Source organism: Oliverpabstia intestinalis, from assembly GCF_009696065.1.
Classification (GTDB): domain Bacteria; phylum Bacillota; class Clostridia; order Lachnospirales; family Lachnospiraceae; genus Oliverpabstia; species Oliverpabstia intestinalis.
Map to the genome: position 1 here is coordinate 1 of NZ_VUMS01000004.1, position 57,671 is coordinate 57,671.

The following is a 57,671-nucleotide window of genomic DNA, read 5'->3' on the forward strand; positions in this document are numbered from 1 at the left end:
TGTTATCTACAGCATTGCTGAAACGGCAAAAGCAAACGGGCTGAAGCCATTCGAATACTTTGAACATCTGTTACACGAGATACCGGAGCATATGGATGACCACAACCTTTCATTTTTAGATGATCTGTTGCCATGGTCACCAGCACTCCCGGAACGTATCCGAAAAAACAAGTAACATTTATCCGGGCTGCAAGAGCAGCCCGTTACATGTAAAGGTACACGCTATGGAGCGTTTACTGTGAGCAGTCTGGTGACAGTTCATGAAATCATTAACAAATTAATTTGATAAGTGCCCCAAGATATGCTGTTCTATATCATATCTTGGGGCACTACAAAAGATAAAAGCAAATCACCGTATAATTAATATAACTATTTAGAATCAGAACGAGTTGTCTCATTTTGCAAGGCAGTAGTACTACCTTCTGCTACTCCCTCAGTACTTTCAGGAATAAACAATATTTTGATAGTAGCAAACATAATACGTAGGTCTTCAAAAATACTAGGAGTTGCAATATAAGTAAGATCCATCTGCAATTTATCATATGGAGTGGTGTTATATTTTCCATAGACTTGTGCATATCCTGTTAATCCAGCTTTGGCCTGAAGACGCAAACGGAATTCCGGCATTTCTTTCTCATATTCAGCAGCAATTTGTGGTCTCTCTGGTCTTGGTCCAACAATGCTCATATCACCTTTTAGAATATTAATCAGTTGTGGGAGTTCATCGATTCGTACCTTTCGTATAAAGCGTCCAATCGATGTAATACGATCATCATTTTCACCCGTAGACAACCGGGCTACACCATCCTTTTCAGCATCTACACGCATAGATCGAAACTTCATCACTCCGAATTCTTTTGCATTTTTTGTTAATCGAGTTTGCTTATAAAAAACAGGGCCACCATCTGTCGCTTTAATTATAATAGCAACAATAATCATAATCGGTGAAAGAATGATCAGGGCAATTCCTGACGCTACAATATCAAACGCTCTCTTTATGAACAAATAAAATGGTGACGGATGGTAACGCTCCAAGCGAAGAATCGGAAGATGAAACATATGCATCTTTTTCGCTCCACTCATAATTACATCCCCAATTCGCGGAATAACATAGATAGAAATATCATGTTCGATACAATATTTCAAAATAATATTTCTATCATGACTATGAATACCACTCAAAAACACAGTTTCCACTTCATCTAAAACCGAAAGATTATTCAAACACTCATCAATAAACAGAGTTTTCTGAACAGAAAATTTTTTTTCAAACCCATATTCTTGAATCAGTTCTTCCATTCCTTCCCGCATATCATAAACAATCATTGTACTCATTGCAGGATAATGAGCAAAGTACCATTTATGCGCTGCATATGACCAAATAGCCGACATTAATATCTGTCCTACAAATGCTCCTAAAATAGGTAAGACGTTAGGAATATGTTTTGTAAGAAGCAACGTTATAACATACATTATAAAATCCGTTATGACCGCTGCAAGTGCCTGGCTATACACCATTTCAGAAATACGATTCATAGAGACTAAAAATCCCTCATATATTTTTCCAAATGTTATATATATCAGGCAAAACAAACCAATAATCACCCAGTTTCCCTTATTATAAAACGGTTCCGCAGTGCGGCCTGCATAATATGCCATCCAGCAAATTCCAAAGGGAATTGTTAAAAGAAGTGCATCTAATAATTTTACGATTTGCATACTCAAATCGTGTTTGAATCTTTTCATAAGTATACTCCTTTGCAAAAGTCGTTTTAAAATTCAACACATATTCTGTCTACTTCACCTAATAGTACACGTGTACTCATTGTTCGTCAATATATTTAGTGCATGTAGCTATTTGGAATTGCATAATTCAAAAGATTATGCGTCTATGCAGTTGCTTTTTTATCTTTTATAAATTTCCCATATATTCCGTCTAAAGTTTGCACCACAGTAACAACTATGGTGCATTTCTCGTTTACCATCTGTGTTCTTCACAGTTTTTTTATTAAAAATCAACCAGTTTCAACGTTTTTCTGAAGAATATTCATGTATCCGCCAAACGCAAACCAAAATACATACGTTTCCGGAGAATTAACATAAAATATTGATGAAATAAACATACTTATAAAAAAGCTTATGCATATAATAGTAAATAACATGCCACAAAGCAATGCATCTGTATCCGATATCATCTTATAATTTTTAAATGTAAAAGCAAGAGTATTAACAATAATACATGTCAATAAAACAATACCGATAATCCCCTGCCCAACCAGCACATCAATTATCATATTATGTAACGAACGAAATTTTTGCAAATCGTTATCTACAATATATGTTTCTGGTAATTCTTTTTCTGCATAGGGTTCCAGATTTGCCCATGAAACACCAATTATTGGACTTGTTTCCCATATTTCAACCCCACTTTTCCATATAGCAAATCTTCGATTACTTGGATCGCTCATTTCTCCTTTTCTTCCAACTTCCTCGTCCTCGTCTTCTTCCTCTAAATCTTCTCCCCGTTCTCCAAGACAATATTTTTCATAAACAAATTTTGTCTTGTTTCTTATCTCTCCAGATACATTTTGAACCGGAGAAACCAATGCTATAATTAATAATGCAGCTCCAACAGAAAAAGCATATCCACGTACTTTTCTCTTAAAACAATTTTTATATTTATAACTAGATGCAACCACTCCCCATATCACTATTGCCAGTACCAGCGAGTATATACCCGTTCTTGAATCTGACCAATATATATACAATGTCTGAAAAATCAATGACATCACATACCATTTTTTGTTTTTGACATTTTCACCCAATAAATACAGTGCAAAAACGATTGCCAAAACTGAAATTGCAGCACCATGATTAGGATCATCATAGATCCCCCATAATCTTCCCCAGTGGAAACCTAACATATGAATATCGCCGTATCCAAAAACTTTTCTATAAGAAAACCCTATGAAAAAGAGAATAAAATTAACAATATTTTGCATAGTTACAATTGCAATAAATACGTTTCCTATATATTTAACCTGTCTGCGAACATCCTCTCCATCAAACCACAAATATAACAGCCATATTTGCATACATAGCCAAATAAATCCTTTTAAATTTCCACTAATACCGTATTGATAATGTACTGCTGCTGAAACTGCAAAACTAATTGCAAATAAGGTTAATAGCAGAAAATTTTTGTCATAAATTAGTTTTTTCCATCTCCATAATTTAATACACCCTATATATGCAGACAACCCCAGTGTTATGCACAATGATATATTTACTATACATGTTCTATTAATAACTGCATTAAAAGAGAGTAACAAATGAACGATATACGCTATTCTGAACAGACACTCCGCATCTTGGATTTTTATACACTTTTTCTTTTCCATATTAATTTCTCAACTTTCCATTTGTTATTTCTTTTATTTTCCTAAATATCCTATATATTATCATAGGCTTGTTTCCAATTTTTATATACAATGTAAACGCCTTTTTAAATCCATCTCTTTCTATACACTTCATGAATCCTTTTTTCCAAGGATGTCTTTTATTCGGTCGGCATAATGCTGGATTACACTTCATAGCTTCATTAATATCTTCTTCATGATAACTAATTTTTTTCAGGGAATTTTCCCATAGTTCTTCCCCCTTTTTTGTATTTATAATCACCATAGAAGTTCCACTCGCATTCATGCTTTTAGAATCTATTTTTTCGATTCCCCAAAAATCCCCAATGGTTATATCAGATACTCTATCTCCAGTTGCATAAGGACACTGATTACACATCGGCATATGAGCAATCAAACTATTGTATGTACGTGAATAAGCATTTTCTCCAAGTCCTTCTTCTAAAACAACTCCATTTTCGAATTCTATATGATAACAGGACTTCATTATTCCTTCCTTTTTATATCGAAATTCAAATTTTCTTATTCCGGAATGATATTCCCTCTCCAAATATTCCACATATGATTGAAATACTATATTCGATGGCATACCATGACATATAATATCTATACAAAACAGTTTTTCGTAATCTCTTCTTAAAAACGACCTTAAACCTGCAACTTGACAGGGAGTTCCAGAAAAAAGTACTTTTCTCCCATTATTTAATTCTTTTTTTATCTCTGAGTATGTATTTTCAGTATTACTCCAAACATACTTGGATTTTCTCATTGCTTCCCTGTCATTTAGTGTTTCCGCCCTTTTTATCAGAACTTCTTTGCTGTTGATCTCTAGTACTGCGCCATACACAATTCCACCATCTTCAATAATTAAATCTGACAAAGCCGGAAACATTCCACCCGATGTACTGGATGCTATTTCTGCTTCTTTTGCATTCCAAGCCGCAAATACACTTTTTTTCTCTTTGTGTTTCAGCTTTTCCGTTTGATTCATCTGGCAGATTTGTTCACACATTTTACAATTTATACAATCATTCTTATTTATCTGTGGATATAAAAAGCCTTCAATTTTTACCATCCTTATACATTTTTTCGGACATATCTGTTCACATGCTCTACATCCACAGCACTCATTTTTATCATTACTATTTAAATACGTTCCCATTTTTACCTTTTTTTATAAGAAAGCGTATTACACTTCGCTTTCACTAACTGTATTCCTTTTGTTAACAACTCATATATTTGTTTATAGTTTAAAGCGATAATACCTACAGCACATATACTCGAAAACAATATCCAAAATTTCACTTCTAAAAGTTGTAAAATCGTTTGTATACAGAGCAGCATACTACAAAAAACGACTTTTTTTACTTTAATAGTGATTTCAACTATACTTTTGGTAGTTATAATTCTTGAAATCCACAATACAAAATAGCTAAAGCACGTTGTAAATGCCGCTCCCACAGCTCCCCATCTCGGAACGAACACCATATTTAATATAACATTAACTATTGCCGCTAATAAATTAGTCCAAAATGCCATCATAGTTTTCTTATTTGCAGTATATATCGTACCCAGAAATTGAGCAAACGTGAAAAACACCATTCCAAGAATTAATACGATCATACTCTTCCAAGCTTCATAATAATTTGCATTTGATAAAATTCTGATTTCAACCTTTGCAAATAACATTAGTAATGAGCAAATAGAAAAACTTAAAAATACTAAGTAATCAAAAATCGCACTATAAAACTGTCCCTTATCCTTCTTATCAAATTCCTCATTTGCTGATATTTGCCATGCTTGTATAAATATGCCTATAACAATATTAATAACGCTTGGAATTTTATGTGCTATAGAGTATATTCCATTTGAACTTTCTCCTACCATTGTTACCAACATTAAACGATCCGTGCTGCTTGATATCCACCAGCAAATTGTATTCGGAACTAACGGTATGCTGAACAATAACATCTGTTTAGCCGTATCAATATCTGGTTTTCTAAACTCCAGATATTTCCATAATTTTCCGACGCTCAAAGCAAACAAAACAGAAACTATATTTCCCCAAATATATCCCCACATGTATCCGGAAATACCCATTCTGAATTTTATCAGCAACAATAAGTTCAACAGAACAATGGCTAGCGTTTGGAGCATATTATCAATAGAAAACAATTTTACCTTGCCGATTGCACGCAGAAATTGAGATGTTACATTGCGCATCATACTTACAACACTATAAAGCAACATTAAATAGAATCCTTGATATTCCAGATGAAATATTTTTTTCCCTACACTTCCCAAAACAATTAAAACAGCACTTCCTATTAGGCTCACAAAAAAACCTATCGAAAAAACGCTTTTCTTATTGCAACTTTTATCCATTCCATAGCGGAAAACACTTTCCGATATGGTCAACGAAAATATAGGAATGAGCAGCATACTTCCTGTTTGCAAAATATCAACCACCCCATATTCACTGGGTGCCAACACCGCTGTATAAAACGGAACTAACAAAAACTGTAAAAATTTTGAACCTAGATTGCCCAATGCAAAAATCATAATATTAGAAACAAGTTTTTTCTCTCTTTGCATTTATGCTCTCTCCATTCCTAATGCATTTATAATATATTTTCTGGAACATTCTCGATTATCTTCTATTCTTTTCTCAACATTCTCGTAATCAATATGCTGTTTAATATCATACATCTCATCCTTCTTATATATTATTCGTTCACTAATACCTAACATTTCAAGCAGATCCACTACTCTTGTTCCTCTCTCCTGGAAAGGAATACTAAAAAACTGCTTATGAAAAATTATCGAAAACACAGTACCATGAAAAGAATTTGTAATCACATACTTAGCATGATATATATAATTTAAAAATTCAGATGGTCCTGCTGTATATTTTGATATTCCTCTCTTTCCAAAATAATTTTTTAAATCCAAGAAAACTATCTTTAAATTTTCTTGTTCTGCAATCGTCTTCGCTACCTCAATTAATTCTTGATTCTTTTCCAAAACATATACAAAAACATATTCTGATTTTATGGGATTCTCTTTTATAAATTTCATCCACTCTTTTTTTTCAAGTAACAAAGTAGGATCAATATTTATCTGAATATCTCCATTATATTTTCTTTTCAATGCTGCTTTTGCAGATTTTTCTCTTACTCCTACAAAACTCAGATTATTTATCCCATCTATAATCTTTTCCACTTCGCCGTCTTTAAGTTTATCTTTTCCTATACTGGCTGCATAAGAAAAATGAATTATCCCTGAATTAAACATTCCAAAATACACATTGTCAATTCCTTCCGTCAAATCTGGATTCCAAATCTGATCGCTTCCATAAACACAATGTGTATAATCTAATTCTGTATTCTGTAACTCCTCGTATGTTCCATATGACTTTTCTGATATTCTAAAATTCTCTTTCCAAAATGTTTTAAAATTGTATTCCCTTCTTGCAGCAAATGGCATTCTTAAAATTGTTTTAATCCAAAAAATTATTATTCCTTTTATAGAATTTCTGGATTTTTTATACAAACTCTTTATAAAAATCCCAAAGCTTTCCTCTATATACCACGGTCTATAATCTACAATTTCTACCATTTCTCCACATGTTTCCAGATACTTTTGTAATGCATAGGCCTGCAAAGATGTACCAATATTTCTTGCCCGGTGAAACGTAAATAATCCTACTTTTTTCATCTTTTCTCCATTACTCAAACAATTCTAGGTATGTTTTTTGTGCCTTTTCCAAATTATATTTATCAGCTATTTCATACAAATCTCCATTTGCGTTGTCTTTCGCCTTATGTTCCAAAATACATTTTACCCACACATCCACCCCATTATCAATGGCAAGGAATTCGCATCTTTCTGATATTTTCACTTCTCTAGTAATTTTATCGCTGAAAATCGCAAAGGTTCCTGATACCTGTGCTTCTATTCCAACAATAGGTAATCCCTCAAAAAATGAAGGTAGCAGGAAAAAATCCATAATCTGATAAAAATCAGATACATTTTTCTGAAAACCCGTTAAAATAACATCTTCATCCAACCGGTTATCTTTTATATACTGTTCTGCGTAACTTCTATCTGGACCATCTCCAACCAACAATAATTTTATATTCTCTTCTTCATCATGTATCTTCTTAAAAATTCTGAGTATAAAATCAATATTTTTGACAGGTTGAAAATTACTGATATGTCCCAATACAATACAATCATTCATGCCATATGCATTTCTTATTTCTTCCCTCTTACTCATATTTCTTCTGTATTTTGAAAATTCAATACTATTGGGAACAAGCTCATATTTCTTATTCAGAAAAATTTTTTTATCAAACATCCATTGTGCTGCACTGTCTGAACATGCATAAAATCTATTAGCTGTTCGAGCACATATTTTCTTGCCAAATTTATGTACTAATAGTTCAATTTGTTTTTTTGCTACATTCTTTGTATCAATTCCCGTAGAATGACTATGCAGAATTCTTATTCTTACGTTCATCTTTTTGGCTGCTACTAAAAACGGAAAAGCAATTGCTGTCGAACAGTTTAAGTATGCCACCTCATATATATTTTCTCTTAGAATATTACAAATTTCTTTATACTGCGATACTGGATGATTCAATCTTGAAACCTCACAAATTTTCACATTATAATCATCCAGTAGCTCTTTTAATTCTTTTGTTTTCTCATTCACCAATATGGTAATATCGAATTGATCATATACCATCTTGATTATGTTAAAAATATATTTATCTATTCCACCCGCATGTCCGTTAATCATGAACCCAATCAACACTTTTCTTTTCATTTTATCGAGCCTCTTTGAATTTTGCAAAAACAATCGGGAATTCATTCTTGACCAAAAAAACACCTCTGCCAATAGCCAAACTCAGCCAAACAATCCTTTTTTTCAATGCATACATGAAAATCTGCATACTATGACTATTTGGAATCATAGAATCGACAAGATTCAAGAATAATGAATCCCTAAATACATTTTCAATCCACGCTTTCTGATCTCCAATTGACATTTTTGACTCTTGGCTACAATTTCTCTGTATTGCAGAAAGAGTAAATCTTGCATATAATCCTGCAAGTATGGTTTTTACTTTTTCATCACAACATTCCCATTTCTCATATAGATTGTACAATAACATAATTCTTTGTCTATGTAATTCAAAATAATCCATCACATATACAGACGTAAGACTTGTTTCTAATCTTCGGTTATAATGATATGGTGCAATATCCAGGCAATTCATAGATTGCATATTTTCAGCGAATTTCACATTAAACAAAATATCTTCAATCAATGTTATTTTTTCAAATTTCACTTGACTTTTTCTTAAATAATCTAATTGATAAATTTTGTTCCAAGCATATCCAAACAGAGTCTGCAATTCTAAATCAATTACCTTCTCATGAATCATATCTTTTTCCGTCATAAATCCCTGCTGTGGTTTCCGTTCTTTACTGTACGTAAGTTCCCCATTCTTATTATAATAATCTTCTACAAGACCAAATAAAATCATCTCTGCAGGATTTTCCCGAATAGAGTCATACACTTTCTGTAATAGATTATTTTCAACATAATCATCCGAATCCATAAACCAAATATATCTTCCACTTGCAACATCTAAACCACTATTTCTGCTCATACTCAAGCCCTTATTTTCTTCATGGTGTATGACGCTCACATTTGAATACTTTGCTGCATACTGATTGCAAATATCCGGACAGTGATCCGGCGAACAATCATCAACCAAAATAATTTCAAAGTCTGTAAAGCTTTGATTCAATACACTTTGAATCGCTTTATCCAAATATTTTTCCACATTATATACCGGCATAACAATACTAAAAAAAGATGTCTTTTTCACGCTTATCTTCCCACTTTCAACTTCGTAAACAATTTTGTATTCTTTGTCTTCACAAACGTAATCACCTTGGCCTCCCAATAAGTCAGCAGCGTGCTGTTCCACTTCAGTGGTAGCACCATGATTTTCATATAACTTGATCGTGGATTGGCCAGTTTCAGCATTTTTTTCAATCGAGGATTTTTCAGCATGCGCTTGATTTCCTGGCGTTTCTCTTTGGATGACAGTTCACATTTCGGATTGGTTATATTTTCTACGCATCCTATAAATCGCTCTACGTAACGTCTGGCTATCATTTCCATGCTGTTATGATCCATGACCTTCCATTCTTTATACAGGTCTACCATCCAACCATGTTCTTCTTCTCTTTTTTCGTACATTCCCGGACGATAAGCTGTGGTCTCAGATTCTGCACGGGCGCGCAGAAAATGGTAGTATTGTTTTGATGTAACAGTTACACGTTCTACATTTCTTACAATACTGATGTTAAATGGAAAATCATCCCATAATGTTGTTGGAAACCGCAGATTATTCTCAAGAATATATTTTGACTCATACAATTTATTCCACGGTGTGTAGAGCAGGTTTTTATCAAATAATTTATACGCGTTCTTTCTGAAGGACTCTTTATCCGGATAAACTGCATCTTCTACCACATAATTATCTGTAAGATATTTATCTTTTTCATAGTAGGTATCAATATAAAAGCCGGCAACTACCAGCTGCGCCTGATCTCTTTTTGCCAGATTATACATATCTTCCAACATCGTTGGTTCTGCCCAGTCATCAGAATCCAGGAAATACATATATTCTCCTTTTGCTATATCAATAGCTACATTTCTTGCGCTGGGTGCTCCACCATTTTCTTTATGAATCACTTTAATTCTGTTATCTTTTTCTGCATAAGCATCACAGATCTCACCACTTTTATCCGGAGTTCCATCATCCACTATAATGAATTCCCATTCTGTTAAAGTTTGCGCCTGTATACTTTCTATTGCTTTTCCTACGTATTCTTCTACTTTATATACCGGCATAATAATACTTACTTTTATATCCGACATTTTTCTTCCTCTTATTTTCTCTTTGTCTATAAGCTCAATCATGTTATAAATATGCTTCGTATTCGGCATATTTATGTATAATAATACTCTATTCGATAAATTATACCATATTCCCTACTTTATTACCACCCGGGAATTATAACTAACTATAGTCTTTAGCTTTCATTTCTTCGTATAACTCTCACTATGCGTTCTCCCCTATATTAGACGTCTCCATCCTCATTCCGGTTTTAAAAATAATAAACTCAACTAATCAAAATGGTTTGTTTGATCATTGTATTGGATATTAATCGATAAACCAAAATAAGAATCCCACTCCTTCCAATTTCACTCATATTTTCCAAAAATCCGCCAATACTAACACCAGAACTTTAATTTCATCTAAAACCAGATTTAGCACATCATATTTATACGGATAAGGAGAAAGTCTATGAAAGCAACAGGTATTGTACGAAGAATCGATGATCTCGGGCGGGTGGTGATTCCGAAGGAGATACGGCGGACGTTGAAGATACGGGAATCAGAGCCTCTGGAGATTTTTACGGATCGGAACGGGGAGATTATTCTGAAGAAATATTCACCGATCGGGGAGTTTTCGAGCGGAGCGCAGCAGCTGGCGGATGCGGCGGCAAAGACGTGCGGGAAGTTGTTTTGTATCTGTGATCAGGAGCAGGTGGTGGCCGCGGCCGGGCCGGAGAATAAGAAGTATCAGGGGAAATCTCTCAGTAAAGCGATGGAGCAGCGACTCTTTGACCGGGATTTTATCCCGGAAAATAACGCTTATTATCCGGTGACAGACGATGATGCGCACACGGAACAGGCGCTGGTTCCTGTGACACGGGACGGGGATCCGGTCGGGGCCGTGTGTTTTCTTGGCATGAAGCGCACGGATCCGATTTCCGAAGCGGATGCAAAGGTAGCAGACATGATCGCCCGATATCTGACCTTCACTATGAACAATTGATGATATACAATGTAACAACAAGGCGGAACACCAGCATCTTTTGCCGGCGTTCCGCCTCATTTTATTTCTGCTCATAATATTCTTCCAGTGTCAGCCCTGTAAGTGTCAGGTACAACGCCAGCGACCGGGTTACATACCGGATATGCCAGGGCTCCCATCCATATCCGGTTATATGCTCTTTTCCTTTCGGATAGCGCAGGATGAAGCCATATAAGGGTGCACACCGTTTCAGCCACCGGCCTTCCCGGGTTTCTCCGAAACGCTCATCCAGTTGATAGTCAACCGCCTGGCAGGAAACATCCAGTGCCAGACCCGTCTGATGCTCACTGGCTCCCGGCGGTGCTATCCAATGTACAGGATCTCCGGTTTCTTTTGGCTGTTCCCGCCGTTTCTTCTGATAGAGTTCTTCCTGTCTTTCGTAGCTTCGGTAGCCGGATACTCCGCACAGATAGATTCCTTCCTCTTTTCCTCTCGCAAAAAGCGCCTCCACTCCCTTCGCCGCACTGACTGCAAGTAATCTTTTCCTGTCCCCGACAGGTGCATCAAAGATGATTTCCGGCTCAACTAAGGTCTGTGGTATCGCTTTTCGCGGTAAGCGGTGTGTACGGTTTACCAGAATCGTGGCATCCATCTTTTCCCCTCCTTTGTTTCGTTGCTATGAAACTATCTGCATTCTATGCAGCCGGAAGCCGGATTATGAACAGGAAAGCAATCTCCTGTAAGCGAAAAAAGAGAGTGCAGACACGTTTCCCGTATCCTGCACTCTCTGTTCTTATTTTTCTCTAGTTCACCTGATACACATCTGCATATTTCATACCAAAGCTCAATGCCTGGCTGTGGCTTCCCATGAAGATGTCCACATGTCCGTATGCGGTTCCTCTGTCTTCTACGGTATAGATCTGACCGTTGATGGAAAGTTTGGTTCCGAATGGAACTCCCGCCATCGCGATGGTACGTCCCGGTGTCGGAGTGGTTCCGCTGGCTGTACCGCCGCCGGACCATTTTCCACAACAGATGGAACAGCTGCAATATGCTGTCAGTTTGAATCTTCCCAGGTATTTGCCCTGTGAAGTATCGATGGTATTGTCGGAGCTGTCTGTTGTAGTTGTTGTATTCGCAGCAGTATTACTTGTCGTTGTAGTCGTTGTTGTACTGCTGTTTGATTTTTTCTGTGTCGCTGACGCTGCCTGCTGCGCTGCTTTCTGCTGTGCTGCCTTTTGTGCTGCTGCATCTTCTGCCGCTTTTTTCTCTGCTGCTTCTTTTGCTGCCGCTTCCTGTGCTGCTTTCTCAGCTGCTGCCTGTGCCGCCTGCTGTGCTGCTAATCTGGCTGCTGCTTCTTCCTCTTTTGCCTGACGAAGAAGGTCGTTGATCGCATCTTCCTGACTGCTGATCTTGGTCAACAGATCATTCTCTGCTGTCTGCTGACTCTGAATATCTTCCTGATATTCACGGATCTGCTGGTAAGTTGCCTCCACCAGTTCTTCTACTGCTGCCTGCTTGTCCGCGCTCTCCTGCTGAAGAGCCACAATCTCTTCTTTTTCCTGTGCCACCTGTTCCTCTTTGGTCTGGATGGCTTCTTTTGTTTCTCTGTATGTATCCAGCATGTCTCTGTCATACTTTGACATCTGGGAAATGTTCTCAGCCTGGTTTAAGAAATCAGAAATACTTCCTGATTCGAACAGCAGGTTCATATAATTGCTGGCTGAGTTTTCGTACATATAGCGGATACGGAGTTTCATCGCTTCATACTGCTGCGCTTCATCCGCTTTCGCATCTTCAAGGTCACTTTGCAGCTGTGTCAGTTCTTCCTGCTTCGCATCGTAATCGTTCTGCAGTTTTTCCAGACTGCTGCGAAGATCGTCCAACTGAGTGTTCAGATCTGCAAGATATGTTTCGGATTCACCTTTTTTTGATTCCAGTTCCTGAATCTTTTCCTGGGTCTGTTGCAGGGAAGACTGATTCGCCTGCTGCTGTGCCTTCGCATCGGAGATCTTCTCCTGCGTGGTAGCAGCTCCACCCTGTACCGCACTTCCCACGATAAGACATGCGGAAAGTACCAGGCTTATGATTCTTTTTCTTCTCATATTAATTCCTCTCACTTTCTCAGGCAAGAGTCATTATAGCATGATTTTGTAGCATTGTGAAGTAGTTTTTTAACATCTCGTAATATTTGCGTAATAATTAGTGGAGTTTTGGCGAATTTCCGCATTAAACTGCGGATTATGTCAACTTTTTAGCCGCCAGCCGCTCCAGTATTTATTCTTCAGAACTCCGTTCACAAGTTTTCCCCAACCGAGTGCATACTGATCCACACAGACCAGGATCCAGCCTTTCTCTCTGGTCGCTTCCCCCGGTTCCAAAAGCAGGGTTTCTCCACGCAGATATCGTCCGATCCGTTCATCCTCCGGTGAAAGGGATACGCTTCCCGCATAGTCGGAAGCCTTCAGCGTCATCGCCAGCTGCTGGGATGGTTCAAAACGGTTTTTCTTCAGATCTCCCAGGTACAGTCCGTTTCTTAAGAAATGGATACCGTTCAACTTTACCGGAAGCTCCGGTACCAGGTAGACTTTCTCGCCCTTGATCTGTACCCGCTCCCAGTCCGGTTTCCACCGACAATCCCTGAAGAATTCTTCCAGAACTGCTTTATTTTTCTTATCCATCCGCGTCGGCGGTTCCAGTCTGATCCTTGTCTCGGGCGCATCCTCGGACTTTTTCAGCAGGGCCAGAAAATGCCCCTCTCCTTTCATCTTATGCGGCCAGATCCGCACACAGCGGCGCAGTTCCTCTCTTCCATCACCCCACGCAGGGTTACCCTCGGAGAATCCTTCATATCCTTCGATGGGAATCAGTTCCATCTCCGGACACTGCTCCAGGATCCAGGAGATACTTCCCTCGTTTTCTACCGGAGCAAAGGTACAGGTGGAATACAGCAGTTTTCCACCCGGGCGCAGCATCCGCACACCATTTTTCAGAATATCTTTCTGCAGTTTTGCAAAGTACTCCGGACGTTCTTCCTCCCAGGTTTTGATCACCGCCGGATCTTTGCGGAACATCCCCTCCCCGGAGCACGGTGCATCGATCAGCACTTTATCAAAAAATCCTTCAAACCGCTCTGCCAGGTTCTGTGGTACTTCGTTGGTCACAAAGGCGTTGGATATGCCAAATACTTCCAGATTCTTTAACAGTGCTTTGGCCCTGGAATTACTGATATCATTTGCCACCAGTACACCTTTTCCCTGAAGCGCTGCGCCGAGAGCCGTTGCCTTTCCTCCCGGTGCTGCACACAGATCCAGAACTCTCTCCCCCGGTTCCACCGGAAACCTCGCCGCCGGAGTCATGGCGCTTGGCTCCTGCAGATAATAAAGACCGGCACTGTAATATGGATGTCTGGCCGGCTGATCTTCTTCTTTATAAAAATACCCGGTCTTTGTCCACGGAATCGGATCCAGAGAAAAACCGGAGCCTTCCGCCAGTTCCTCTTCCGTGATCTTCATCGGATTGATCCGGAGTCCGTACTGTCTGGGGTTATCATAACTTTCGATATACGATTCGTATTCATCCCCCAGCATCTCTTGCATTCTCTTTTCAAAGCTTTCCGGCAGTTCCACTCTCATCACACACCTGTCTCCTCTTTTTCTTCCTCTTCCGCCATTCTCCCACGGATATTTTTCTACGCTCCACTATAGCAAGACTCTGGCATTTTGTAAAGAAAAAGCGGTGGCCCCCAGCCACCGCTTTTATCTCGTTTTTGCGTCACCCCATATATATGACAATCCGGTTACGCATTATCTGCAACGGCATCTTCTGCCATTACTTCCTCGTATTTCTCCAAAATCAGACTCTGGATCTTTTCTCTTGTGTTGGAATTGATCGGATGTGCAATATCGCGATACTCTCCATCGGAAGCCTTACGGCTTGGCATAGCGATAAACAGTCCTTTCTCTCCCTCGATCACTTTAATATCATGTACAACAAATTCATCATCAATTGTTATGGAAACAACTGCTTTCATCTTACCTTCTTTTGTCACTTTGCGCACTCTTACGTCTGTAATCTCCATAGCACATGCCCCTTTCATATGTCGTTCTCCTTCCGAACAGTTATAGCCGCTGATTAGTTATTTCTCCGCGAACCACCAGACAGCCGCTCTGTTATTACAGCGCATAGCGCTCGTTCTTTTCCACGACAACTTTTATTTCGCCTTCTCCGCAATAGTAAGAATTGGCCCGGATGGTATCCCGGCTTTCTACGATGCAGTTTTCGATATGGGTATTATCACCCAGATATACGTCGTTCAGAATGATAGAATTCTTGATAACGCAGTTATTTCCCACATATACTTTCTTAAACAGAACAGAATTCTCCACCTGCCCGTTGATGATACAGCCGCTGGATACCAGGCTGTTCTTTACCAGACATCCCGGATTATATTTTGCCGGCGGAAGATCGTCGATCTTGGAGTTGATTCCCGGATACTGACGGAAGAAATAATCTCTCACTTCCGGTTTCAGGAAATCCATATTGGTCTTGTAGTAAGCCTCAACGGTAGAGATGTTGTTCCAGTAATCCTGGATCTTATATCCATAGATCCTCTTCAGATTCTTATAGCGGATCAGAATATCTTTTACAAAATCATGTCTTCCTTCCTGTGCGCAGCGCTCGATCATCTCGATCAGCTGGCGGCGCCGGATCACATAGATTCCTGTAGAGATCGTATGATAATCGGACAACATCGGTTTCTCTTCGAATTCTTCGATCCGGTAGTCTTCATTCATGCGAAGCACACCAAATCTGGTCACATCCTCATTGGCATCCACATCCTTGCACACAATAGTCACATCGGCACGTTTTGCGATATGGTATTCCAGAACTTTGTTATAATCCAGTTTATATACACAATCACCGGATGCGATGACCACATAGGGTTCATGGCTTCTCTTCAGGAAATCCAGGTTCTGATAAATCGCATCTGCGGTTCCCTGATACCAGAAACTGTTATCCGGAGTGATCGTCGGTGTAAACACAAACAAACCTCCCTGCTTTCTTCCGAAATTCCACCATTTGGAAGAGCTCAGATGTTCATTCAACGATCTTGCGTTGTACTGTGTCAGGACTGCAACTTTCGCAATATGAGAATTGGTCATATTACTCAGTGCAAAGTCGATGCTCCGATAGCTTCCCGCTACCGGCATCGCTGCGATGGCACGTCTGTTGGACAGTTCTCTCATCCTGTTGTTATTACCGCCTGCCAGAATAATTCCTAATGCTCTCATATTACTCACCGTCCTTCTTTACAATTGCTCCGCCGCTTACAAGCTCTCCGTCCGGATAATCCTCCACTGTGGTCTCACCGCTGATAGCTGTGTTCTTTCCAATCTTCACGCCTGACGGAATAACAGAATTTTCTGCGATTGTGACAAGGCCGAATCCATAGACAGCCGGTTTCAGAACATTCGGAGCTTCCTCGCCCACACCTGTGACAACATTTTCTCCGATATCCACACTCTCTGCGATAATGGACTTGTCAATCTGGCTTCCGGCGCCGATGCGTGTATGTTTCATAATAATGGAATCCCGCACCACAGCTCCCTTTTCAATCGTTACATCCGCACCGATGACGCAATTATGCACTTCACCATAAATCTCCGCACCTTCACTGATGATGCTTCTTTCAACAACGGATTCCCCGGATATGTACTGTGGACGGATGATATCACCTTTGGTATAGATTTTCCAGAATTCTTCATACAGGTTAAATTCCGGAATGATATCGATCAGTTCCATATTTGCTTCCCAATAAGACCCCAGTGTTCCTACGTCTTTCCAGTATCCGTTGAATTCATAGGCAAACAGTCTCTTTCCATTATCTCTGCAGTATGGCAGGATATGTTTACCGAAGTCACAGTTTGGCTGATCTTTCAGTGCCATCAGAGACTCTTTGAGTGTCTTCCAGGAGAAAATATAAATTCCCATGGATGCCAGATTACTTCTTGGATGTTCCGGTTTTTCTTCAAACTCGGTAATACGTCCCCCGCCGTCAGTGATCATAACACCGAAACGGCTTGCCTCTTCGATCGGCACCGGCATACAGGCAATGGTCACATCTGCCTTATTTGCCTTATGATAATCAAGCATCACTTCGTAATCCATCTTGTAAATATGGTCACCGGAGAGAATCAGAACGTAGTCCGGATTATAGGTCTCCATGTATGCCATATTCTGAAAAATTGCGTTTGCTGTTCCGGTATACCAGTCGCTGTTACCATTTTTTTCGTAGGGGGGAAGCACGGTAACACCGCCCACATTCCGGTCCAGATCCCACGGAATACCGATTCCGATATGGGTATTCAGACGCAGCGGCTGATACTGGGTCAGAACACCCACGGTATCAATGCCTGAATTAATACAGTTACTCAACGGAAAATCGATAATCCGATATTTTCCTCCAAATGCCACCGCCGGTTTGGCAACTTTCTCGGTAAGTACGCCGAGTCGGCTTCCCTGGCCTCCGGCCAACAGCATTGCAATCATTTCTTTCTTGATCATGCAATCACCTCTTGTCATATATAGTAAAAAGATTATATCACACTTATCAGATTTAGTGAACATTTTTTACATATTTTTATCAAATCTTTTCGTATTTTTATGACATTTATACAACATTTCTTCTCCCTTTCGCCATTTTCTTCTATATCTATTGGTTTTTTTTCTCATCCTTAAAAAAATCTTTCCATTTTCCCCTTTTCCGTCTATAATAAATGTTGTTACAAAATGTCTTTTGTACCCGACTGATGCCTGCAAATCGCCCGCTGAAAGCAGCTTTCGCAATCTTTCCGACCCCGGGAAGCCGGCATCATAAATATGATACAAACGTCTGTAAGAAAGGGAGAACTCCTATGTATACCATTGATTTTACAAAACCTGTTCACATACATTTTATCGGCATCGGCGGTATCAGCATGAGCGGCCTTGCCGAGATTCTTTTAAAAGAGGGATTCACCGTATCCGGCTCTGATTCCAAAGAAAGTGCTCTGACGGATCATCTGACTGCGAACGGCGCACAGATTTTCTACGGACAGCGCGCATCCAATATTATTGACGGTATCGATCTGGTGGTTTACACTGCTGCGATCCACCCGGATAACCCGGAATATGCCTGCGCAAAAGAAAAAAATATTCCGATGATGACCCGTGCCGATCTGCTGGGACAGATCATGAAAAATTACCAGATCCCCATCGCAGTATCCGGAACCCACGGAAAAACCACAACAACTTCCATGGCTTCTCATATTCTGCTGGAAGGTGGTTTTGATCCGACAATCTCTGTCGGCGGTATCCTGCCGGCCATCGGCGGTAATCTGCGTCTGGGACATTCCGGTACTTTCATTACCGAGGCCTGTGAATATACCAACAGCTTTTTAAGCTTTTTCCCGAAAATCAGTATCATCCTGAACATGGATGCCGATCATCTGGATTTCTTTAAGGATATTGACGATATCCGCCATTCCTTCCGGCTGTTTGCAGAAAAACTTCCGGCTGACGGTACCCTGATCATCAACAGTGATACTCCTCATTATGAGGATATCATCAGGGATCTGCCATGCGAAGTCATCACTTACGGACTGGAACATGAAGCTGATTATACAGCAACCGATATTACATACGATACCTTCGGTCACCCGACCTTTACCTGTCTGCATCACGGTGAAACCACAGGAACCTTCTCCCTGAAGGTACCCGGTATCCACAACGTGTCCAACGCCCTTTCCGTGATCGCTCTGGGTGAAAAACTGGGTATGGACGATGCAACGATCCAGAAAGGTCTGATCAACTTCACCGGAACCGACCGCCGTTTCCAGTTCAAAGGAAACATCGGCGATATCACTGTGATCGATGACTATGCCCATCATCCGACAGAGATCAAAGCAACACTGACCTCTGCCAAAAACTATCCGCACAAAAAGACCTGGTGTATCTTCCAGCCACATACCTACACCCGTACCAAAGCTCTGCTCCCGGAATTCGCCGAAGCACTGACTCTGGCAGACCATGTAGTACTGGCAAACATCTACGCCGCAAGAGAAACCGACACCCTCGGCATCTCTTCCGCCGACCTTCAAAAAAGAATCCAGGAACTGGGAACTCCCTGCGAATACTTCCCAACCTTCGATGAAATCGAAAACTACCTTCTGGAAAACTGCCAGCCCGGTGACCTCCTGATCACCATGGGCGCCGGCGATGTCTACCAGATCGGCGAAAAACTCCTGGGCAAATAAACACCAAAAAAAACCTTCTTTTACCCCATACAAAAATGGCAGCCGAACCTAACATGTCCGGTTGCCATTTTTATATGTAAAAACCCCCTGATCCTTTCGCCTGCTCCGTACCCTGTAATTTTCTTCTTATGCTTTTTCCTTCCATCCACAATCTACTTCAACCCTCTCCCCATGTGAAAATCAGGATCCGAAAGAGGTCTGCAACATCAGGAGACCTCTTTCGGATCCGTCCCTTTTCAACCAGCATTTTTTTCTCAACTTATCCACATTATCCACACATTTATCCCCACCCTCAGTTCCCATCTCTGTGGATTCCCCTGTGCATAACTCTGTTTACATAATCTTACACTCTTCCCTCCGAATTTTCTCTGTTTTTCAAACAATTCCTCCATTTTCCGGTTGCAAATAATCCCCACACCTCATAATTTTCCACCACTTATCCACATCATCCACATGCTTATCCACCTTACTTACACACCAGCTAATCCCCCATCGCACCTTATTTTCCACCTCCTTCCCATAAAAAACCATGTTTGATTTCTTAAAGAATCATGCTATAATAAGCACGTAACCAGGACATATACCATCACTTTTCTATTACAGGAGAACTATGCAGTTATCTTTACATAATGGAAGCTCCAGCGGAGTTACCATTATTTCCAATATTTTCATAGATTATTATATGCCCCGCGCCAACGGGGAATTCGTTAAAATTTACCTTTATCTGCTCCGCAGTCTGCAAAGCGGCGACACCGCACTGGACCTGGCTGCTGTAGCGGATGTTTTTGACTGCACAGAATCAGATGTGCTTCGCACCCTTCGTTACTGGGAGAATCAGAAACTGGTCGTACTGGCAGGTACCGACACCCAGACTTCCATTGATTTCCTACAGCCCATGGTGCCGGATACGGTGCAAAACACACTGGCAGAACAGGCAATTACTCAGATTTCGCCTGCCACATCGACAAACACCGTCACATCCGGCTCACCGTCGACAGCCGGAGCATCTGTCACACCTGCCGGGAATGCCCCGCAGACAGGCACTCAGCCCTCTCAGACAACAGGGAATAAAAAAACAATGAGTGCTGACCGTCTGAAAGAGCTCCGCGAACAGGAAGACGTTCGCCAGATTCTCTTTCTGGCCGAAAGTTACCTTGGTACTACACTGTCAAGAACAGTTACCGATGAACTTCTTTATATTTACGAGGAGCTTCATTTTTCTGTGGATCTGTTTGACTATCTGATCGAATACTGTGTTTCCAAGGGAAGTAAAGACATTCATTATATAAAGAAAGTAGCCTTCAGCTGGCACGAGGCGGGTATCGACACAGTTACCCGCGCCAAGCAGGAGACTACGACCTATCACAGAAACTATTTTTCAATTTTAAAAGCATTCGGAATCAGCAACCGTAATCCGATCCAGTCGGAGATCCACATGATCGACCACTGGATGAAAGATTACGGATTTACTATGGACATCCTCACGGAAGCCTGTTCCCGTACAGTAGCATCCACCGGGAAAGCCAATTTCCGCTATGCGGACAGGATTCTTTCCGACTGGAAGGATAAAGGTGTCCGACACCTGACCGATATTCAGGCTCTGGATACTTTGCACAGACAACTGCAAAGTGACCGTCAGGAACAAAAGCAGCGGCAGGAACAGAAGGGAATCCGTCCATCGGGTTCCGGTAACAGATTCAATAATTTCCAGCAGCGAAATTATGATTACGATCAACTTGAAAATCAGCTTTTAAAATGATAAAGGAGAATTACCGTGGCACTACAAAACAGTCAGTACGATGCACTGATGCGCTATTATCAGCGATTGCAGTTTCGCAATAAACATGAACAAGATGCCCGTATCGCCGAAGCACAGGCCAGGATACCCCGGCTGGCACTGATCGATCAGGAGATTGCAGCGATCAGTGTGAAAAAAGCACGAATCTTACTCGGTGATAAAAACGCCACTGATTTTGACCTGAACGAACAGATTCAGGCTTTATCCAGAGAGCGAACCGATCTGTTAAAAGCCAATGGTTATCCGGAGGATTATCTGAAGATGCATTATACCTGTCCTCTGTGTCAGGACACCGGCTATGTGGACAACCGGAAGTGTATCTGCTTCAGGCGTGCGATCAGTGAACATCTGTATACCCAGTCCAATATCCGGGAATTATTAAAAACAGCCAGCTTCGATGCATTTTCTCTGGATTATTATCCGGAAGATATGGTAAACGAAGCCACAGGACAGACCGCCCGGCAGAGTGCCGCAACCGCATTGCAGCGCTCAAAAGATTTCGTTCAGAACTTTGATCATTCTTTTGAAAATCTTTTCATTTACGGTGATACCGGTGTTGGAAAAACTTTTCTTACGTACTGCATCGCAAAAGAACTTTTGGATTCGATGCACAGCGTGATCTATTATTCTGCTTTCGATCTGTTCGATGCGTTCGCAAGAAACACCTTCTCGAACTCTGATACCACGGAAGGAGAAAATGACTATATTCTCAACTGTGATCTGCTTATCATCGATGATCTTGGAACAGAACTTACCAACAGCTTTGTTGCTTCTCAGTTCTTTTTATGTATCAATGAACGGATCCTCAGAAAGAAATCTACGGTAATTTCCACCAATCTGACACTGGGCAGTTTTATGGATACCTACTCCGAACGGGTATTTTCCAGAGTTTCCAGTAACTACACGATGATCAAACTCATCGGTAAAGATATAAGAATCCAGAAAAAAATATTAGGAGGAAACTAACAATGTCACACAACAAAAATCACGATTCGCAACAGCTTCCTGTAGGACGACTGGGGATCATTTCTCCCTACAGCTGCGCCGAACTCGGTACAAAGGTAGATAACTACCTGGTCAGCTGGAGAAAAAAACGCCACAATGAAGGTGTTTTATATGAAGGCTACGACAGAGATACTTACCTGATCGGGTCTGATCTTCCCCGTTTCGGTTCCGGAGAAGCAAAAGGTATCCTGAAGGAATCCGTACGTGGTGATGATATCTATATTCTGGTAGATGTCTGCAACTACAGTCTGACATATTCTCTGGCAGGACAGACCAACCATATGTCCCCGGATGATCATTATCAGAACCTGAAACGAATCATTGCTGCCATCGCCGGAAAAGCCAGACGAATCAACGTGATCATGCCATTTTTGTATGAGAGCCGCCAGCATAGACGTACCGGCAGAGAGTCCCTCGACTGTGCACTGGCACTGCAGGAACTGATCCAGATGGGTGTGGAAAACATCATCACTTTCGATGCTCACGATCCGAGAATCCAGAACGCGATCCCACTGCATGGATTTGAAACTGTACAGTCCGCATACCAGTTTATCAAAAACCTCTTAAAGAAAGAAAAAGATCTGAAACTGGATAAAGAACATCTGATGGTCATCAGCCCGGATGAAGGCGGCATGAGCCGTGCCATCTATCTGGCAAACAACCTTGGCGTAGACATGGGTATGTTCTACAAACGCCGTGACTACTCTACTATTGTAGACGGAAGAAACCCTATCGTTGCTCATGAATTCCTGGGAGCTGATGTTCGTGGCAAAGATATGATCATCGTAGACGATATGATCTCCTCCGGTGACAGCATGCTCGAGGTAGCTCAGCTCCTCAAAGACCGGGGAGCCAACAAAATCTTCATGTGTTCCACCTTTGGTCTGTTCACCAACGGCATGACAAAGTTCGATGAAGCCTACGAAAAAGGGATCTTCGACCGCATCCTGACCACCAACCTGATCTACCAGACCCCGGAACTGCTGAGTAAACCTTACTATATCAACTGCGATATGAGTAAATACATCGCCCTGATCATCGACACCCTGAATCACGACGATTCCATCAGCAAACTCCTGAACCCGGTAGAACGCATCCAGAAAGTCCTGACCAAATACAGAAATAACGAGACGATCTGATAAATCAGGTAATGCCAGGCACACTGGCATTACCTGATTTATGAAATATCTAACACAAAAGAGACATACCGACGAAACTCTCACTTCAAAGATTCTTTCGTTAATATGTCTCTTTTTTCTTTTCATAACCTACCCAAAAAGACGCGGGAAGGACCACTTCCCACAACCGTAATCCTTCCCGCGTCCTTTTCCCAAAACCTCCCGCACAGCCCTGCCCACGTTGCCAGAGCAGAAAGCCGAAGCACGTTTCGTCCGCGTCGTCAACTTCAACTACCTCTTCATCTCTCTCAGCACCCGGATCTCCCGCGCATACCCCTCCAGTTCATTCGGTGTCTCCAGATAGATCGGAATCCCCTGCAGTTTCGGATGATTCACCATCCTCTCAAACGCTTCCAGCCCGATCGACCCTTCCCCGATCTTCTCATGCCGGTCCTTATGACTCGCAAACGGATTCTTACTGTCATTCATGTGAATCGCCTTCAGCCTCTCAAGCCCGATCACCCGGTCAAACTCCTCCAGCACCTGATCCAGCTGTCCCACCAGATCATACCCCGCGTCATACACATGACACGTATCCAGGCAAACACCCATATGGCTCTTCAACTCCACCCGATCCAGAATCTGCGCCAGTTCCTCAAAGCTCCGACCAACCTCTGTTCCCTTTCCTGCCATCGTCTCCAAAAGTACCGTCGTGTGCTGCTCCTCCTTCAGAATCTGATTCAGCATCTCACTGATCATCCGGATTCCTTCCTGTGCACCCTGTCCTACGTGACTTCCCGGATGAAAATTATAACAGTTCCCCGGAACATACTCCATCCGTTTCAGATCATCCTCCATCGTCATCCAGGCAAATTCCCTGGTCTTTGCATCCTTAGAACATGGATTCAGTGTATATGGCGCATGAGCCAGGATCTGACAGATATCATGCTCCTGCGCATATTCCAGAAACTTTCTCACATCCTCCGGATCTATTTCTTTCGCTCTGCTTCCTCTTGGGTTTCGGGTGAAAAACTGAAAGGTATTCGCTCCAATCTTCACCGCCTCTTTTCCCATATAAAAAAATCCCTTCGACGAGGACAAATGACAACCTATTCTAAGCATTCTTTCTCCTTTTCCTTCCGTTCACTCCGATCTCCGACATGTCGTATGCTTTCTTCCTCCGTCAGCACCGTAAGTGCCAGTTTAAGACCGGAAATCTCCATATCACAGGATTCTTCCTCCCAGGTCGGACAAGACAACTCCCGGATCTCTTCCTGCAGATTTTCTGTCTGTATTTTCTTTTCTTCCGCCTCTGTCGCAAGATGAACTCCCCGCTCCTGCAGTCGCAGAATCTGATGACTGATCTGACGCAGTTCCTTCTTTCTTTCTTTTAATCGTTCTTCCCAGTCCTTCTGTAACTCTTCCTGTTCCGTGTCTTCCTTCTGCTCCGGCTCATCCCGTACAACTGTCCGTTGCACGGCCATACTGTCCCTGGTTCGAAGCCAGTTTACCAGATACATCCTTCCCATCAGAGTGCCCGTCAGAATCACAAGGCCAAGCACCGTACACACAGCCCGATTCCAGGAAAACGGATCGATCAGGATCAATATGGCAAGTACGATTCCTGTCCATGTAAATATTTCGGAAATTTTGGGAATTTTAGGAATATCCAATAGCTTTCTTTCTTTTCCCCCGACTGCTTTTCGTGTCTGGACAGGTTGCTCTGCTACCGATCTTTCCGGATTCAGGGGCTGTTCACTTTTTGGCTGTCTGCTTTCTTCTGCCTGTCGTTTTCCTTCTTCCCGTCGTTCCTGCTCCAGGTGCTTTTCTGTTGCATTCCGGTTCAGTTCCAGACGGCGGATCTCGGAACCATTGACCAGCAGCTGTTGTTCCAGACCGGAGCGTTCCCGCATGATACGGTGCATCGTTTGTTCTACCACCGCACTCCGACTTTCTCTCTCCTTTCGCAGTTCCTGTTTCTTTTCCTTCCAGGCCGTTATCTTTTCTGAAAGAACCTCTCTTTCATCCCCGTCTTCGGCAAGCAGTGCCTGCAGTCCATAATCCAGTGCTTTCTGTTCTACTTTTCCCTGTTTTTTCTCGAACCAGTGGATATATGCACCGATTTTCGTTCCCAGTTTTTCCCGTTTCAGTCGGTTCAGATCATAGCACGGGCGGGTTTCATCCGTTATTTTCACAATATTTCCATAGGCGCGCAGTGCCTCCAGTTCAAACTCCAGTTCCGGATTCCGATATCCCTGGATCCTGAGCCAGTAGATATCTTCGCTTCCTTTCTGTGCGATCGCGTCCTGTACTTTCTGCTCCAGAGCCGCCTGTGTGGTGCCTGAATGAATCCGCAGTGAAAGAGGAATATACGAACGACACGCACAGGGAACCAGTGTGATCTGCGTATGATACTGCCCCTGTTCGTCCTCTGTGATCTCTCCGTAGACAACCCCGTGGGTTCCTGTCTCTTCCAGGCAGATGGGTTCCGGAGAACCGGCATATGCCATCTGATTTTCCACCAGTACTCCCGGTATATGGCGATACCCCAATGCCACATAGTCAAAACCGGCTCCATCCTCTTTTTTCATAGGAATATGCGTTTCATCTCCACCATATGCCAGCAGGATATGAATCCCCGGCTGATCCTCCGGCCGGATGCTGCTGTATATCGCTTCCGTAACCTCCGGATGCTCATAACTGCATCCATACACTTTCGTATGCAGCTTTTCCAGACTGATCACTTCCGGTTTCTCACTCAGAAATCCATGAACATTCTTCGTCCATTTCACCTTACGATACGCTGAGTCTTCCCGCAGATAATCGTGGCTTCCTGCCATCCACACCACCTCGGTATCCGGTATGGATGCAAACAGCTGACTGACTCTCTCTGTCTGAGAAGGCAACGGCTGTCTGTGAAACAGATCTCCTGCGATCAGCAACAACTCTATTTTCTCTTCTCTGATCTGGTCGATCACCCGTACAAAGGTTTCCCAGATTTCATTTTCCCTGAATGCACTCCAGGGGCAGCCCGAATCCGGAACCGCCCCCAAATGTACATCAGCCATATGAATAAATCGCATAGCCTCTCCTGTTACTGTATAATTACGTAACTATTCAGTAGCCACTGTCCCGCGAGGTGTTTTGACATGAATATGTCAAAATCCCGAGACATACAAGCCAAAATGCCATCACCGAAGGTGATTTTTTATGCATTTTGGCTCGTAACTGTGAAGGTACTGAACAGTTACATAATTACTTATAAATCACAATTGTTTACTGTTCTCGGGAACGGGATGACATCACGGATGTTACCCATTCCTGTCAGATACATCACGCAACGTTCGAATCCAAGACCGAATCCGGCATGTCTTGTGCTTCCGTATTTTCTCAGATCCATGTAGAATCCGTAGTCTTCTTTGTTCAGACCCATCTCGTCCATACGGGCTGCCAGCTTGTCGTAATCATCCTCTCTCTGGCTTCCGCCGATGATCTCGCCGATACCTGGTACCAGACAGTCAACCGCTGCCACGGTCTTTCCGTCATCGTTCAGTTTCATATAGAACGCTTTGATATCTTTCGGATAGTCAGTGACAAATACCGGACGTTTATATACCTGTTCGGTAAGATAACGCTCATGCTCTGTCTGCAGATCGCATCCCCAGGATACTTTGTATTCAAATTTATCGTTGTTCTTTGTCAGAATATCGATGGCTTCTGTATAAGTCACACGGGCAAATTCAGAATTTGCCACGTTGTTCAGACGGTCTAACAGTCCTTTGTCGATGAAGGAGTTGAAGAAGTTCATCTCTTCCGGTGCATTTTCCAGAACGTAACGTATAATGTATTTGAGCATGGATTCCGCCAGAATCATATCATCGTCCAGATCTGCAAAAGCGATCTCCGGCTCAATCATCCAGAATTCTGCTGCATGGCGGGTAGTATTGGAGTTTTCTGCACGGAAAGTCGGTCCGAATGTATAGATGTTGCGGAACGCCTGTGCATAAGTCTCACCGTTCAGCTGTCCACTTACAGTCAGGTTGGTCGGTTTATTGAAGAAGTCTTTGGAAAAATCTACTTTTCCGTCTTCCGTCTTCGGAATGTTGTTCAGATCCATAGTTGTTACCTGGAACATCTCTCCGGCACCTTCGCAGTCACTTCCTGTGATCAGTGGTGTATGCACATAGACAAATCCTCTCTCCTGGAAGAACTTGTGAATGGCATAGGCAATCAGAGAACGCACACGGAATACTGCCTGAAACGTATTGGTTCTCGGACGCAGGTGTGAAACCGTACGCAGATATTCCATGCTGTGGCGTTTTTTCTGCAGCGGATAATCCGGTGCTGAAGCTCCCTCTACGCTGATCTCAGTTGCCTGGATCTCAAACGGCTGTTTTGCCTGTGGTGTTGCTACCAGTGTTCCTTTTACAATGATGGCCGCACCGACATTCAGTCTGGAAATCTCTGCAAAGTTCTCCATAGAATCGTGGTATACCACCTGTAAGGTCTCAAAAAATGTTCCGTCATGCAGAACGATAAATCCAAATGTTTTGGAGTCACGTACGCTTCGTACCCATCCCCCTACAGTAATCTCTTTGTCCAGGAATGTTTCCCGGTTTTTGTATATTTCTCTTACAGTTGTAAGCTGCATAACAAAAGTCCTCCCTCTCTGATGTTTTCTCAGGCAGCCTGCCCGTACCTGCAAACTGCCCATATTGCATTTATTGTATCATTGTAACCATTCAACAGTCAACCATCCTGCGGAGTGTTTTTCATATCTTTTATTCGCTTTTGCTCGCCGCACCAAGATTGTCCATATAGCCGACAAATACGTTACCGGCGCTTTCAAACAGGCTGGTGCTGTCCTGCATACCGAAATAACCCTGTTCCTGGGTTGCCGGATAGTACAGGATCGTATTTTTGCTGTTATATCCTATGATTACCACATTTACCGTATCAGATACCTTTGCAATTACCGGATTTCCTTTGCTGACCTGATACAGCACACTGTCCAGAGAACATCCGGTAAGGTTCATCACCGTATAATCCGCGCCCAGAGACTGCTGCAGGGTATTTTCATCAATAGTTCCGCTCAGAACCACATCCGGCACTTCATCCAGATTTGCCTGATAACTTTCCTGGCGGTTGCCTCGCTCCCAGACATACTGCTGCTGCCGGTTCAGTACCACACCCATCTGTCCGTCTGCCCGGTTAATGGCATCACAGACTCTGCTCCAGGTACTGTCCAGTACACCTTTGGCATATACATAGTAAATATTGGAATCCGTTCTCGTCAGTTCCATAGAAAGTATATTATACGTCTCCTGATCTTCCAGATTCGATGCCAGATACAGTACATTCTTACTGGTCACGCTCTTTTCGAAATCAAGACCGATCTGTGTGGCTTTCCGTTCTGTAGTGATCAGACGCAGGGTTATCTGCTCTTCCCTGATCTGAAGATTATTCATGATATGATCGCTGCTGATCGCCACATATGCACCGTTCTCCCACTGTACCCGTTCCAGTTCCAGCAGACCTTCCTGCAGTTTCACATTGCTGACCCAGACATTATCCTCATGATGTTCCTTGACCACTTCGCCGCCAAACTGTTCGATCCGGACGGTGTTCATGGCAAATACCGTATTGCCCGCATTATCTGTCACAATATCACTGTCATTGGCAATTCCGTACACCAGATCCTCATTCATAAATCCCAGTGCCTTGATCTTCTGTCCGGACTGTGCCTGGATCGTATAGGTATCTCCCTGCTCCAGGCTCATCACCGTGATCTGTGTGCATGCATTTTCCTCTTCCTGATCCATCCAGGCAAGGCTCGCCTGAGACTTTGAGACCACATATCGGTCTTTGATCAGTTTTTCTTTTACAATCTGAAAACTCTTCTGCTTGATATCGATCTGGTACAGATCATCTTCCAGAATGACATACAGCATATCATCCCGGGTCACATAAGACAGAAGTTCCATGTCTTCTTTCAGATATTCATAAGAACTCTTCATCGGAATAAAGAGCTCTTCTTCCACCTGATTCAGCTCTGCCCCGTAATGGTAAACCGCGATCCCCACTTCTCCTTCATGTACATCCCGGTTCATATAGCCGTATACAACAAAATCAATATCTCCGGATTCTTCCACCCGGACGATCTTAACTCCATGTTCCTGCAGGTTCTCCCGCTCATCCAGATCACCATCCCGGAAACTGAAAATCTGTGTTGTCTTATTGGCACTGCGGTTATAACTCCACAACTCTCCTTCCTGAACAAATGCCACAATATCCGAACTTTTATTAGACTGATACTGAACATCTTTGGCCACAACTCCCAGATTAATCCCTTTGCTGGTCAGTTCCGTATGTTTTCCGTCATACAACTCCTGTGTATTCCGGTCAAAATCCAGAAGCATCACGCGGGACTGTGCATAGCGCATTCGGTAAAAATCGGTCACATTATAATAATCTGTCGTCTCATCCTCAGGAGTATCTGACAACACATACGTCAGATAGATACTGCAGGTGGTCTCATTCATATCTTTGATCACCGGCACTGCCTTTTTTTCCAACTTCATATCCAGGGTTCCCCAGGTGATCCGTTCAAAGCTGGAATGTATATTCAGATTCTCATAGGTGCTGTTGGTCTGTGTCTCATCCGGTTCCAGATAAGCCGCCAGCGTGGATGCGTTCTCGGAGTCCAGACATGTCTGATAAAAGCTGTCTGCAAATTCCAGATATTCTGAAATATTGGTTCCTGCCCGCTGCAACAGACGGGTGTAATAATAATACGTTTCCCCGTTATCCAGTGTCACATCAAACCGAAGCGTGTATTCCTGGTTCATCAGGATCGGTGTTTCCAGCTGAAATTCTGCCCTGATCTCCCCGTCCTTCTTCTTCAGCTTGCTGATCTTGCTTGTCTCCACAACTTCCGTTCCGTCTGCCGTCGATACACGGTAGCTCACCGTCTTTACCGATGCATTCTTCGGATCTATCGCCATCGTCAGACTTCTGTCCGTCGGAAGTGGTGTCAGACTGTCGCGCATATACTGTTCTTCCATTTCACCGGCATATCCATACATCGGATTCACCTTTGTATCCGCAACTTCCATATACAGAATCGGAAGACTTGCATCCTCCATCTGTCTCGTTCCCACGATCTTTTCCCGATTGATGAGTGCTGCTGTTCCTCCCAGCGCTGCCGCAAACAGCAGCAACAGTACTCCCGCTTTTAATAACCCCTTTTTCATGCTTCCCGACCTCCTTCTTTCAGAAGCCGTTCCAGTGTCGGATGCAGTCCGAAAGCATCCAGACAGGTACGAAGCTGTTCTTTATTTTCCTTCTTTTTCCCGGTATAGACTGCCCGGATCAGCAGATTCTTCGGCGTATGTTCCATATCAATAAATTCCAGAATCTGCGTGTCATATCCCGCCTGTTCTAACATCTGAGCCCGCAGACCGTCTGTCATCAGCGCGGCGATTCTCTCTTTCAGCACCCCGTAGGAAAAAACCGGAGCCAGCACTTCATTGTGAATCTGCCGGTTCAGTTCATGCTGACAGCAAGGCACCGACAGGATCACAGAAGCTCCCCAGGCAACCGCTTTTGCCAGCGCATAATCCGTAGCCGTGTCGCATGCATGAAGCGTCACCACCATATCGACCCGATCAACGCCTTCATAAGAAGCAATATCCCCCTGACAGAAAGTCAGCTTCTCATAGCCGTATTTTTTTGCCAGCACGCTGCATTTTTCAATGACATCCTCTTTCAGATCCAGTCCGACGATCCGTACATCGTACTGCTGCAGTTCATGCAGATAATAATACATCGCAAACGTAAGATACGACTTTCCACATCCAAAATCCAGGATTGTCACTTCCCGGTCTCTGGTAAGTTTGGGAAGGATATCTTCAATAAACTCCAGAAAACGATTGATCTGTCGGAATTTGTCATAACGACTGTGTACAATCTTCCCATCAGAAGTCATAACTCCCAGGTCGATCAGAAATTCTACCGGTTTTCCCTCTTCCAGAATGTACCGCTTCTTCCGATTATGAGACAACGCTTCCATGCGGATCGGTTTGTCGCAAAGATTACCTTCCTTTTTTTTCTTTTTTTCCTTAATTGTGAGTTTTCCCTTCTTACTTGAGAGTACGTTTACACTTCCCAGTTCACTTTCCAGCTGCAATTGCCGGAAATCTTCGGTGATCCAGCCTTCTATATGTTCCAGCAAAGGCTCTTTTTCATAATTTTCATGAATTTCCTTGGTACCCACAGTGCTTGTACACTGAAAATACAGTTTGTCCTTCATAATTACGGGGCGAATCCGTATCTTGGACGCCCCTTCTTTTGTTCTCGCTCCGCTTATAATAATCTGGTGCAGATAAAGATCCAGATAAATGCTCAATAGTTTCTTCAGTTCTGTCATCTATATTCTCCTGCGGCTTTGCCGCTGATTCCTACTTGTTTTTCCTGAAAACAGTTTCAGGTTTTCCCTTCCTGTTTACCTTCTTATTCTAATGGTTTTCACTGTAAACCACAACACCCAAATTTTATATTTGTATTAAAGTTCTGTTAATAAAATCTTTTCTGTCTTCTGTGACGGCTCCGTCTGCGAAACATCTCGTTGAATAAGATCACTCCGATCAGATCCCGGAGTCCCTCTTCCTCTCTTCTGTTTCCGCAGCTTCCCTGTCCCCCCTGACAGGTCTCTTCTATTATAAGTACAGACGTATTCCCCTCCTCTTCTTTCAGCACCTCCTGTTCGATCTTCCTGCAAAGGTGTTCCATCATAAATTTGTCCGGATACTCATCAAACATCATACTGCCATCGTATTCCATCCGGTCACACTCCCGGTCTGCCTTCTCCTGTATTCTTGCTGCCCGGCGCGAGTAAAAAGACTTCATCACCTGCAGATCCTTTTCCTGTGCCTGTTCCTGATCCAGAGGAAGTAGGAATGGATACGCCATGTAAAAGGGAATCGGCTGCTCATACCGCATGCTATCCACCTCTTTCTTTTTTCTCAATATATGCAACACCGTATTTTTATGTTATAGTAACCTAAAAAGCATGATCCCTACTCTGTAAACTTTTGGAGGACATATTTTATGAAAATCAAGCTGCCACATGCCATTGCCCTTGCCATCGACGAACAGGAACGTCTTCTTCCCGCCATACAGAACGGCGAAGAGACTCTGCGTCATACAGAAACGCTATTGAAAGGACTCCGTCTCCTGGACATTCCCATTCTGATCACCCAGCAGTACACGAAAGGACTGGGAATGTCTGCCCCCTCTCTTTTTGAAGCAGCCGGGACAGATTCCTGGCTGGAGAAACGGACATTCAGCTGTCTCGGAGATGAGATTATCCGAAAGACGCTTCAGGATTCCCACAAAAAACAGGTAATCGTCTGCGGAGTAGAAGCGCATATTTGCGTAGAACAGACCGTACTTGATCTTTTACATCTGGGTTACGAGGTTTTTCTGATTGCAGACTGCGTCTCTTCCCGAAAATCCTCTGATCTTCTGACTGCTATCCGCCGGATGGCGCAGGCCGGCGCCGTTGTTACCAGCTACGAAGCAATTCTCTTTGAACTGATGGAAACATCCATGCATCCGAGATTCAGAGAAATTTCCGCACTGATCAAATAATAAAAGAAAAACGGAGACAGTATCATTTTCAGCTGCTGTCCCCGTTTTCTTTTGCTTTTTCGTTGTAACTGTTCAGTACCTTCACAGTTACGAGCAAAAATGCATTTAAACGATAAAAACACGCTTTGCGAGTTTTTATCGTTATCGCGGCACTCCTCAAGGTTCCGTGCAAGCACGGACTTTGACTCGTTGCTCGCGTAAATCACCTTCGGTGATGGCATTTTTGCTTGTATGTCTCGGGATTTTGGCATATTTATGCCAAAACACCTCGCGGGATAATGGCTACTGAATAGTTACTTTTCGTTTTTCAATGTCAATTACACTTCTACTGTTCCTTTGTCATCTGCATATACGGCAACGGATGATATCCTGCTTTCTTATAGACAGCAACCGCCCGCTCATTCTCTTCCTCCACTTCGAGACGGAATCGTACCGCCTGATCCTTGTATTTTTCATCAAGGAAACTGAAAAATGCAGTTCCGATCCCCAGACCTCTCGCTTCTTCTTTCATGTAAAGATCTTCCACCCAGACACATATACCACCATATTCCGTAGAATAGCTTTTCGCCACCATGCTGTATCCAAGGATTCTGTCATTTTCTTCAAAAATATATCCCTCAATATACGGGCAATCTCCCACGCAGTCTTTTACATCCTGTCTCAGAATCTCGTCCGGTGCTGCATGGATCACCGCAGGAGAATCATAAAATACCCGCATCATCCCAACCACTTCTTCCATATCTTTCAGCTGCATCGCCCGAATCTTCATATTACCCTCCTTATCTCTTCCGGTATATCTTTTCTTTATTTATTATCCCGCATAAATCTTCATTTCTTCCAGGCCCGCTGCCCTGGACAGATATCTTACTGCATCCGCTGCAATACACACCACGTTCTCTTCATGGACAAAATCCGTGATATTAGAATCAAACAGCATATTTCCCTGTGCCTCAAACTCATCGTCTCTGTCCCAGAACAACACCGCCATATCAAAATACGGATATACCGGGATCCGATAACCCGCATCTCCCTGTGGCAGTTTTGTACCACCCAGTTTTTCACACGCTTCCCGCAGTTCTTTCACATGCCCGGAAAATACTCTGGCGAATGGTTCCAGAATCTGTTTCTGATAGGCACGTTCAAAAGGATACACCCGTTTCACCAGGCGAAAAGGAACCAGTTCCCCGGATGCTGCCGGATGCTCTTTTGCATAGTAAAACATATTATATACCGTAATAACCGTATCAAATTCCGGTATTTCTTCTCTGTCTGCAAACAGAACCTTTCCTGATGTACGCGATAGCTTCAGCTGCTGCCCCAGATAGCGAAGGTACAGCCACTGTCCGTCATGGTTTAATTGAAAACGTTCGATCAGCCGTTCCTGATCCATATCCAGAAAACGTTTTTTCCAGTCTTCTGTCACTTTCTCATAGTTTGATTTGTATTCCATCGTCATTTTTTCGCACCCTTTATACAGAAAATGCGGGCAAACTCCATACCCGCATCTTTTTTCTGAACTTTGTTTCTGTTTTCTCCGTCACCGCCGCATCTTAAGAACTTTCACGATATACAGCAGTGCCACCTCTTAATACAAATATCTTGCGTACTCTTCCAGACCAATCGTATTCTTATCGATCCATTGAAAACCGGAATCGATTTTTTTGTCACTCTCCAGACCCAGTGAAGCTCTCGCACCTGCCACAATGGTTGCATATCCCATACCATACGGGTTCTGGCATACACTTCCGACTTCTTTTCCATCCTCGATCGCTTTTTTCTGGGTATCCCCCATATCAACACCGATCATCTGAACAGAACGGTCGGCATATTTGTCCAGAACAGAAAGTACTGCCTCACTGGTCGCCTGATTTGTCGCATAATATCCTTTCAGATCCGGATATTTTTCCAGCACTGCCTCAATCGATTCTTCCTCGGTCGGATCATCGTCCTTGGACGGCTGATAATCCACGCTGACGACACTGACATTCGGATGATTCTTTGTGATCTCTTCCTGAAAACCTTCCACGCGGTCTTTGCTGCTCTGGGAAAGCTGAGTATGGGACATCACTGCCACCTCACCCGCATCTTTGATCGCTTCACACAACTGTTTTGCCGCCTCTTCGCCTGCTGCCTTATTATCTGTTCCACAGTATGCATAAACCAGATCGTCATCGTTCTTCACACCGGAATCCAGCATGACAACCGGAATTCCGTCTTCCTGTGCCGCCTCCAGCTGTGCCTCACAGGAACTCATATCAACTGCTGACAGACATACCACCACCGGATTCTCCGTCAGTACCATATCCAGAATATTCACCTGTTCATCGACACCGTTTTCATCCTTTGGACCCTCGATGGTACAGGTGATCGCATCATCACCTTTGTATCCCAGATATTCATTCAGATCAGAAACCGCCTGCTCCATTCCTTTTTTTGCCGCTTTCCAGTAATCGGACTCTGTATTTTTAATCACCACAGAGATCCTGCTGCCTTTTTCCATGCGCAGACCATCCACCGATGTATAATCAATATCCAGGGTGCTCTCTTCCGGAATCTCTGCCTTTTCCTCCTCTTCCTCAACATCTGTTTCCTGATCTTGTGTATTCTCTTCTTCCTGATTTTCTTCTTTCAGTTCATCTTCATCTTCTGCCGATTCTTTTTCCACCGGCTCGTTACTTTCATCCTCTGTTTTATGGGTCTGATTTTCTGTCACCCGGTCTGATGTCTTATTTCCACACCCGCCAAATACCAGCATAGCTGCCATGACAGGGGCTAATATTCTTCCTATCTTTCTTCTCATCTTATATTCCCCTTATGTAATATGCTTCCGGCACATAACTGTTTTGTACCTGCACAGATACTTTTTTCACCGGATACGCGAAAGTTTTCACATCGTCTCTATTATACATGACCATTCAAAATAGTCCATAGGCGTTCTTTAAGTTTTTCTTGATTTTTTTGTGTCTAATTTTTTAAATTCATCATCAAATAATTTTTACGGTTTTATTGCTTCTGAAAATTCCTGGAAACATGCACCTTCCGGCTGTACTTCAAATTTCATTTTTTTCCCGGTCTTTGGATGTGCAAATTCCAGGCGCCAGGCACACAGACCAATGGCTGTTCCCTGTTCTGCTTCCAGCATCTCTTCTTTTTTCTTATATTTTCCGTCTGCCCACAGCGGCATCCCATGATGCGCCATCTGCACACGAATCTGATGATGCCGGCCGGTTCCCAGCTGGATCTCTGCCAGTCCTCTGTCATCTCTCCAGTCCATAATTCTGTACCACAGTACAGCTTTTTTTGCCATCCGATCCTTTTTACCCGTCACCCGTGAAGTATTGGTTTTTCCGTCTTTTATAAGATAATCCTCCCAGATACCCTGCTTTTCTTTTACTGGTGTGCCTGTAAAAACAGCCAGATACTCTTTTTTCATCATACCATTCTGATGCTGTTTATTTAACCATGCCGTAGCCTGCGGCGTCTTTCCGAAAACCAGAACGCCCTCTACCGGCTGATCCAGCCGTTGTACAATCCCAATATAATTTCCATTCCTGTAATTTCTCAATTCACTCTCCAGATCCATCTGACCGACCCGCGCACTCTGCACCGCCATCCCACTGTGTTTCCTGCACACAAGAATCTGTTCATCTTCATATATGATATCATCTGCCGACCATCTTACCATCACTCTGCTCCATTCCTTATTTCTCTGTTCTCGGATATGTCTTTTCCGATATCCGATCCATATCCGGACATTTTTCTCTTTCACAAATATCCACAGACTTTTATTATAAACGCAATTTTCCTTTTCTACAATGTGAAAAACCCTGTTCCACGGCTTTTCTCTTTCCTCCATTGTTTCGCTATTTCATTACACAAATACGAACAGCCGCTACATCTCATCTTAATCGACATAACGGCTGTTCTAATGATCTTCTTTATTCAATTGTCTAAACCTCTTTTTCTCTTTCTTTTATTTTTTTATTTTTCTTTCGGTTGTTTTCTTTACTTTTTCAGGATATTTTATATACTTTTTTATGTAGGAATGTTTTTTCAGAGTTCCTATTCAATTTTATCTATATAAACTGATTTTCTCTTTCTTCCCTGCTCGTAAGTTTTTTCGTTTACTTACTTAGAAATGTTATATCTATATAAAGAATAATAGCCAGCTTCAAATTTATAATTGACGTTTATAAATTTTTCAAAATATGGATATTCACTTTCCTATGCTATACAGAACGTTTTTCATTATATCTTTTTTAAGATCTCTTTCAAATACACCTGCTATCGGATATAGCCTTTGCATTTTACTTTTCTCTTCGTTCCGAATAATTACTATTTTGGTTTCTATATAGGTCTATTCAGTGAACTCATATTCTTTTAAAAAATGTTTCTTTACACATCTTTTAAAATCTTTTCTATTATTTTTGTGGTAATGTATTCACTGTAAGGAGAAGCTCTTGTTACCTTTTATCTAATCTGTATGCTCTGATCTGGCATCTTTTTTTCTTTTTTCATTCTTCATAAAAGGTCTTTCTGTGCGGGGAATGCTTGCTCTTACCACGCTTACAATGATAAGTTTATGTTCTTAGTACAACGGCTTTATCCTCCTTTTCTTTTTTGGGTTCTTATCTTTTCCATCCTGATAAAAAATACAGATCCTTTTGTTCTGATTTAAGAAAACATTGTTTTTGATTTCTTTCCACGTTTGAATAAGATCTGTTACCTCACGTTCTGATCTTACCTCCCAAACCTTCCGGAAATCCGATTCAATTAACTTTCTTAATTAGCATCTTTCGGATTCTATTTTTTTATCAGTTCCTTTTCCATTCTTCTTATGAAGATTTCTCGTCTCTTTCATAGAAAATGGGGTGTTGATGTTTGATAAGGTGTTTTGTTTTTTGTTGAGTTTATAATAACAGACAGATTCATATTTGTCAACACTTTTTAAAGATTTTTCTTATATTTTTTTATTATATTTTTAATATTTCTGTTTATACTGTCTATATATTCATTTTTATTATAATTGTTTATACAATTGCTTCAAGACCAACAATACTCATGTATCTTCGATAAAGGTTTTCCCACATAAAAAGCCGGATCCCCGGTGTACATCTGCTCCGGGATTCGGCTTTTCTCGTTTATTCAGTTTTCCGTGTCACCTTCGGTGATGGTAAATACTGCCTACTGAATGTTTCTTTCATTTCTATAGTAGTTGATCAGACAACCTTTCAGGATGATCTCACATTCATCGTCGGTCAGTTCGCCCAGCGTCAGGGTAAACGGTGTCAGTTCTTCTCCCACTTTATAAGCGGTGATGCTGTCCCATTTTTCTTCCACTGCTTTCCGTACATCCGGGATAAAGAGATAATCGCCATTGGCAAACGGCAGATCTCCTTCCGGAATCAGGAATGGCAGCATACCCCAGTTGATCAGGTTGGAACGATAACGTTTTGTTGCATATTCATTGGCAATGTTTGCCCATCCGCCAAGAACTTTCTGGCAGGATGCAGCCTGTTCCCGCGCGGAACCGTCACCCGGTTTTACGGCAAAGATGGTAGAACCGACACCAACATTGGTCTTATCCACCTGTGGGTACTTTGTATGAACAGCTTCGAATACCGGTTTCAGTTCAGGAAGTGCTTCTGCCGGACATTCACCGTTCTGGATGGCTTTTTCTGCTACCTGGACTTCTTTGGCACGTCCCACATAAGCCGGGTCTTTTCTGGACAGGGTAAATTCTGCCAGTCCCAGTGGATTGGAACGGAAAGAAGAAGTCTCGCCGGACGGAATCAGTTCATCCGTTGTAGTAACCGGATCGTGAATCTCAGATACGACTTTCAGGATCAGGTTCTCAGCCAGTGCAGGCATCTGTGGCCAGTCTTTGATGTTCGGTCCGAACTGAATCTCCACAGACGGATCCGCAACACCCTTACTGTCGAATACTCTGTTTTTATAGATGGTTCCGTCAAAGTAATATTTCGGATTGCTGTATGTTCCCGCATATTCAGTAGCCGGAGTGAGGCGTCCCTTGTTTGCTGCGGTCGCCGCGATAGAACGTGCATCCATCAGAGCTACGGAAGAGATCTGTCCATTCTGGATCTTGGAACCTTCACGATTCGGGAAGTTTCTTGTAGAATGGCGGATACTGAAAGCATTATTTGCCGGTGTATCACCAGCGCCAAAGCACGGACCGCAGAATGCTGTTTTGACAATGGCACCTGTCTCAATGAGAGTTGCCAGTGTTCCGTTCTTTGCAAGTTCCATATAAATCGGTGTACTTGCCGGATAAACACTCAGTGTGAATGCGTCTGCTCCGATGCTTGCACCTTTCAGAATATCTGCGGCTGCACAGATGTTCTCAAATCCACCACCGGCACATCCTGCGATAATTCCCTGTTCCACATACAGTTTTCCATCGCGTACCTTATCTTTCAGTGTGAAATCAATCTTTCCATCCAGGCTGATCTGTGCTTTTTTCTCCACGTCATCCAGAATGTCCATCAAGTTGGCATTTAACTCATCAATGGTGTAAGTATTGCTCGGGTGGAATGGCATGGCGATCATCGGACGGATCTTGTCCAGTTCTACCACCAGCATACCATCATAATATGCAACCGGTCCCGGATTCAGTTCTTTATAATCTTCGCTTCTGCCGTGGATCGCATAGAACTCTTCGATCTTATCATCGGTTCTCCAGATAGAGGATAGACAGGTAGTCTCTGTAGTCATAACATCCACACCGATTCTAAAATCTGCACTTAAGTTTGACACACCCGGTCCTACGAATTCCATGACTTTATTCTTTACAAAACCATTTTTAAATACAGCTCCGATGATTGCCAGCGCCACATCCTGAGGACCCACACCGGGAATCGGTGCTCCGGTCATATATACGCCAACAACACCAGGCATATTGATATCATACGTTTTGGACAGCAGCTGTTTTACCAGTTCCGGTCCTCCTTCGCCCATAGCCATGGTACCCAGTGCGCCATATCTGGTATGGCTGTCAGATCCCAGGATCATCTTGCCACCGCCGGCAAGCATCTCTCTTGCAAACTGATGAATAACTGCCTGATGAGGCGGAACATAGACACCACCGTATTTTTTCGCACAGGTAAGGCCAAACATATGGTCATCTTCGTTGATGGTTCCTCCAACAGCACACAGAGAGTTGTGGCAGTTGGTCAGTACATACGGTACCGGAAACTTTTCCAGTCCTGAGGCTCTTGCTGTCTGAATAATTCCTACGAAAGTGATATCATGGGATGTCAGCTTGTCAAATTTGATCTGAAGTTTTTCCATGTTTCCAGACGTATTATGGTCTCTTAATATGTTGTAGGCCATGGTCTGTTTTGCTGCTTCTTCCGGCGCAGGAAGTCCCTGTGCTGCTGCTTTTGCCGGTTCTACCAGTTCGGTCCCATTGACCAGGTAGGTACCGCCTTCCAGTAATTGAATCATCATAATCCTCCTATTGATCGGTTAATCCTGAGTTTCCATGTATTTCATGTAGCTTACTACCATCATGGCGATTTTGAAGGTAAGGGCATCGTCAAACACACGAATATCCAGTCCGGTACTCTTCTGCAGTTTCTCCAGACGATATACCAGCGTGTTACGATGCACATACAGCTGCCTGGATGTCTCAGAGACATTCAGGTTATTTTCAAAGAATTTGTTAATGGTTGTCACCGTCTCCTCATCAAAGGTGTCCGGCAACTGTTCGCCGAATACTTCTTTCATGAACATCTGGCACAGCGGAATCGGCAGCTGATAGATCAGACGACCGATACCCAGGTTATTATATGGAACGATTATCTTATCCGCATAGAAGATCTTTCCTACTTCCAGTGCCATCTTTGCTTCTTTATAAGAACGGGAAACATCCTTGATCTCATGGATGATATTTCCGTAAGATACGCGAACCTGTGACATGGCTTCTACATTCAGCATATCTACCAGCGTTTTTGCAACGTGATCCAACTCCTCATAAGTGTCCGCTTCCTTGACCTCTTTTACAATGATAATATTTTTCTCATCGATTGCTGTGATATAATCCTTCGGTTTTGATGCGTACAGACTCTTGATCGTCTCCATCGCACTGTTGTCTTTCTCGTATTTTGTCTCTACAATAAATACAACTCTTCTCGCCTCTGTATCGATCCGGAGTTTTTTCGCACGATTGTAGATATCCACCAGAAGAAGGTTATCCAGAAGCAGGTTCTGGATAAAATTATTCTTATCCAGGCGCTCCTTATAGGCAACGATCAGATTCTGAATCTCACATACAGCGATCTTTCCGATCATGTATGCATCTTCGCTTCCGCCGCTTGTCACCAGAACATATTCCACATTCTGATCATCGTATATTTTAAAGAAATGATACGCCTGCAATACCTGACTGTCTGCCGGTGATTTCACAAATTCTCTTACATATTCTGGCTCAAACCCCTCTTCGCTGAAGGTTGAAGCCACTTTCTGTCCTTCCAGACTCAGCACACACAGATCGATTCTGGTGATTGCTCGAAGTTCATCAATTGTCTTTTGTAAAACCTGACTTGAAACCAAATGCTCACATCCTCTCATTTTTGCTTATCTGTTATCGTTTTTCTGTTTCCCGGATCTGCCGGTACTGCCAGAAATCTGCAGATATAGATTCTCAACAGGTAACTGTTCAGTATCTTTGCAGTCACTCGAATAGTTACATAATATCGTATTTTCCATGAAATTGCAACAAATCAATGCAATAGTTTACTAAAGTAAAAAGTGCCGACTCCCGAAGGAATCGGCACCATATATGTTTACTTTTGACTAGTTGGTGATTGTCAGTTCTGTTTCTTTGTCGAATACATGAACTTTGGACATATCCAGACCGAATTTTACGGTATCACCTGTTCTGGATGTTGTATGAGGATCTACACGGGCTGTCATGTTGAAGCCTTCAACATCGAAGTACAGGAATACTTCTGCACCCAGCAGCTCGTATACGTTAATCTTAGCTTCTACTGTGCTTTCCGGGAAAGCTGTAGCATCGTCTGTTACGTTCTCCGGACGGATACCCATAACAACAGTTTTTCCATCATATCCGCCATCGATCAGAGCTTTTGCTTTGTTTTCCGGCAGTTTCAGGCTGTAGTTACCAACCTGCAGAGTAACGTCTTTTCCGTTAACTTTTACAGTTGCATCCAGGAAGTTCATCTGAGGAGATCCGATGAATCCGGCTACAAACAGGTTTCCTGGAGCATTGTACAGGTTCTGAGGTGTATCTACCTGCTGAACAACACCATCTTTCATAACTACGATTCTGGTACCCAGTGTCATAGCTTCTGTCTGGTCATGTGTTACGTAGATAATAGTAGCACCCAGTCTCTCATGCAGTTTGGAGATCTCTGTTCTCATCTGTACACGCAGTTTAGCATCCAGGTTTGACAGAGGCTCATCCATCAGGAATACTTTAGGATCACGTACGATAGCACGTCCCATAGCTACACGCTGTCTCTGACCACCGGACAGAGCTTTCGGTTTACGGTCTAACAGTTTTTCCAGATCCAGGATCTTAGCTGCTTCTTTAACCATTTTATCGATCTGATCTTTCGGAACTTTTCTCAGTTTCAGACCAAATGCCATGTTATCATATACTGTCATATGAGGATACAGAGCGTAGTTCTGGAACACCATTGCGATATCTCTGTCTTTTGGTTCTACGTCATTTACTACTTTATCACCGATCTTCAGTGTACCACCACTGATTTCTTCCAGACCAGCGATCATACGAAGTGTAGTAGATTTACCACATCCGGATGGTCCTACGAAGATGATGAACTCTTTGTCAGCAATTTCCAGGTTGAAATCTTTAACAGCTTCAAATCCGTTCGGATATGTCTTGTTAATGTGCTGTAATGATAAACTTGCCATAATTAATTCCTCCTACTAGTCAAATTAAGTAATGTTCGTTTTTCCAAGGCACCATGCCTTGCGACTGTACTTAGTATATCGGATAGACCCCTTTTTGACCATAACCGAATTATACAAAGTTTCTACCATGACCTTGTAACAAATGTGTGTTGATTTTTTGGATTCCGCTCCTTTATGGCATTTTGACCAATTTTTTCATCCTTTCATGGTCACTTTGACGAACCGTTTTTTGATTATACTTTTTTAATACTTTCATCCCCCTTTTTCCTTGCTTTTTAGTATTGAATTCGCTATACTGATGACAATCATTGCGTATATCGCTATTAAGAAAAACTGTAACTGAGAAAGTACTGAACAGTTACGGAAAACCGAAGAAAAGAGGCAATTTGCTATGAACAACATCTTTAATCCGGACAACAAGTTTTTCTCCTTCATGGGCAGGGTCGCTGATCTCATGATCTTGAATCTCTTATGTATTGTCTGCTGTATCCCGGTGGTTACTGCGGGACCGTCGATCGCGGCCATGTATTACATCACGTTGAAGATGGCACGCAACGAAGAATCTTATGTGGTAAAAGGATTCTTCCATTCCTTTAAGCAGAACCTGAAACAGGGAATTGTCATTCAGATCATTATGCTGCTGCTTGGTATCGTCCTGGCATTCGATCTGTACTTCTGCCGGATGATGTCCGGTCAGGGAGCTGTATATCGGATCTTTTCCTATATATTTGTAGCAGCACTGTTTGTCTACACCATGCTGTTTTTATGGATCTACCCGGTACTTGCAAAGTTCTTCAACACCACCAAAAATCTGTTTCGCAATTCCATTCTGATGTCCATCCGCCATCTTCCGTATACCATACTGATGATGGTGATCACTGCGGCACCTGTATTGCTTGGAATATTTGTTGCACAGGCCTTTCCATTCATGATCCTGTTCTACATCATGCTAGGATTCGCCACCGTGGCATATATCAACTCCCGCTTCTTTGTAAAACTCTTCGACAACTACATTCCTGAGGATGCCGGAAAAGATACCGAAGAAAACGGCGAAGAAAAAGCCATCGACACCAGCATATTCTCCAACCTGCACCCGACAGAACTGCCGAAGGAGGACGAAAAGGAGAGCGAGGACGAAACTCACTAATCTCAAAACCGCAAAAAAAAACGTGTGACCGGTAATTATTTACGATTTACCGATCACACGTTTTTTTATTAGACTATACATTTTAACATTCCACTCATCATTCACCTCTCCAATAAACAAGAGTGAACTGCGAGTTCCAGTTTACGGAAATGATTCTTCAGCCACGCTCTAGGATTCTGTAACGGTGCCTTCCCTGCTTCCTGCTCAACTGCACTACAATTATAGGATCCGTTCAGCTCATACAAGCAGCTATCCGCCAAAGTCAGCGTCAGGCTCCCGGCGGGTATGTATGGGCAACACTTTGTGGGCGGCTAGCTCAAAGTTGCCCTGCCCACGTTGCCCATACACACCCACCGGGAGCCTGACGCGTCCTCCTTATATGACTCTTACCTACCCCTTATCTAACTCTCTTTATCCACCGCCTCAAACGTAATCACAACCTTAAACAAATCCCCATCCAGGTAAATATCAAAGGTTCCCCCCTGCAATCCCACAAGGTTCTTGGCGATCGACAAGCCCAGTCCGCTTCCTTCCGTGCTTCTCGACACATCCCCACGGATAAAACGCTCCGTCAGTTCCTCCGCCTTGATATTCAACGGGTTTTCCGAGATATTCTTGATCTCCAGCACGACTCTGCAGCCGACCCTTCTCGCCTCCACGTACACCCTCGTATTCGGCATGGCATACTTGGCGATATTATTATAAAGATTCTCCACAACACGCCACATCCGGCGGCCATCTGCCATGATCACCAGTGGCTCCTCATCCATCTTGCAGACCATCTGCAGTCCCCTGGCTGCAAACTTCTCCTCAAACTCCCCATTTGTCTGTCGGATCAGTTCTCCGAAGCGGATAGGTTTCATATCCAGCACCACATTACCGGAGCTGACTTTCGACGCCTCCACCAGGTCCTCTGTCAGCTGTTTCAGCCGTTTGGATTTGTTATCCAGCACTTCGATATAGCCCCGGATCTTCGGATCCTGGATATCCTCTCTCTTCAGAAGATCTACATAATTGATAATAGAAGTAAGCGGTGTCTTGATATCATGAGATACATTGGTGATAAGATCCGCTTTCAGTCTTTCACTTTTCAACGTTTCCTTCACTGCATTTTGCAGGCCTTCGCCTACACGATTGACAGCCGCAGCCATCTGGCGGTTATCACCCGTCAGATCTTTCTCATCGATCTTATAATCCAGCTGACCGCTTGCCAGCCTTGCAAGGCCATCATAGATCACCTGACGTCCTGCATTTTCCCGGATCATATATAAAAGAACCACACCGTCTGCCAAAAACAGCAGGATCAGACCGAATCCGCCGAAAAGAGCTGCCAGCAGATAGTTCATTAACACCAGTCCGACAAATGCCACTATCATCCGACCGGAAGTTGTACGTGCCATATATACTTTCTTACAGCTTTTCACGATGGTATAACAAAAACTGGATCTCCACAGCTTCTTTGCTTTCCAACGGCGGATCACACTGAGATACGCCCCAAGAAATACCGCCGCACCAAGAATTTCCCCGGTAGTTATAACGGTAAGCCAAAAGCCGTCTGTAGGATTGCCGCTTGCTGTCAGCCCTAATCCCGCTATACCGACCATACCGATCAGTGCCATACCACAGATCGCAAGCATCACCTCGGCAGGGATACGATCTGCGGGCATGGTATGCACTTCTCTGTCCCGGCATACCAGACCGCTTTGCAGAGTAATGATAAGCAGAAACAGGATACCGGCAACAAAACTGATAAGCATGCCGACTACCAGCCCATTGCCCCAGCCTGCGTAATTTTCATAAGATACGTACGCAGCGGAGATCTCATCGGAATAAGGAAATGATACATCTACAGAAACTATGATTTTCTCATTTTTTCCGGTTACGGGATCATTTTGAAAATAATTATAGATCCACTTTCCGGCATCTGTGCCATTGTCAGATACATCTTTCAGTTTTCCGTCTTCTCTTTCTGCTACAAATACCGGCACATCTTCCATCAGATCTTCCAGACTTTTCGGATCTACATTCCCATCTGCCCATTCTGACACATTGGTATATACTGTCTTGTTATCCAGATTCTGCACCATGAAGATCACGTTGGTCTTATCATCCATCTTGATTGCAGACTGGTACGAGATCAGCTGATCAATGGCATTCGATAATTGCTGATACAGCTCAAACAGAGATACCTTTTTCGGATTGGTTCTGGCATATTCCGCCAGCGTCTCTCCGGATTCCGGAAGTGCGGTTTCAAAATCTCTTGCATAGTTGTAAAGATAACGGAAACGAGGTGTGTAATCACTGATATCTACATCCTCAGCGGTGCTTGTAGGCTCCTCGTCGTCTTCGTCATATTCACCATCTACTTCGAATTCCTCATCATCTTCGTAGTAATCTTCATAAAAGCCATTGCCCGCATTCCAGATTGCATCCTGAAACTCATCCCAAAGACCATTATCCTTCAGTTCCAGAAGATTTTCTACGGTATAGGTAGTTGCCGGATTCTGTTGGCTGGTTTTTGCATCCAGTCTCGTAATATCCACCAGCTTGGTCTTATCCAGTTTTCCTTTTGTTAAAAACGGCTTTCCGTCACTCAGTGCGTTACGGACTTTATTTACCTGTGAAGCCATCCGTTGTCCACAATCCTGAGTCTCCAGATAATTTTTCCCGTTGTTATAATTGCTTGTCAGCTCTTCCCAGCTGAAGCCCTGGCGCATCAGACCGCCAAAGATCATGGCAAAGACGGAAAAGCAGGCAACCGCTGTCAGAAACAACGCGATCACGATTCCCTTTGCCCAGGCAGAATAAAATTTGTTTCTTTGTTTTTTCTCTTCCATTTTGCAGCCTCCCACGGAGGGTTACATCTTTTCTATCTTATAGCCGATTCCCCAGACTACTTTCAGATAGCGTGGTTCTCTCGGATTGATCTCGATTTTTTCACGGATATGCCGGATATGTACGGCTACTGTGTTGTCCGCTCCAATCGCCTCTTCGTTCCAGATATTTTCATAAATCTGTTCAATAGAAAAAACTTTTCCCTGATTTTTAATTAACAGCACTAAAATATTATACTCGATCGGGGTTAATTTTACCGGCTCCCCGTCCACCGTAACAGTTTTCAGATCATCGTTGACCACCAGACCGCCACATACGTATACCGCTTCTTTTTCTTCTGTCGCCAGATTTCCAAGCTGAGTATATCTTCTCAGTTGAGATTTGACTCTGGCGATCAGTTCCAGAGGGTTAAATGGTTTTGTAATATAGTCGTCTGCACCGATGTTCAGCCCAAGGATCTTATCCACATCCTCTGATTTGGCAGATAACATGATAATCGGCACACTGCTGGTCTCCCGGATCTTACGCGTAGCCCGGATCCCATCCAGATTCGGCATCATAATATCCAGAAGGATCAGATGCACTTCTTCTTTTTTCATGATTTCGATGGCCTGCAGTCCATCGTACGCCTTTAAAATGTGATATCCTTCCTGTGACAGATAAATATCAATGGCATCCACAATCTCTTTATCATCGTCGCACACAAGAATATTGAACATTTCTTCACCTCATTTCTTCTTCCTCTTTCCTTTTACGCTGTCAGTTTATCAGGGAAATCTTGTTTTCAGGATAGGGAAAATCTTAAGATATTTTAAATTTCTGTTTTACATACGATTTTATCATATCACATCTTTGCATCAAACGAAACTTACAAACATCTTACAGCTGAAGTCGTGTTACTGTTCACTCCGTGCTCAGCAACCGCAATAGTTTTCTTTTCTTTACAGAAAGAGAATTTTCCGATATACTTAGTTCACTGTTTTTGTTTTGGGAAAGGAGACTCCAACAATGTTTCGTTTATGGGGAAAAATATGGACCGATAATCACATGATGAAAGACACCGTGATCTGCAACGATACTGATGACACGAGAACCCATAAGATCTTCCAGTCTCTCGAAGAGATCTGTTACCTCTGGGATCTGAGCAAACCGATCTGGCTGGACAATAATATTATGGATTTTAAACGCCACGATAAAACCCGGTTTACCTCCGATAATTTTATTGAGACGATCGATTTTGATTATCTGGAAATTGAAGTGATTGAAGAGTAGTTTGTATGGAAAGCAGGCAGACACCGCATGCTAGTGTCTGCCTGCTTTATGAGAATAACAAGTTAACGCTCTGCTCAGATCAGATATTCGCGAATCACCTCCCGCATAATATGCTCTTCCTCCGGTGTCAGCATATGAGAAAATTTTGTCTCACTTGCCGCCGTCTGCCGGATCCCCTCTGTTACTTTATCGATCAGCTCCTCTCTGGTCTGCTCTTTCAGTGCCTGCTCATCCGGCACCGGTTTTCTGGCGGGCAGGGTATTTTCCATATAGTCCAGAAGACCATCAAGAATCATATCTTCTTTATTCATAAAGCCCATAAATTGCTTCATCAGAAGTAACAGGGCGAAGATTCCCGCCCCGGTCAGTACATACTCGTAACGCAGCAGCTGTGCCTGCTCATAGCGGTAAGTCCCATAGACTGCCGTCAGAATCAAAAGGAAGCACAGAACCGCGCTGTAGCCGATTCCCTGCTTCCACTTTTGTATCCCGATTCCCAGTGTTTTTCCCCTGGCAAGCTGCGTCCTCACAAATGCCTCCGGATTATTGATCTCCTGCTCTTTCGTCAGACGCATCTGGTACTGGTTCAAAAATTCTTTTGTCCATTTTCCTTTCGGTTCAGTTATCCTGCGTACATCCCGTATGGCTCTGCCGTAGAAACGGTCGACCATAAACATACACAGGATTCCAAGAATTCCCGCTCCGATCATCCCGTAAAACAACACATTTCGTTCCATCCAAATATGCAGCATTTCCGTACCCCCTTATTTCAATACTGAATTGGCAGTCACTTTTCACATCCTTCCGCAAATGCCTGTCCATCCCGCACCCCCGATCGCCGGATCCGGAAGTCATGCATTTGCAAAACGATGTTCTGGAAATATTATATCCTCCACATACCTGATTTGAAACTAAAATCGTTCGTCAAATTCTTACAGGTTTTTACCATGACAAATCCTTTTCTTACAGTGCTTTTACCATCTCTTTCACGAGATTCGCACAGTGACGTGCCGCCGCTTTTTCAAATGTCGGATAATCCATGGTTGCACTGTTATCCGCTTTATCAGAAATGGCACGCAGAACAACAAACGGAACATGGTTTAAGTAGGCCGCCTGAGCGATAGCTGCTCCTTCCATCTCAGTACAGCTTCCTGCAAATTCACGGATCAGTTCATCCTTCACTTCACTGCTTGCCACAAACTGGTCACCGCTGACCACTCTTCCTTCAATCACCTGAATATCCGGGTTCGCTTTCTTACAGCATTCTACAGCTACTTTACGGAGTGTCTCATCTGCTTTAAAAGAAAATACATTCATCTGTGGAATCTGGCCCTTCGGATAGCCAAATTCTCTGGCATCCATATCATGCTGCAAAGCATCGGTAGACACAACAATATCACCGATGTTGATCTCTGCCTTCAGGGATCCGGCGATTCCGGTATTGATCACCGCTTCTGCCTGAAAATCATCCACAAGAATCTGTGTGCAGACCGCTGCATTTACTTTACCGATTCCGGAACGTACTACGACAACCTCTTTTCCATTTAATGTACCCTGATAGAATTCCATGGATGCTTTTTCTTTTACACAAACTTCTTCCATCTGGCTTTTCAGTTCTTCTACTTCGAGCTCCATTGCTCCGATAATCCCGATTTTTTTCATCTTTTCTCTCCTGTTTCTTTTTTGTCCGTAACTGTGAAAGTACTGAACAGTTACACTTTTTATAAAAGTACTCATATCCTCTGTAATTCCGGTCTTCTCCTGCTTCCCGGGAGTTTTGCCTGCTCTTCATTATAACAAAGCATCATTTTTTCCTCAACCTTTTTCCTTCCGTTTTGCTGTTATGACAAATTATAACATTTCGATTCACCTACTGGAAATCAGACGTAATATTTGTTATAATAACTTGCAGATCTAAAATGTACCGGATTCGGAAGTACATGTAAAATTAAAGGAGGAATTATCATGACATACAAGACAAAAGGAACCTGCTCTTCTCAGATCGACTTCGACCTGAAAGACGGCAAAGTATACAATGTTCGTTTTACCGGCGGATGTAACGGCAACCTGAAAGGAATCGGTGCTCTGGTAGAAGGACAGGATGCCCGGGACGTGATCAATCGTCTGGAAGGAACTACCTGTGGTTTCAAATCCACTTCATGTCCGGATCAGCTTGCAAAAGCCCTGAAAGAAGCGCTGAACCAGTAATCAGAAAACATATCCTGTTCTTTGCACATACGTAACACAATGCCCCTGTCAAAAGGCCGACATAACAGACAGATCTCTGCCAGACATGCCGATCTTTTGACAGGGGCACTTTTTATTTTTGATACAGCTGTTCGTAAAACTATCTGTCCCACTTATCACAAAGATTATTGATCTGGCTGGTCAGTTTCGCAAGGTCTTTGTTTGCTCCGCCTTCGTTATGACGGATCACCGTAAGAAGCCGCTGACCGGCTGCAACCAGCCGCTGATATACACCGGAACCTTTCGACTGCGGTTTTGTCTCCTGCTTGCGGATGAACACACCTTCCGGACAGCTGATGAATGCTGCTTCTTTCAGATCGTAAACAGTTCCGCTGTACGGTGCCATCGCCGTATAATGAAGTTCATCTTCCAGTCTTCCGGTCAGTACCTGACAGGAAGTATCTTCTCCATGGCACACAAATACCTGTTTTGGCTTCTCTTCGAAAGCTTTCACCCACTCCATCAGTCCCTCATTATCTGCATGACCACTGACGCCAGGCAGAACTTTGATCTCTGCATTGACCTGAATCTCTTCCCCGAACAGTTTGATCTCTTTCGCTCCTTCCACCAGCGCACGCCCCGGTGTACCGATTGCCTGATATCCCACAAACAGAACCGTACATTCCGGTCGCCACAGATTGTGTTTCAGGTGATGCTTGATCCGACCGGCATCGCACATACCACTGGCCGAGATAATGACCTTCGGGCGGTCATCAAAGTTGATGGATTTGGATTCTTCACTGGTGATGGAAAGTTTCAGTCCCGGGAACGTGATCGGATTGATTCCTTTATTGACCAGCTCCATCGCCTCTTCATCAAAACAGTCTTTGTGATGTTCATTAAATATAGTAGTTGCTCCTACTGCCAGCGGACTGTCCACAAACACCGGGAAACCATCGTGTCCCTGTATCATATGATCTGCCTTGATCTTACGGATAAAATAAAGCATCTCCTGTGTTCTTCCCACTGCAAACGAAGGGATCACCACATTCCCTCCCCGGTCGAAGGTTCTCTGGATCACTCTTGCCAGCTCATCTTCATAGCTGGCCCGTGGACCATGGCTGCGGTCACCGTAGGTAGACTCCATCACCACATAATCTGCAGATTGCAGATACGTTGGATTCTTAATTAACGGTTGATCCTTATTACCGATGTCACCGGAAAATACGATTTTCCGTTCTGTATCGTCTTCTTTCAGCCACAGTTCGATGCTTGCTGAACCCAGCAGGTGACCGGCATCCACGAACCGTACCTGAATCCCGTCAGCCAGTTCCAGGATCTGCTGATATGGGCATCCCACCAGATGAGAGATTGCTCCCTGTGCATCGTTCATATCATACAGCGGCTGTACCGGTTCCTTGCCGGAGCGCCGTCCTTTTCTGTTTCTCCATTCCGCCTCAAACATCTGGATATGAGCACTGTCACGAAGCATGATCTCACACAGATCTACCGTGGCATATGTCGTATAAATATTTCCCCGGAAGCCTTCCGCATACAGAACCGGAAGTTTTCCGGAGTGATCGATATGTGCATGTGTCAGCAGTACAAAATCAAGTTCCGAAGCCGGCACAGGAATCGGTATATTCTCAAAATTATCCGGTCCCTGCTCCATTCCACAATCTACCAGAAACTTTTTACCGGCGGCTTCCAGAAAATAACAGCTCCCTGTAACTTCATGTGTCGCACCCACAAATGTTATCTTCATAAAAACCCCTCCTTTTCTTTTATTTTCAGAATCTTATCACGTTTTTGCTTTTATATTCTTATTATACGCGTATATATACAGAAATGCAAAATACTTTTCCTTTTTATTTTCTTTTAATAATTATGGGTTTCTTGACTTTTTTTCTTAATAAGATACAATGAAACTATTAAAAATATTATATGTAAAAACATTGATTCTACTACTGCCCTTTCGGAAAATCAATCGCAAAACAACAGACGAAAGATTCCGTGAGAGTATTATGCATTCAGGAGGACATTATGAAACATATCGTACTTACCGGCGGCGGTACCGCAGGTCACGTGACACCGAATATTGCTATGATTCCAGCATTGAAAGAACAGGGATTTACAATTTCTTATATCGGTTCCTATAACGGAATTGAAAAAAAACTGATCGAAGAGATGGGAATTCCTTATTACGGAATATCCTCCGGTAAATTGAGACGTTATTTTGACGTAAAGAACTTCACCGATCCTTTCCGTGTGCTGAAAGGATTTTCCGAAGCCAGAAAACTGCTGAAGAAACTGAAACCGGATGTGGTTTTCTCCAAAGGCGGATTTGTCAGTGTTCCTGTTGTCATTGCGGCAAAGCGTTGTAAGATTCCGGCAATTATCCATGAGTCCGATATGACTCCGGGACTTGCCAACAAGCTTTGTATCCCGTCCGCTGTGAAAGTCTGCTGTAATTTCCCGGAAACTGTCAGCAAGCTTCCTGCTGATAAGGCAGTCCTTACCGGAACTCCGATCCGTCAGGAACTTCTGCAGGGTGATCCGGAAGCAGCTCTTCGCTTTACCGGGCTGAAAGCCGGTAAACCAGTTCTGATGATCATTGGCGGAAGCCTTGGTTCCGTCGCTGTCAACACCGCTGTCCGCAACATCCTGCCAGATCTGTTAAAGGATTTTCAGATCATCCATCTTTGTGGAAAAGGAAAACTGGATACCTCCCTGACAGATACAGAAGGTTATGTACAGTATGAGTATATTAAAGATGAACTTTCAGATCTCTTCGCTTTGTCTGATCTGGTAATTTCCCGTGCCGGAGCCAATGCAATCTGCGAAATCAGCGCCTTAAAGAAACCAAATCTGCTGATTCCTCTTTCTGCCAATGCCAGCCGCGGTGACCAGATTCTGAATGCCCGTTCCTTCGAACGACTGGGTTACAGTAAAGTTTTGGAAGAAGAAGAGATCACCAATGAGAAACTGCTGCAAACGATCCGTGACCTCTACAAGAACAGAGAGCAGTATATCGAAGCGATGAGCAAAAGCAGTCAGATGGATTCCATCGGCAAGATTGTGGGAATGCTTTGGGATTGTGCGAAGTAAGTGAGTTCCGGCTCATAACCGTGAAGACATCGAACAGTTGCATATGATTTATAAAACGGACAGGACGATAAGCAGATACACCTTATCGTCCTGTCCGTTTTGTTACATTAATGCGGCTGTCACTTTCGCAACAATCTCGTCTCTCACTTCATCCTTCAGTTCGCCCGGTTTCCAGGTGATACCTGCCTGATCGCCATTATAGCGCGGAATCAGGTGCATATGAAAGTGAAATACGGTCTGACCTGCCACTTCACCATTGTTCTGTACAATATTAAAACCATCGCAGCCCAGTGTTTCCGTCATGGCTGCTGCCATTCTTTTCGCCAGAACCATCGCTTTTGCAGCCATCTCTTCCGGAATCTCATACAGGTTTGCATAATGATGCTTCGGAAGGATCAGGGCATGTCCCTTCGTTGCAGGACCAAGATCCAGAATCACACGAAAATCATCATCCTCATACAGGGTAGCGGACGGGATATCTCCGCCGGCAATTTTACAGAAAATACAGTCACTCATATTTATTCTCCTCTCTGTTTTGCATTATTGTTCTTTTTTCGTAACTATTCAGCACACCGTTATTCCGCGAGGTGTTTTGGCATGAATATGCCAAAATCCCGAGACATGCAAGTCAAAATCCCATCGCCGAAGGCGATTTTTCATGGATTTTGACTCGTAACTGTGAGGGTACTGAACAGTTACCTTTTTTCTTACCATGATACACGCATTATCAGAAAATTTCCAGTCATCTTGCAACATATTCTTTTCTGTTGCGATATGTGGTTTTTTTATGCACCGTAAACAGTACTGTCAATACAATTCCACCGATCAGACCGCCCACATGAGCCGCATTATCAATCTGCGCCGCCTGTGAACCGTAGTAGATCGTAACCACAATGACAAACACCAGCCGCCGGATCACTATTTCTCTCACCTGCTTTTTGTTTTTGATCATCAGAACAAAAACTCCACCGATAATTCCATAGATCGCCCCGGAAGCACCTGCGCTGACAATGTTGCTCTGCGACTGAATGTCCATATACAGGGACAACAGATTACCCACCAGTCCGGAGCCAAGATAGATTGCAAGGTATTTCCAGTGTCCCACTGCATTCTCCACCATATCTCCCATAAACAGCAATACCGCCATATTATTTGCAAGATGATAGATTCCAAAATGCAAAAACATAGAAGTAAACAGCCGATACCACTCTCCATTCAGAATGAACGGTCTGCAAGCGGCACCCCACTGCAACATAAACCCGGTATCCTCTGTACTCCCCAAAAACTCCATGATAATAAAAATCACCACATTGATCCCGATCATCAGCAGATTCATCCAGTTTAACGGGCCCCTGAAGATTTGTTCCAGTGCATCCGGTGTGTTACTGTTCTGGCTGTTCATCCGGTAATACGCTTCCCGCCTTCTCTGCTCCTCCTGCTGCCAGTCTTCATCCTGATACCGGTTCATATATTTTCCTCCTGTCAGACATCAGTTATATTTTCCTCATTATATGCCCACACTTTCTGTTTTACAAGGAAAATCAACGAACCTGTCTGCTATATCTTCACCTGGTATATCAGGTCAGCAAACCGAATCTGATCGCCATTGATCAGTTCCTGTTCCTCTTCTCCATAAAGTTCCTGCTCATTGACCCAGGTTCCGTTTCTGGAATTCATATCTTTCAGATACCAGTTACCTGCCCGTTGTTCGATACTGGCATGGACCCGGCTTACTGCTGTGGATGGCAGGACAAGATCTGCCTGTTCTTTCAGTTGTCCGATGATGGTGAGACGGGTTGCTTTTTCTATCCGAAACTGCCTGCCACTTACCGGGTGCAGTTCCTTCAGAATCAGACCGCCCTGTTCTCCTCCGTTTGAAAGAATCTGGGTATAGGTATCCCCTCCCCATGGAATCCGCTTTTCCCATGTGATTTCTTCTTCCGGCTCTTTATCCTTCTCCTCCCATTCTCTGATATCTGTTTTCGAATGCCTTGGCGCTTCTTCCGATGTTCCCTGATAGATCGCAAATTGTTCCTCAATCTGTCGTTCTTCTTTTTTTCTTTTTCTCACAACCACCTGCCAGATCAGAACAATTAATATCGCCATCACACCCGATGCTGCCCAGGTTCCCAGATATTGTGGAACATATTCCAGAACAGCATACCCTGCCAGTGCATACAACAAAACTCCGATAATTCCCAGCACCATTCCGACCAAGACAGGACTCACCCGCCCGTTTTCTCCTTCCTCCTCTTCTGAAGAAAAGAAATCTTCCAGTACCGCTTGTCTGTTATCTCCGAAATATGATGTTTCCTGATATTCTCTGCTTTTCTTCTCCTGACAGGCCTGAAGTTCTGTTTCTGTCGTTTTTCTCTCTTCCATCAGCCGCCGTTCCAAAACACTTTGTAACCCCATTACCGAGAACGTATCCTGGATCGCATACTGGTAAAGTTCATAAACTACCGATACTCCGGTCTGTTCCTGATGATCCAGTCGTGGAAGCAACTCTTCCAGAAGTTCCCGAATCCCCTGTTCCAGTTCTTTCTCCGCTGCGGGAAGACAGCAAAAAGAGGGATAGCAGCTGACAGGATCAAGATAAATATAATTCCAGTCCAAACAGATCTGATCTGCCGGTATCAGATATTCCTCCAGCTGTACCAGCACCTGTAACAACCCCTGAATAATAAGAAGCACTTCTGATCCTTTTACTTTTTTTAACCTGCTTTTTTCTGCAAGCGATATTTTTGATGTAATATCATAATAATACAGTTTTTTCTGATCCATTCTTCTGCACTCACACCCAAGAAGCCCCTGCACCTGATTTTCGGTCATCATTCTTGTGATATAATTTTCTGTCTTCTCCCCGGTCTCTACCACCAGATAATTGTGCTGCAAATCTCTTCTGTAATCCATCTTCATCTCTAAAAACCTTCTTTTTATGTACGAAACGCAATCACTTTTCTCACAAATATAACCGGTCGTATGATTTTTTGTCCGATCTTTGTCTCAAACTCCAGATGCGGCCTTCCCCATACGGGTACTTTTCCTGTTATCTTTACCCATACTTCCTTCTGATTTCCTGTAATCTCACCTGAGATACCTTTTCCCGAAAATCCACTTTCACTACGCTTTGTTTTCCATTTTTTCTCTGCTTTTTCCTGTCCTGTTCTTCCTTCCAGCACACCATATCCACTTCCCTGAACAGATACCTCACATCCTGCCTGCGTATACCAACATCGCAAATACACATAAAAAGTAAGCGAAAGCAGAAAGGTAAGAATCATCACACACAACGGAACTACCAGCGATGCCTCCACCGTAAGAGAACCTTTTTTCCTTCGTCTGTCCCTTTTCTTTATCTGATTTGCTTCCGGATCCCTGCTGTACCTTTTCTCTTTTCCTGTCTCTTCCATATTTCAGCTCCTTTTTTGTATATTCACAAACCTTTTCATCTGTTTCCCGTTCTCAGATATACTGCACCAGATATCCGGCCAATAAAAACGGTACAAAAGGAAGTTCCTTTTTTCTTCCCATTCCCAATGCCAACATGCAGACCCCAACCGCTGCCGCCAGAAGAATCGCTGTCTGAAAAATCACACATGCCTGCTGTATTCCCTGGATCCATCCGATCCCCATCAGCACAATTCCATCTCCGCTTCCTATCTGATCCGACCTCCACAATGATGCAAGCCACAGACAGATTCCCGGAAGAAGACCACTCCAGCAAAGTTTCTGATCTGTTCCTAAATATATAAACGCCGTCAGAACAAAAACTGCCACGGTCCACACAATATCCACTTCTTTTCTTCGCCAGTCAGTCCAGCTGTTTACCATCAGATAACCGGTTGTCAATACTCCCATCTTTTTCCTTTCCGCACACTGCCGCAAATATTTTTGGATCCCTGACCTTTTTAACCTGTGTTTTCACGACATCGCTCACATTGGATATATGCCTGTATTTCAGATTTTTTCACCAGACGAACGGTTCGTTTCAGCCCGCTGCAGGATG

The 57,671-nt window shown here is 43.1% G+C and carries 49 protein-coding genes (1 of these 49 running past the window's edge); 11 read left to right on the forward strand and 38 right to left on the reverse strand.

Annotated features, from left to right (window positions below; all coding sequences use genetic code 11):
• The coding region (locus tag FYJ57_RS02550) for a transposase domain-containing protein (protein ID WP_205839889.1) at positions 1-175 on the forward strand (175 nt) is incomplete at its 5' end.
• Positions 176-369: 194 nt separating this feature from the next.
• Here the strand turns inward: FYJ57_RS02550 and FYJ57_RS02555 are convergent.
• From FYJ57_RS02555 to FYJ57_RS02590, 8 genes are all read right to left on the reverse strand, one after another.
• A complete protein-coding gene (locus FYJ57_RS02555; RefSeq protein WP_154431416.1) occupies positions 370-1,746 on the reverse strand; it encodes an exopolysaccharide biosynthesis polyprenyl glycosylphosphotransferase in 1,377 nt (458 codons plus the stop codon).
• Positions 1,747-2,015: 269 nt separating this feature from the next.
• Entirely contained in the window at positions 2,016-3,401 is a 1,386-nt protein-coding gene (locus tag FYJ57_RS02560; protein ID WP_154431417.1) for an O-antigen ligase family protein, read from the reverse strand.
• Position 3,402: 1 nt separating this feature from the next.
• Positions 3,403-4,581, reverse strand: coding sequence for a Coenzyme F420 hydrogenase/dehydrogenase, beta subunit C-terminal domain (locus FYJ57_RS02565; protein WP_154431418.1), 1,179 nt, complete (start codon positions 4,579-4,581; stop codon positions 3,403-3,405).
• Positions 4,582-4,583: 2 nt separating this feature from the next.
• A complete protein-coding gene (locus FYJ57_RS02570; protein WP_154431419.1) occupies positions 4,584-6,014 on the reverse strand; it encodes a lipopolysaccharide biosynthesis protein in 1,431 nt (476 codons plus the stop codon).
• The gene (locus FYJ57_RS02575) at positions 6,015-7,136 is read right to left on the reverse strand and encodes a polysaccharide pyruvyl transferase family protein (protein WP_154431420.1); all 1,122 of its coding nucleotides are present in this window, start codon (positions 7,134-7,136) and stop codon (positions 6,015-6,017) included.
• 10 nt (positions 7,137-7,146) lie between these two features.
• Positions 7,147-8,250: a glycosyltransferase gene (locus tag FYJ57_RS02580; protein ID WP_205839894.1), complete on the reverse strand. Its 1,104-nt coding sequence runs from the start codon at positions 8,248-8,250 to the stop codon at positions 7,147-7,149.
• A 1-nt stretch (position 8,251) separates the two neighbouring features.
• Positions 8,252-9,322, reverse strand: coding sequence for a glycosyltransferase family 2 protein (locus tag FYJ57_RS02585; RefSeq protein WP_154431422.1), 1,071 nt, complete (start codon positions 9,320-9,322; stop codon positions 8,252-8,254).
• A 2-nt stretch (positions 9,323-9,324) separates the two neighbouring features.
• Positions 9,325-10,383 carry a glycosyltransferase family 2 protein gene (locus tag FYJ57_RS02590; protein ID WP_154431423.1) on the reverse strand — a complete coding sequence of 353 codons (1,059 nt, stop codon included), beginning with the start codon at positions 10,381-10,383 and terminating at the stop codon, positions 9,325-9,327.
• Between the two features lie 430 nt (positions 10,384-10,813).
• On the opposite strand from FYJ57_RS02590, the gene FYJ57_RS15290 reads away from it, so the two are divergent.
• Complete coding sequence (locus FYJ57_RS15290; RefSeq protein WP_154431424.1) at positions 10,814-11,347, forward strand: stage V sporulation T C-terminal domain-containing protein; 534 nt, start codon at positions 10,814-10,816, stop codon at positions 11,345-11,347.
• Positions 11,348-11,408: 61 nt separating this feature from the next.
• Here the strand turns inward: FYJ57_RS15290 and FYJ57_RS02600 are convergent, their stop codons facing one another.
• The 6 genes from FYJ57_RS02600 to FYJ57_RS02625 all read right to left on the reverse strand — a co-directional run bounded on the left by FYJ57_RS02600 (position 11,409) and on the right by FYJ57_RS02625 (position 17,893).
• Entirely contained in the window at positions 11,409-11,978 is a 570-nt protein-coding gene (locus FYJ57_RS02600; RefSeq protein WP_154431425.1) for a M15 family metallopeptidase, read from the reverse strand.
• Positions 11,979-12,129: 151 nt separating this feature from the next.
• A complete protein-coding gene (locus FYJ57_RS02605) occupies positions 12,130-13,431 on the reverse strand; it encodes a PcsB-like coiled-coil domain-containing protein (RefSeq protein ID WP_154431426.1) in 1,302 nt (433 codons plus the stop codon).
• A gap of 141 nt (positions 13,432-13,572) precedes the next feature.
• Complete coding sequence (locus FYJ57_RS02610; protein ID WP_408636454.1) at positions 13,573-14,955, reverse strand: RsmF rRNA methyltransferase first C-terminal domain-containing protein; 1,383 nt, start codon at positions 14,953-14,955, stop codon at positions 13,573-13,575.
• 170 nt (positions 14,956-15,125) lie between these two features.
• Positions 15,126-15,407 carry a septation regulator SpoVG gene (gene spoVG / locus FYJ57_RS02615; protein ID WP_106492009.1) on the reverse strand — a complete coding sequence of 94 codons (282 nt, stop codon included), beginning with the start codon at positions 15,405-15,407 and terminating at the stop codon, positions 15,126-15,128.
• A gap of 94 nt (positions 15,408-15,501) precedes the next feature.
• Positions 15,502-16,620 carry a glucose-1-phosphate adenylyltransferase subunit GlgD gene (glgD, locus tag FYJ57_RS02620; protein ID WP_022170945.1) on the reverse strand — a complete coding sequence of 373 codons (1,119 nt, stop codon included), beginning with the start codon at positions 16,618-16,620 and terminating at the stop codon, positions 15,502-15,504.
• Position 16,621: 1 nt separating this feature from the next.
• The gene (locus FYJ57_RS02625; RefSeq protein WP_154431427.1) at positions 16,622-17,893 is read right to left on the reverse strand and encodes a glucose-1-phosphate adenylyltransferase; all 1,272 of its coding nucleotides are present in this window, start codon (positions 17,891-17,893) and stop codon (positions 16,622-16,624) included.
• A gap of 350 nt (positions 17,894-18,243) precedes the next feature.
• Between FYJ57_RS02625 and murC the strand changes: the two genes are divergently transcribed.
• The 4 genes from murC to FYJ57_RS02645 all read left to right on the forward strand — a co-directional run bounded on the left by murC (position 18,244) and on the right by FYJ57_RS02645 (position 23,565).
• Positions 18,244-19,623, forward strand: coding sequence for a UDP-N-acetylmuramate--L-alanine ligase (gene murC, locus FYJ57_RS02630; RefSeq protein ID WP_106492000.1), 1,380 nt, complete (start codon positions 18,244-18,246; stop codon positions 19,621-19,623).
• 610 nt (positions 19,624-20,233) lie between these two features.
• Positions 20,234-21,382 carry a DnaD domain protein gene (locus FYJ57_RS02635; protein WP_154431428.1) on the forward strand — a complete coding sequence of 383 codons (1,149 nt, stop codon included), beginning with the start codon at positions 20,234-20,236 and terminating at the stop codon, positions 21,380-21,382.
• Between the two features lie 15 nt (positions 21,383-21,397).
• The gene (locus tag FYJ57_RS02640) at positions 21,398-22,387 is read left to right on the forward strand and encodes an ATP-binding protein (RefSeq protein ID WP_106492002.1); all 990 of its coding nucleotides are present in this window, start codon (positions 21,398-21,400) and stop codon (positions 22,385-22,387) included.
• 2 nt (positions 22,388-22,389) lie between these two features.
• A complete protein-coding gene (locus FYJ57_RS02645; RefSeq protein ID WP_154431429.1) occupies positions 22,390-23,565 on the forward strand; it encodes a ribose-phosphate pyrophosphokinase in 1,176 nt (391 codons plus the stop codon).
• A gap of 270 nt (positions 23,566-23,835) precedes the next feature.
• Here FYJ57_RS02645 and FYJ57_RS02650 read toward each other — a convergent pair whose 3' ends face one another.
• The 6 genes from FYJ57_RS02650 to FYJ57_RS02675 all read right to left on the reverse strand — a co-directional run bounded on the left by FYJ57_RS02650 (position 23,836) and on the right by FYJ57_RS02675 (position 32,544).
• Entirely contained in the window at positions 23,836-24,666 is an 831-nt protein-coding gene (locus tag FYJ57_RS02650) for a deoxyribonuclease IV (RefSeq protein ID WP_154431430.1), read from the reverse strand.
• Positions 24,654-26,627 carry a metallophosphoesterase gene (locus tag FYJ57_RS02655; RefSeq protein ID WP_154431431.1) on the reverse strand — a complete coding sequence of 658 codons (1,974 nt, stop codon included), beginning with the start codon at positions 26,625-26,627 and terminating at the stop codon, positions 24,654-24,656. The genes FYJ57_RS02650 and FYJ57_RS02655 overlap by 13 nt, the downstream gene beginning before the upstream one ends.
• 176 nt (positions 26,628-26,803) lie before the next feature.
• Entirely contained in the window at positions 26,804-28,195 is a 1,392-nt protein-coding gene (gene asnS, locus FYJ57_RS02660) for an asparagine--tRNA ligase (RefSeq protein WP_022171456.1), read from the reverse strand.
• A gap of 130 nt (positions 28,196-28,325) precedes the next feature.
• Positions 28,326-30,797 carry a cysteine peptidase family C39 domain-containing protein gene (locus FYJ57_RS02665; protein ID WP_154431432.1) on the reverse strand — a complete coding sequence of 824 codons (2,472 nt, stop codon included), beginning with the start codon at positions 30,795-30,797 and terminating at the stop codon, positions 28,326-28,328.
• Positions 30,794-31,972, reverse strand: coding sequence for a class I SAM-dependent methyltransferase (locus tag FYJ57_RS02670; RefSeq protein ID WP_154431433.1), 1,179 nt, complete (start codon positions 31,970-31,972; stop codon positions 30,794-30,796). The genes FYJ57_RS02665 and FYJ57_RS02670 overlap by 4 nt, the downstream gene beginning before the upstream one ends.
• Before the next feature lie 146 nt (positions 31,973-32,118).
• Positions 32,119-32,544, reverse strand: a complete 426-nt coding sequence (locus tag FYJ57_RS02675; RefSeq protein ID WP_022171459.1) for a hypothetical protein — start codon at positions 32,542-32,544, stop codon at positions 32,119-32,121.
• A gap of 108 nt (positions 32,545-32,652) precedes the next feature.
• On the opposite strand from FYJ57_RS02675, the gene FYJ57_RS02680 reads away from it, so the two are divergent.
• Complete coding sequence (locus tag FYJ57_RS02680; protein WP_154431434.1) at positions 32,653-33,195, forward strand: isochorismatase family protein; 543 nt, start codon at positions 32,653-32,655, stop codon at positions 33,193-33,195.
• A 325-nt stretch (positions 33,196-33,520) separates the two neighbouring features.
• Here the strand turns inward: FYJ57_RS02680 and FYJ57_RS02685 are convergent, their stop codons facing one another.
• From FYJ57_RS02685 to FYJ57_RS02715, 7 genes are all read right to left on the reverse strand, one after another.
• Positions 33,521-33,964: a GNAT family N-acetyltransferase gene (locus FYJ57_RS02685; protein ID WP_227337824.1), complete on the reverse strand. Its 444-nt coding sequence runs from the start codon at positions 33,962-33,964 to the stop codon at positions 33,521-33,523.
• 42 nt (positions 33,965-34,006) lie between these two features.
• On the reverse strand, positions 34,007-34,651 hold the full coding sequence (locus FYJ57_RS02690) for a DUF3786 domain-containing protein (RefSeq protein ID WP_154431435.1): 645 nt from the start codon (positions 34,649-34,651) through the stop codon (positions 34,007-34,009).
• 129 nt (positions 34,652-34,780) lie between these two features.
• A complete protein-coding gene (locus FYJ57_RS02695; RefSeq protein ID WP_154431436.1) occupies positions 34,781-35,995 on the reverse strand; it encodes an ABC transporter substrate-binding protein in 1,215 nt (404 codons plus the stop codon).
• A gap of 195 nt (positions 35,996-36,190) precedes the next feature.
• Positions 36,191-36,880: an RluA family pseudouridine synthase gene (locus FYJ57_RS02700; protein ID WP_154431525.1), complete on the reverse strand. Its 690-nt coding sequence runs from the start codon at positions 36,878-36,880 to the stop codon at positions 36,191-36,193.
• A 1,499-nt stretch (positions 36,881-38,379) separates the two neighbouring features.
• Complete coding sequence (locus tag FYJ57_RS02705; protein ID WP_154431526.1) at positions 38,380-40,659, reverse strand: hydratase; 2,280 nt, start codon at positions 40,657-40,659, stop codon at positions 38,380-38,382.
• Positions 40,660-40,680: 21 nt separating this feature from the next.
• The gene (locus FYJ57_RS02710; protein ID WP_154431437.1) at positions 40,681-41,766 is read right to left on the reverse strand and encodes a PucR family transcriptional regulator; all 1,086 of its coding nucleotides are present in this window, start codon (positions 41,764-41,766) and stop codon (positions 40,681-40,683) included.
• Between the two features lie 243 nt (positions 41,767-42,009).
• Positions 42,010-43,113 (reverse strand): ABC transporter ATP-binding protein, encoded by a 1,104-nt coding sequence (locus FYJ57_RS02715; protein ID WP_154431438.1) that lies wholly within the window; start codon positions 43,111-43,113, stop codon positions 42,010-42,012.
• A gap of 391 nt (positions 43,114-43,504) precedes the next feature.
• Here FYJ57_RS02715 and FYJ57_RS02720 point away from each other — a divergent pair, with 391 nt between their 5' ends.
• Entirely contained in the window at positions 43,505-44,260 is a 756-nt protein-coding gene (locus FYJ57_RS02720) for a YesL family protein (protein ID WP_154431439.1), read from the forward strand.
• A 401-nt stretch (positions 44,261-44,661) separates the two neighbouring features.
• On the opposite strand, the gene FYJ57_RS02725 is transcribed toward FYJ57_RS02720, so the two are convergent.
• Both FYJ57_RS02725 and FYJ57_RS02730 read right to left on the reverse strand, forming a co-directional pair.
• Positions 44,662-47,097 (reverse strand): histidine kinase dimerization/phospho-acceptor domain-containing protein, encoded by a 2,436-nt coding sequence (locus FYJ57_RS02725; protein WP_154431440.1) that lies wholly within the window; start codon positions 47,095-47,097, stop codon positions 44,662-44,664.
• 21 nt (positions 47,098-47,118) lie between these two features.
• Entirely contained in the window at positions 47,119-47,814 is a 696-nt protein-coding gene (locus FYJ57_RS02730; protein WP_022171471.1) for a response regulator transcription factor, read from the reverse strand.
• 289 nt (positions 47,815-48,103) lie between these two features.
• On the opposite strand from FYJ57_RS02730, the gene FYJ57_RS02735 reads away from it, so the two are divergent.
• Entirely contained in the window at positions 48,104-48,367 is a 264-nt protein-coding gene (locus tag FYJ57_RS02735) for a hypothetical protein (protein ID WP_022171472.1), read from the forward strand.
• Positions 48,368-48,441: 74 nt separating this feature from the next.
• Here FYJ57_RS02735 and FYJ57_RS02740 read toward each other — a convergent pair whose 3' ends face one another.
• Positions 48,442-49,119, reverse strand: a complete 678-nt coding sequence (locus FYJ57_RS02740) for a hypothetical protein (protein ID WP_154431441.1) — start codon at positions 49,117-49,119, stop codon at positions 48,442-48,444.
• Between the two features lie 211 nt (positions 49,120-49,330).
• Positions 49,331-50,029: a 5'-methylthioadenosine/adenosylhomocysteine nucleosidase gene (locus tag FYJ57_RS02745; RefSeq protein WP_154431442.1), complete on the reverse strand. Its 699-nt coding sequence runs from the start codon at positions 50,027-50,029 to the stop codon at positions 49,331-49,333.
• A gap of 303 nt (positions 50,030-50,332) precedes the next feature.
• Here FYJ57_RS02745 and FYJ57_RS02750 point away from each other — a divergent pair, with 303 nt between their 5' ends.
• Positions 50,333-50,575 carry a TIGR03905 family TSCPD domain-containing protein gene (locus tag FYJ57_RS02750; protein WP_022171475.1) on the forward strand — a complete coding sequence of 81 codons (243 nt, stop codon included), beginning with the start codon at positions 50,333-50,335 and terminating at the stop codon, positions 50,573-50,575.
• Between the two features lie 139 nt (positions 50,576-50,714).
• Here the strand turns inward: FYJ57_RS02750 and FYJ57_RS02755 are convergent, their stop codons facing one another.
• Complete coding sequence (locus tag FYJ57_RS02755) at positions 50,715-52,319, reverse strand: MBL fold metallo-hydrolase RNA specificity domain-containing protein (RefSeq protein WP_154431443.1); 1,605 nt, start codon at positions 52,317-52,319, stop codon at positions 50,715-50,717.
• Between the two features lie 278 nt (positions 52,320-52,597).
• Here FYJ57_RS02755 and FYJ57_RS02760 point away from each other — a divergent pair, with 278 nt between their 5' ends.
• Positions 52,598-53,662 carry an undecaprenyldiphospho-muramoylpentapeptide beta-N-acetylglucosaminyltransferase gene (locus tag FYJ57_RS02760; protein WP_154431444.1) on the forward strand — a complete coding sequence of 355 codons (1,065 nt, stop codon included), beginning with the start codon at positions 52,598-52,600 and terminating at the stop codon, positions 53,660-53,662.
• A gap of 102 nt (positions 53,663-53,764) precedes the next feature.
• Here FYJ57_RS02760 and FYJ57_RS02765 read toward each other — a convergent pair whose 3' ends face one another.
• The 6 genes from FYJ57_RS02765 to FYJ57_RS02790 form a co-directional block, all read right to left on the reverse strand.
• Positions 53,765-54,178 carry an HIT family protein gene (locus FYJ57_RS02765; RefSeq protein ID WP_154431445.1) on the reverse strand — a complete coding sequence of 138 codons (414 nt, stop codon included), beginning with the start codon at positions 54,176-54,178 and terminating at the stop codon, positions 53,765-53,767.
• Between the two features lie 226 nt (positions 54,179-54,404).
• The gene (locus FYJ57_RS02770; protein ID WP_022171479.1) at positions 54,405-55,130 is read right to left on the reverse strand and encodes a rhomboid family intramembrane serine protease; all 726 of its coding nucleotides are present in this window, start codon (positions 55,128-55,130) and stop codon (positions 54,405-54,407) included.
• A gap of 89 nt (positions 55,131-55,219) precedes the next feature.
• Positions 55,220-56,581, reverse strand: a complete 1,362-nt coding sequence (locus FYJ57_RS02775; protein WP_154431446.1) for a DUF6382 domain-containing protein — start codon at positions 56,579-56,581, stop codon at positions 55,220-55,222.
• Positions 56,582-56,598: 17 nt separating this feature from the next.
• Positions 56,599-57,075: a TadE family protein gene (locus FYJ57_RS02780; protein ID WP_154431447.1), complete on the reverse strand. Its 477-nt coding sequence runs from the start codon at positions 57,073-57,075 to the stop codon at positions 56,599-56,601.
• A 52-nt stretch (positions 57,076-57,127) separates the two neighbouring features.
• Positions 57,128-57,523, reverse strand: a complete 396-nt coding sequence (locus FYJ57_RS02785; protein ID WP_154431448.1) for a prepilin peptidase — start codon at positions 57,521-57,523, stop codon at positions 57,128-57,130.
• 50 nt (positions 57,524-57,573) lie between these two features.
• On the reverse strand, positions 57,574-57,671 hold the final stretch of the coding sequence (locus FYJ57_RS02790; protein WP_154431449.1) for a TadE/TadG family type IV pilus assembly protein. Its footprint extends 871 nt past the window's final position; 98 of the gene's 969 nt are visible here — the last part of the coding sequence; its start codon lies beyond the right edge, outside the window; the stop codon is at positions 57,574-57,576.

Excerpts from the sequence above, each read along its gene's own strand:
- FYJ57_RS02555 (WP_154431416.1), bottom strand. The coding sequence starts at position 1,746 with ATGAAAAGATTCAAACACGATTTGAGTATGCAAATCGTAAAATTATTA.
- FYJ57_RS02560 (WP_154431417.1), bottom strand. The coding sequence starts at position 3,401 with ATGGAAAAGAAAAAGTGTATAAAAATCCAAGATGCGGAGTGTCTGTTC.
- FYJ57_RS02565 (WP_154431418.1), bottom strand. The coding sequence starts at position 4,581 with ATGGGAACGTATTTAAATAGTAATGATAAAAATGAGTGCTGTGGATGT.
- FYJ57_RS02570 (WP_154431419.1), bottom strand. The coding sequence starts at position 6,014 with ATGCAAAGAGAGAAAAAACTTGTTTCTAATATTATGATTTTTGCATTG.
- FYJ57_RS02575 (WP_154431420.1), bottom strand. The coding sequence starts at position 7,136 with ATGAAAAAAGTAGGATTATTTACGTTTCACCGGGCAAGAAATATTGGT.
- FYJ57_RS02580 (WP_205839894.1), bottom strand. The coding sequence starts at position 8,250 with ATGAAAAGAAAAGTGTTGATTGGGTTCATGATTAACGGACATGCGGGT.
- FYJ57_RS02590 (WP_154431423.1), bottom strand. The coding sequence starts at position 10,383 with ATGTCGGATATAAAAGTAAGTATTATTATGCCGGTATATAAAGTAGAA.
- FYJ57_RS15290 (WP_154431424.1), top strand. The coding sequence starts at position 10,814 with ATGAAAGCAACAGGTATTGTACGAAGAATCGATGATCTCGGGCGGGTG.
- FYJ57_RS02600 (WP_154431425.1), bottom strand. The coding sequence starts at position 11,978 with ATGGATGCCACGATTCTGGTAAACCGTACACACCGCTTACCGCGAAAA.
- FYJ57_RS02605 (WP_154431426.1), bottom strand. The coding sequence starts at position 13,431 with ATGAGAAGAAAAAGAATCATAAGCCTGGTACTTTCCGCATGTCTTATC.
- spoVG (WP_106492009.1), bottom strand. The coding sequence starts at position 15,407 with ATGGAGATTACAGACGTAAGAGTGCGCAAAGTGACAAAAGAAGGTAAG.
- glgD (WP_022170945.1), bottom strand. The coding sequence starts at position 16,620 with ATGAGAGCATTAGGAATTATTCTGGCAGGCGGTAATAACAACAGGATG.
- FYJ57_RS02625 (WP_154431427.1), bottom strand. The coding sequence starts at position 17,893 with ATGATCAAGAAAGAAATGATTGCAATGCTGTTGGCCGGAGGCCAGGGA.
- murC (WP_106492000.1), top strand. The coding sequence starts at position 18,244 with ATGTATACCATTGATTTTACAAAACCTGTTCACATACATTTTATCGGC.
- FYJ57_RS02635 (WP_154431428.1), top strand. The coding sequence starts at position 20,234 with ATGCAGTTATCTTTACATAATGGAAGCTCCAGCGGAGTTACCATTATT.
- FYJ57_RS02645 (WP_154431429.1), top strand. The coding sequence starts at position 22,390 with ATGTCACACAACAAAAATCACGATTCGCAACAGCTTCCTGTAGGACGA.
- FYJ57_RS02650 (WP_154431430.1), bottom strand. The coding sequence starts at position 24,666 with ATGCTTAGAATAGGTTGTCATTTGTCCTCGTCGAAGGGATTTTTTTAT.
- FYJ57_RS02655 (WP_154431431.1), bottom strand. The coding sequence starts at position 26,627 with ATGCGATTTATTCATATGGCTGATGTACATTTGGGGGCGGTTCCGGAT.
- asnS (WP_022171456.1), bottom strand. The coding sequence starts at position 28,195 with ATGCAGCTTACAACTGTAAGAGAAATATACAAAAACCGGGAAACATTC.
- FYJ57_RS02665 (WP_154431432.1), bottom strand. The coding sequence starts at position 30,797 with ATGAAAAAGGGGTTATTAAAAGCGGGAGTACTGTTGCTGCTGTTTGCG.
- FYJ57_RS02670 (WP_154431433.1), bottom strand. The coding sequence starts at position 31,972 with ATGACAGAACTGAAGAAACTATTGAGCATTTATCTGGATCTTTATCTG.
- FYJ57_RS02675 (WP_022171459.1), bottom strand. The coding sequence starts at position 32,544 with ATGCGGTATGAGCAGCCGATTCCCTTTTACATGGCGTATCCATTCCTA.
- FYJ57_RS02680 (WP_154431434.1), top strand. The coding sequence starts at position 32,653 with ATGAAAATCAAGCTGCCACATGCCATTGCCCTTGCCATCGACGAACAG.
- FYJ57_RS02685 (WP_227337824.1), bottom strand. The coding sequence starts at position 33,964 with ATGAAGATTCGGGCGATGCAGCTGAAAGATATGGAAGAAGTGGTTGGG.
- FYJ57_RS02690 (WP_154431435.1), bottom strand. The coding sequence starts at position 34,651 with ATGACGATGGAATACAAATCAAACTATGAGAAAGTGACAGAAGACTGG.
- FYJ57_RS02695 (WP_154431436.1), bottom strand. The coding sequence starts at position 35,995 with ATGAGAAGAAAGATAGGAAGAATATTAGCCCCTGTCATGGCAGCTATG.
- FYJ57_RS02700 (WP_154431525.1), bottom strand. The coding sequence starts at position 36,880 with ATGGTAAGATGGTCGGCAGATGATATCATATATGAAGATGAACAGATT.
- FYJ57_RS02705 (WP_154431526.1), bottom strand. The coding sequence starts at position 40,659 with ATGATTCAATTACTGGAAGGCGGTACCTACCTGGTCAATGGGACCGAA.
- FYJ57_RS02715 (WP_154431438.1), bottom strand. The coding sequence starts at position 43,113 with ATGGCAAGTTTATCATTACAGCACATTAACAAGACATATCCGAACGGA.
- FYJ57_RS02720 (WP_154431439.1), top strand. The coding sequence starts at position 43,505 with ATGAACAACATCTTTAATCCGGACAACAAGTTTTTCTCCTTCATGGGC.
- FYJ57_RS02725 (WP_154431440.1), bottom strand. The coding sequence starts at position 47,097 with ATGGAAGAGAAAAAACAAAGAAACAAATTTTATTCTGCCTGGGCAAAG.
- FYJ57_RS02730 (WP_022171471.1), bottom strand. The coding sequence starts at position 47,814 with ATGTTCAATATTCTTGTGTGCGACGATGATAAAGAGATTGTGGATGCC.
- FYJ57_RS02735 (WP_022171472.1), top strand. The coding sequence starts at position 48,104 with ATGTTTCGTTTATGGGGAAAAATATGGACCGATAATCACATGATGAAA.
- FYJ57_RS02740 (WP_154431441.1), bottom strand. The coding sequence starts at position 49,119 with ATGCTGCATATTTGGATGGAACGAAATGTGTTGTTTTACGGGATGATC.
- FYJ57_RS02745 (WP_154431442.1), bottom strand. The coding sequence starts at position 50,029 with ATGAAAAAAATCGGGATTATCGGAGCAATGGAGCTCGAAGTAGAAGAA.
- FYJ57_RS02750 (WP_022171475.1), top strand. The coding sequence starts at position 50,333 with ATGACATACAAGACAAAAGGAACCTGCTCTTCTCAGATCGACTTCGAC.
- FYJ57_RS02755 (WP_154431443.1), bottom strand. The coding sequence starts at position 52,319 with ATGAAGATAACATTTGTGGGTGCGACACATGAAGTTACAGGGAGCTGT.
- FYJ57_RS02760 (WP_154431444.1), top strand. The coding sequence starts at position 52,598 with ATGAAACATATCGTACTTACCGGCGGCGGTACCGCAGGTCACGTGACA.
- FYJ57_RS02765 (WP_154431445.1), bottom strand. The coding sequence starts at position 54,178 with ATGAGTGACTGTATTTTCTGTAAAATTGCCGGCGGAGATATCCCGTCC.
- FYJ57_RS02770 (WP_022171479.1), bottom strand. The coding sequence starts at position 55,130 with ATGAACCGGTATCAGGATGAAGACTGGCAGCAGGAGGAGCAGAGAAGG.
- FYJ57_RS02775 (WP_154431446.1), bottom strand. The coding sequence starts at position 56,581 with ATGAAGATGGATTACAGAAGAGATTTGCAGCACAATTATCTGGTGGTA.
- FYJ57_RS02780 (WP_154431447.1), bottom strand. The coding sequence starts at position 57,075 with ATGGAAGAGACAGGAAAAGAGAAAAGGTACAGCAGGGATCCGGAAGCA.
- FYJ57_RS02785 (WP_154431448.1), bottom strand. The coding sequence starts at position 57,523 with ATGGGAGTATTGACAACCGGTTATCTGATGGTAAACAGCTGGACTGAC.